General features: G+C 63.9%; 53 protein-coding genes and 1 tRNA gene. 24 read left to right on the top strand and 30 right to left on the bottom strand.

Annotated elements, in window-relative coordinates; translation table 11 throughout:
* Positions 1-56: 56 nt before the first annotated feature.
* A complete protein-coding gene (locus KBA48_RS08030) occupies positions 57-740 on the top strand; it encodes a hypothetical protein (protein ID WP_292905004.1) in 684 nt (227 codons plus the stop codon).
* Between the two features lie 36 nt (positions 741-776).
* Here KBA48_RS08030 and KBA48_RS08025 read toward each other — a convergent pair whose 3' ends face one another.
* From KBA48_RS08025 to recG, 5 genes are all read right to left on the bottom strand, one after another.
* Positions 777-1,043 carry a hypothetical protein gene (locus tag KBA48_RS08025; RefSeq protein ID WP_292905002.1) on the bottom strand — a complete coding sequence of 89 codons (267 nt, stop codon included), beginning with the start codon at positions 1,041-1,043 and terminating at the stop codon, positions 777-779.
* A gap of 119 nt (positions 1,044-1,162) precedes the next feature.
* On the bottom strand, positions 1,163-1,369 hold the full coding sequence (locus KBA48_RS08020; protein WP_292905000.1) for a cold-shock protein: 207 nt from the start codon (positions 1,367-1,369) through the stop codon (positions 1,163-1,165).
* A 98-nt stretch (positions 1,370-1,467) separates the two neighbouring features.
* Positions 1,468-3,090, bottom strand: coding sequence for an ABC transporter substrate-binding protein (locus KBA48_RS08015; RefSeq protein WP_292904998.1), 1,623 nt, complete (start codon positions 3,088-3,090; stop codon positions 1,468-1,470).
* Between the two features lie 87 nt (positions 3,091-3,177).
* Positions 3,178-4,731, bottom strand: a complete 1,554-nt coding sequence (locus KBA48_RS08010) for an ATP-binding protein (RefSeq protein WP_292904996.1) — start codon at positions 4,729-4,731, stop codon at positions 3,178-3,180.
* Between the two features lie 102 nt (positions 4,732-4,833).
* Positions 4,834-6,915, bottom strand: coding sequence for an ATP-dependent DNA helicase RecG (gene recG, locus KBA48_RS08005; protein WP_292904994.1), 2,082 nt, complete (start codon positions 6,913-6,915; stop codon positions 4,834-4,836).
* A 94-nt stretch (positions 6,916-7,009) separates the two neighbouring features.
* Here recG and KBA48_RS08000 point away from each other — a divergent pair, with 94 nt between their 5' ends.
* The gene (locus tag KBA48_RS08000; protein ID WP_292904992.1) at positions 7,010-7,285 is read left to right on the top strand and encodes a succinate dehydrogenase assembly factor 2; all 276 of its coding nucleotides are present in this window, start codon (positions 7,010-7,012) and stop codon (positions 7,283-7,285) included.
* Between the two features lie 87 nt (positions 7,286-7,372).
* A complete protein-coding gene (mfd, locus tag KBA48_RS07995) occupies positions 7,373-10,993 on the top strand; it encodes a transcription-repair coupling factor (RefSeq protein ID WP_292904990.1) in 3,621 nt (1,206 codons plus the stop codon).
* Positions 10,994-11,051: 58 nt separating this feature from the next.
* Here the strand turns inward: mfd and KBA48_RS07990 are convergent, their stop codons facing one another.
* Positions 11,052-11,378, bottom strand: coding sequence for a DUF1491 family protein (locus KBA48_RS07990; RefSeq protein ID WP_292904988.1), 327 nt, complete (start codon positions 11,376-11,378; stop codon positions 11,052-11,054).
* An 85-nt stretch (positions 11,379-11,463) separates the two neighbouring features.
* Between KBA48_RS07990 and surE the strand changes: the two genes are divergently transcribed.
* Positions 11,464-12,228: a 5'/3'-nucleotidase SurE gene (surE, locus tag KBA48_RS07985; RefSeq protein WP_292904986.1), complete on the top strand. Its 765-nt coding sequence runs from the start codon at positions 11,464-11,466 to the stop codon at positions 12,226-12,228.
* Positions 12,229-12,291: 63 nt separating this feature from the next.
* Here the strand turns inward: surE and KBA48_RS07980 are convergent, their stop codons facing one another.
* From KBA48_RS07980 to KBA48_RS07960, 5 genes are all read right to left on the bottom strand, one after another.
* On the bottom strand, positions 12,292-13,872 hold the full coding sequence (locus tag KBA48_RS07980) for a peptide MFS transporter (RefSeq protein ID WP_292904984.1): 1,581 nt from the start codon (positions 13,870-13,872) through the stop codon (positions 12,292-12,294).
* Between the two features lie 208 nt (positions 13,873-14,080).
* Positions 14,081-14,857, bottom strand: coding sequence for an SDR family NAD(P)-dependent oxidoreductase (locus KBA48_RS07975; RefSeq protein ID WP_292904982.1), 777 nt, complete (start codon positions 14,855-14,857; stop codon positions 14,081-14,083).
* Positions 14,858-14,878: 21 nt separating this feature from the next.
* A complete protein-coding gene (mazG, locus tag KBA48_RS07970; protein ID WP_292904980.1) occupies positions 14,879-15,688 on the bottom strand; it encodes a nucleoside triphosphate pyrophosphohydrolase in 810 nt (269 codons plus the stop codon).
* 116 nt (positions 15,689-15,804) lie between these two features.
* On the bottom strand, positions 15,805-16,218 hold the full coding sequence (locus KBA48_RS07965) for a GNAT family N-acetyltransferase (RefSeq protein WP_292904978.1): 414 nt from the start codon (positions 16,216-16,218) through the stop codon (positions 15,805-15,807).
* Between the two features lie 86 nt (positions 16,219-16,304).
* Complete coding sequence (locus KBA48_RS07960; RefSeq protein WP_292904976.1) at positions 16,305-16,637, bottom strand: type II toxin-antitoxin system prevent-host-death family antitoxin; 333 nt, start codon at positions 16,635-16,637, stop codon at positions 16,305-16,307.
* Positions 16,638-16,739: 102 nt separating this feature from the next.
* Here KBA48_RS07960 and KBA48_RS07955 point away from each other — a divergent pair, with 102 nt between their 5' ends.
* Positions 16,740-19,244, top strand: a complete 2,505-nt coding sequence (locus KBA48_RS07955; RefSeq protein WP_292904974.1) for a ligase-associated DNA damage response DEXH box helicase — start codon at positions 16,740-16,742, stop codon at positions 19,242-19,244.
* 35 nt (positions 19,245-19,279) lie between these two features.
* Here KBA48_RS07955 and KBA48_RS07950 read toward each other — a convergent pair whose 3' ends face one another.
* Genes KBA48_RS07950 through cobS form a run of 3 tightly spaced genes read right to left on the bottom strand, consistent with a single transcriptional unit; the run spans position 19,280 to position 21,495 of the window.
* Positions 19,280-19,954, bottom strand: a complete 675-nt coding sequence (locus KBA48_RS07950; RefSeq protein ID WP_292904972.1) for a lipid-binding SYLF domain-containing protein — start codon at positions 19,952-19,954, stop codon at positions 19,280-19,282.
* 51 nt (positions 19,955-20,005) lie between these two features.
* On the bottom strand, positions 20,006-20,638 hold the full coding sequence (locus KBA48_RS07945) for a histidine phosphatase family protein (RefSeq protein ID WP_292904970.1): 633 nt from the start codon (positions 20,636-20,638) through the stop codon (positions 20,006-20,008).
* Positions 20,635-21,495, bottom strand: coding sequence for an adenosylcobinamide-GDP ribazoletransferase (gene cobS, locus KBA48_RS07940; protein ID WP_292904968.1), 861 nt, complete (start codon positions 21,493-21,495; stop codon positions 20,635-20,637). Before cobS ends, KBA48_RS07945 begins: the two co-directional genes overlap by 4 nt.
* Positions 21,496-21,543: 48 nt before the next feature.
* On the opposite strand from cobS, the gene cobT reads away from it, so the two are divergent.
* Entirely contained in the window at positions 21,544-22,623 is a 1,080-nt protein-coding gene (cobT, locus tag KBA48_RS07935; protein WP_292904967.1) for a nicotinate-nucleotide--dimethylbenzimidazole phosphoribosyltransferase, read from the top strand.
* Between the two features lie 15 nt (positions 22,624-22,638).
* Here cobT and KBA48_RS07930 read toward each other — a convergent pair whose 3' ends face one another.
* Together KBA48_RS07930 and KBA48_RS07925 are read right to left on the bottom strand one after the other, a co-directional pair.
* The gene (locus tag KBA48_RS07930) at positions 22,639-23,079 is read right to left on the bottom strand and encodes an RES family NAD+ phosphorylase (protein WP_292904965.1); all 441 of its coding nucleotides are present in this window, start codon (positions 23,077-23,079) and stop codon (positions 22,639-22,641) included.
* Positions 23,076-23,489, bottom strand: a complete 414-nt coding sequence (locus tag KBA48_RS07925; RefSeq protein WP_292904963.1) for an antitoxin Xre/MbcA/ParS toxin-binding domain-containing protein — start codon at positions 23,487-23,489, stop codon at positions 23,076-23,078. The genes KBA48_RS07930 and KBA48_RS07925 overlap by 4 nt, the downstream gene beginning before the upstream one ends.
* A 114-nt stretch (positions 23,490-23,603) precedes the next feature.
* On the opposite strand from KBA48_RS07925, the gene KBA48_RS07920 reads away from it, so the two are divergent.
* A complete protein-coding gene (locus KBA48_RS07920; protein ID WP_292904961.1) occupies positions 23,604-24,695 on the top strand; it encodes a low specificity L-threonine aldolase in 1,092 nt (363 codons plus the stop codon).
* 97 nt (positions 24,696-24,792) lie between these two features.
* A complete protein-coding gene (gene purD, locus KBA48_RS07915) occupies positions 24,793-26,088 on the top strand; it encodes a phosphoribosylamine--glycine ligase (RefSeq protein ID WP_292904959.1) in 1,296 nt (431 codons plus the stop codon).
* A 124-nt stretch (positions 26,089-26,212) separates the two neighbouring features.
* On the opposite strand, the gene KBA48_RS07910 is transcribed toward purD, so the two are convergent.
* On the bottom strand, positions 26,213-26,425 hold the full coding sequence (locus KBA48_RS07910) for a 2TM domain-containing protein (RefSeq protein WP_292904957.1): 213 nt from the start codon (positions 26,423-26,425) through the stop codon (positions 26,213-26,215).
* A gap of 151 nt (positions 26,426-26,576) precedes the next feature.
* Between KBA48_RS07910 and KBA48_RS07905 the strand changes: the two genes are divergently transcribed.
* Complete coding sequence (locus KBA48_RS07905) at positions 26,577-27,899, top strand: tetratricopeptide repeat protein (RefSeq protein WP_292904955.1); 1,323 nt, start codon at positions 26,577-26,579, stop codon at positions 27,897-27,899.
* Positions 27,900-28,024: 125 nt separating this feature from the next.
* Here the strand turns inward: KBA48_RS07905 and KBA48_RS07900 are convergent, their stop codons facing one another.
* The 3 genes from KBA48_RS07900 to KBA48_RS07890 form a co-directional block, all read right to left on the bottom strand.
* On the bottom strand, positions 28,025-28,696 hold the full coding sequence (locus KBA48_RS07900) for a helix-turn-helix domain-containing protein (protein WP_292904953.1): 672 nt from the start codon (positions 28,694-28,696) through the stop codon (positions 28,025-28,027).
* A gap of 557 nt (positions 28,697-29,253) precedes the next feature.
* The gene (locus KBA48_RS07895) at positions 29,254-29,475 is read right to left on the bottom strand and encodes a hypothetical protein (protein ID WP_292904951.1); all 222 of its coding nucleotides are present in this window, start codon (positions 29,473-29,475) and stop codon (positions 29,254-29,256) included.
* A 101-nt stretch (positions 29,476-29,576) separates the two neighbouring features.
* On the bottom strand, positions 29,577-31,607 hold the full coding sequence (locus KBA48_RS07890; protein ID WP_292904949.1) for a transglycosylase SLT domain-containing protein: 2,031 nt from the start codon (positions 31,605-31,607) through the stop codon (positions 29,577-29,579).
* A gap of 120 nt (positions 31,608-31,727) precedes the next feature.
* Between KBA48_RS07890 and dapA the strand changes: the two genes are divergently transcribed.
* The 3 genes from dapA to KBA48_RS07875 all read left to right on the top strand — a co-directional run bounded on the left by dapA (position 31,728) and on the right by KBA48_RS07875 (position 35,818).
* On the top strand, positions 31,728-32,600 hold the full coding sequence (gene dapA / locus KBA48_RS07885) for a 4-hydroxy-tetrahydrodipicolinate synthase (RefSeq protein WP_292904947.1): 873 nt from the start codon (positions 31,728-31,730) through the stop codon (positions 32,598-32,600).
* 81 nt (positions 32,601-32,681) lie between these two features.
* Positions 32,682-33,155, top strand: coding sequence for an SsrA-binding protein SmpB (gene smpB / locus KBA48_RS07880; RefSeq protein WP_292904945.1), 474 nt, complete (start codon positions 32,682-32,684; stop codon positions 33,153-33,155).
* A 230-nt stretch (positions 33,156-33,385) separates the two neighbouring features.
* Positions 33,386-35,818: a TonB-dependent receptor gene (locus KBA48_RS07875; RefSeq protein ID WP_292904943.1), complete on the top strand. Its 2,433-nt coding sequence runs from the start codon at positions 33,386-33,388 to the stop codon at positions 35,816-35,818.
* Positions 35,819-35,864: 46 nt separating this feature from the next.
* On the opposite strand, the gene KBA48_RS07870 is transcribed toward KBA48_RS07875, so the two are convergent.
* Complete coding sequence (locus KBA48_RS07870; protein ID WP_292904941.1) at positions 35,865-36,686, bottom strand: FkbM family methyltransferase; 822 nt, start codon at positions 36,684-36,686, stop codon at positions 35,865-35,867.
* A 232-nt stretch (positions 36,687-36,918) separates the two neighbouring features.
* On the opposite strand from KBA48_RS07870, the gene KBA48_RS07865 reads away from it, so the two are divergent.
* Positions 36,919-38,013, top strand: coding sequence for a polyamine ABC transporter substrate-binding protein (locus tag KBA48_RS07865; RefSeq protein ID WP_292904939.1), 1,095 nt, complete (start codon positions 36,919-36,921; stop codon positions 38,011-38,013).
* 69 nt (positions 38,014-38,082) lie between these two features.
* Here the strand turns inward: KBA48_RS07865 and KBA48_RS07860 are convergent, their stop codons facing one another.
* On the bottom strand, positions 38,083-38,775 hold the full coding sequence (locus tag KBA48_RS07860) for a class I SAM-dependent methyltransferase (RefSeq protein WP_292904937.1): 693 nt from the start codon (positions 38,773-38,775) through the stop codon (positions 38,083-38,085).
* A 253-nt stretch (positions 38,776-39,028) separates the two neighbouring features.
* On the opposite strand from KBA48_RS07860, the gene KBA48_RS07855 reads away from it, so the two are divergent.
* The 5 genes from KBA48_RS07855 (at position 39,029) to KBA48_RS07835 (ending at position 42,796) form a co-directional block, all read left to right on the top strand.
* Positions 39,029-40,183 carry a polyamine ABC transporter ATP-binding protein gene (locus tag KBA48_RS07855; protein ID WP_292904935.1) on the top strand — a complete coding sequence of 385 codons (1,155 nt, stop codon included), beginning with the start codon at positions 39,029-39,031 and terminating at the stop codon, positions 40,181-40,183.
* Positions 40,184-40,228: 45 nt separating this feature from the next.
* On the top strand, positions 40,229-41,149 hold the full coding sequence (locus KBA48_RS07850; RefSeq protein ID WP_367273822.1) for an ABC transporter permease subunit: 921 nt from the start codon (positions 40,229-40,231) through the stop codon (positions 41,147-41,149).
* A complete protein-coding gene (locus KBA48_RS07845) occupies positions 41,149-41,982 on the top strand; it encodes an ABC transporter permease subunit (RefSeq protein ID WP_292904931.1) in 834 nt (277 codons plus the stop codon). Before KBA48_RS07850 ends, KBA48_RS07845 begins: the two co-directional genes overlap by 1 nt.
* Before the next feature lie 132 nt (positions 41,983-42,114).
* Positions 42,115-42,489 (top strand): PRC-barrel domain-containing protein, encoded by a 375-nt coding sequence (locus KBA48_RS07840; protein ID WP_292904929.1) that lies wholly within the window; start codon positions 42,115-42,117, stop codon positions 42,487-42,489.
* Positions 42,490-42,535: 46 nt separating this feature from the next.
* Positions 42,536-42,796 (top strand): hypothetical protein, encoded by a 261-nt coding sequence (locus KBA48_RS07835; RefSeq protein ID WP_292904927.1) that lies wholly within the window; start codon positions 42,536-42,538, stop codon positions 42,794-42,796.
* 212 nt (positions 42,797-43,008) lie between these two features.
* On the opposite strand, the gene KBA48_RS07830 is transcribed toward KBA48_RS07835, so the two are convergent.
* On the bottom strand, positions 43,009-43,944 hold the full coding sequence (locus KBA48_RS07830; protein WP_292904925.1) for a BMP family ABC transporter substrate-binding protein: 936 nt from the start codon (positions 43,942-43,944) through the stop codon (positions 43,009-43,011).
* A 194-nt stretch (positions 43,945-44,138) separates the two neighbouring features.
* Between KBA48_RS07830 and KBA48_RS07825 the strand changes: the two genes are divergently transcribed.
* The 3 genes from KBA48_RS07825 (at position 44,139) to KBA48_RS07815 (ending at position 47,224) form a co-directional block, all read left to right on the top strand.
* Complete coding sequence (locus KBA48_RS07825; RefSeq protein WP_292904923.1) at positions 44,139-44,810, top strand: HAD-IA family hydrolase; 672 nt, start codon at positions 44,139-44,141, stop codon at positions 44,808-44,810.
* 1 nt (position 44,811) lies between these two features.
* Positions 44,812-45,507, top strand: a complete 696-nt coding sequence (locus tag KBA48_RS07820; protein ID WP_367273821.1) for an ATP12 family chaperone protein — start codon at positions 44,812-44,814, stop codon at positions 45,505-45,507.
* Between the two features lie 112 nt (positions 45,508-45,619).
* Positions 45,620-47,224, top strand: a complete 1,605-nt coding sequence (locus KBA48_RS07815) for a methyl-accepting chemotaxis protein (protein WP_292904921.1) — start codon at positions 45,620-45,622, stop codon at positions 47,222-47,224.
* Between the two features lie 173 nt (positions 47,225-47,397).
* Here the strand turns inward: KBA48_RS07815 and KBA48_RS07810 are convergent, their stop codons facing one another.
* Positions 47,398-49,032, bottom strand: coding sequence for a glycosyltransferase family 39 protein (locus tag KBA48_RS07810; RefSeq protein ID WP_292904919.1), 1,635 nt, complete (start codon positions 49,030-49,032; stop codon positions 47,398-47,400).
* 8 nt (positions 49,033-49,040) lie between these two features.
* Positions 49,041-50,114 carry a glycosyltransferase family 2 protein gene (locus tag KBA48_RS07805; protein ID WP_292904917.1) on the bottom strand — a complete coding sequence of 358 codons (1,074 nt, stop codon included), beginning with the start codon at positions 50,112-50,114 and terminating at the stop codon, positions 49,041-49,043.
* A 436-nt stretch (positions 50,115-50,550) separates the two neighbouring features.
* Between KBA48_RS07805 and KBA48_RS07800 the strand changes: the two genes are divergently transcribed.
* Positions 50,551-51,084 carry a sigma-70 family RNA polymerase sigma factor gene (locus KBA48_RS07800; RefSeq protein ID WP_292904915.1) on the top strand — a complete coding sequence of 178 codons (534 nt, stop codon included), beginning with the start codon at positions 50,551-50,553 and terminating at the stop codon, positions 51,082-51,084.
* 10 nt (positions 51,085-51,094) lie between these two features.
* Here KBA48_RS07800 and KBA48_RS07795 read toward each other — a convergent pair whose 3' ends face one another.
* Positions 51,095-51,298 carry a hypothetical protein gene (locus KBA48_RS07795; RefSeq protein ID WP_292904913.1) on the bottom strand — a complete coding sequence of 68 codons (204 nt, stop codon included), beginning with the start codon at positions 51,296-51,298 and terminating at the stop codon, positions 51,095-51,097.
* 153 nt (positions 51,299-51,451) lie between these two features.
* The gene (locus KBA48_RS07790; RefSeq protein ID WP_292904911.1) at positions 51,452-53,248 is read right to left on the bottom strand and encodes an acyl-CoA dehydrogenase; all 1,797 of its coding nucleotides are present in this window, start codon (positions 53,246-53,248) and stop codon (positions 51,452-51,454) included.
* A 232-nt stretch (positions 53,249-53,480) separates the two neighbouring features.
* On the opposite strand from KBA48_RS07790, the gene KBA48_RS07785 reads away from it, so the two are divergent.
* Positions 53,481-54,419, top strand: a complete 939-nt coding sequence (locus KBA48_RS07785) for a hypothetical protein (RefSeq protein ID WP_292904909.1) — start codon at positions 53,481-53,483, stop codon at positions 54,417-54,419.
* Positions 54,420-54,424: 5 nt separating this feature from the next.
* Here the strand turns inward: KBA48_RS07785 and KBA48_RS07780 are convergent, their stop codons facing one another.
* The 3 genes from KBA48_RS07780 to KBA48_RS07770 all read right to left on the bottom strand — a co-directional run bounded on the left by KBA48_RS07780 (position 54,425) and on the right by KBA48_RS07770 (position 55,161).
* The gene (locus KBA48_RS07780) at positions 54,425-54,706 is read right to left on the bottom strand and encodes a hypothetical protein (protein WP_292904907.1); all 282 of its coding nucleotides are present in this window, start codon (positions 54,704-54,706) and stop codon (positions 54,425-54,427) included.
* 99 nt (positions 54,707-54,805) lie between these two features.
* A tRNA-Met gene (locus tag KBA48_RS07775) sits at positions 54,806-54,880 on the bottom strand.
* Positions 54,881-54,957: 77 nt separating this feature from the next.
* On the bottom strand, positions 54,958-55,161 hold the full coding sequence (locus tag KBA48_RS07770) for a hypothetical protein (protein ID WP_292904905.1): 204 nt from the start codon (positions 55,159-55,161) through the stop codon (positions 54,958-54,960).
* A 168-nt stretch (positions 55,162-55,329) separates the two neighbouring features.
* On the opposite strand from KBA48_RS07770, the gene KBA48_RS07765 reads away from it, so the two are divergent.
* A partial coding sequence (locus KBA48_RS07765) for a hypothetical protein (protein ID WP_292904903.1) occupies positions 55,330-56,215 on the top strand: 886 nt, incomplete at its 3' end.

Below are 56,215 nucleotides of genomic sequence, written 5' to 3'. Positions count from 1 at the left end.
AGGCCAGCCGGCCTCCCGTTCGTGACATCGCGACCATTCTGGGTTATTTCCGGCAAATGCTGACGGAACTCGCGCAATGGTTCGGGGTCGCGGTCGTCGACCTTATCACCTTCACGGCGATCACCCTGGTGGTGATCACGCTGGTGGTGACTTTTGCCCTGTCCGTTAAGCCCAAGCGGCTGAAGGCACCGACCCTCAAGCAATATAATGCGGAGCTGTTCAAGCGCCGGATGGAGCTTGAGGAACTCTCCTATCCGATGCTGAACGACATCAAGATGGGGGGCGGCAAGGCCGGCACCATCCGCATCGACCATGTGATGCGCCTGCCGGCCAGCATCCTGCTGGTCATTTCCGCCCCGGCCGATGTGGCGGGCCAGGTGCGCTGCATCCAGAATGCGGGGCAGTGGAAATATGTGCGGGCCGATCACACGGTCGGCACCTTCATCAACCCCGTATTGCAGCTTCATCCGCTGATAACGGCAATCCGCAGCCGTTTTCCGCTGGTGCGCGTGCGGGTGATGTGTGTGTTTCCGCGCAATGCCGATTTTGGCGGCCGCACCGTAAAAACGGCCTGCATGCCCGAAGATCTGGTCAAGATGATCCGGGAGATGGCGGCGGAGGATGGTACCCCGCAACAGGCCATGGACGCTGCCTGGGAAAGCCTTTCCATCGCTCTGCGCCAGGGGGGCGGCGCTACGGAAACCAGTGGCAGCGAAAGCAAGGGCCGCCGCGCAGGGTGATCCGCGTGCTGGTCCGCCCTGCGTTACAGACAGGGATTATTCCCCGTCGCCGCCATCCTGGGCGATGTCATCGGCCAGTTCGCCGGCCATTTCGACGAACAGTTCAGCGTCCGCAGTGATGCCGTTCGCCTCGCAGATGCGCATGAAGACGCGGTAGCCGTGCAGGATGGCGACGTCCATGGCGGCCTGGTCGCCTTCCTCGCTGTACCGGTCCTTGATGCCCTGGTCTTCCAGCGTGCCGAGGATATCCATCTCGGCGGCCTTCAGGACGGCTTCCATCGCCTGCTTGTGAAGTGTGGACATGGGTCCGGTTCCTGTAAAAGACTGTGGGGTCGGGGTCGATGCCCCCTCAACGGGCCGCTTCATACCATCGAATGAGGATCGTGCAACCTGTTGCTTGGCACCGTGGTCACGGCCATTGATCAATTACGCAAATTGATGGCCTGTGGCTTGCGGGTCTTACGGTTGATCTCGACCTCATATTGCAGCCACTGCCCCTCCTTCAGGGTGGGCAGGCCGATATACTGGACGGCAGAGATATGGACAAACACGTCCTCGCCGCCATCCTCGGGCGTGATGAAGCCGAAACCCTTGGCGCTGTTGAACCATTTGACGGTGCCCGTGGGCATGGCCGATCTCCCCGGCGCTGTCGTGACGATGGCGGGCACCATGGCGCCAAGTGCCCGCCATTGCAAGGGGCCGGGACAGGGGGCGGGGTTGCGGCCGCCTACTGCGTCCGGGGCGAAGCGGGTGCGATGACGGTGGCCAGGGTGTTGCCATCCACCCGCCCATCGAACCGGATATCCGCCCGCATGGCCCAGCGCCGGCTCGTATGCAGCAGGGGAATGACGGGCAGGTCGCGGCTGGCGATCACGGATACCTGCTGCAACAGCGTCTGCCGCCGTCCGCCATCCACCTCCACCATGGTCTGAGACAGCAAACGGTCCACCTGCGGATTGCTGTAACCATTGTGATTCTGATTGCCGGCCTTGATATCGGGCTGCACGCTGTGCAGCAATTCCCAGTCCGAATAGCCCATCTCACCGGTGACTGGCACCCAACTGCCAAGGAACAGGTCATAATCCCGTCCGCGCAGCACGGGCAGGGCCTGCCCGACGCTGATATAACGGATATCGAGTTGTATCCCCACGGCCAGAAGGTAGCGTGCCACCCCTTCGGCCACGCGGGCGAACGGTTCAACCGTGACAAGGCGCAGACGCAGCCCATCGGGCACGCCCGCCTGAGTCAATAATCGCCGCGCCTCGGCCTGATCATAGGCAAGGGCGGCGCCGGCGGTGAAACCCGGAATACCCGGCGGGGCCATCTGGTCCGCAGGCACGGCGCCGCCCTGCACGATCCGCCGGCTCAATCCCGTGCGGTCGATGGCAATGGCCAGGGCGCGTCGCACATTCCCATCGGATAGAGGGCTGGCAAGGTTGACCGTCAGCATCAAGGTGCGCAACGGCTTGCTGTCCACCACCTTGATATCCGTGCGGCCATTGAGGAATTCCAGCGTCTCCGGGACCACCTGATTGATGATATCCACCTCTCCCGCCACCAGCGCGCGGGCCCGGGTTGCGCCCGTCTCCAACAATATCTGCCGGACCCTGTCCCAATAGGGCGGCGTGTTCCAGTAGGTGCCGGCGCGGACCAGATCGGCCGACATGCCGCTGCTGAACGCGGCCAGACGATAGGGACCTGTCCCCGGCACCAGCCCCCGCGCGAACCGCTCCTCCGTCAGCGCCGCCAGCCCCTCGGCCATATCGGCGCATCCCTGGGACCGGTAGAGGCCTTTCCAGCCCTCCGGCGCGGGGATGATGGCAAGCAGGGAAAGGACATGCGGAAGCAGGGGCATCGGCCCCCGCGTGGTGATCATCAGGGTATTCGGATCGCGCGCCGATACCTGTTCCACCCCGGCGATCAGGCCCGCCAGCGCCGCGTGGCCCAGGCTCTCTACCCGGCAGAAGGTGAAGGCCACGTCATGGGGCGACAGAAGCTTGCCATCCTGAAACCGCGCACCGGTCCGCAGATGGATGATCCAGGTCCGGTCCCCTTCCATATGCCAGTCGGTGGCCAGCCAGGGCACGATGCCCAGCCCCTCATCAGGCAGGACCAGGGGTTCGAAGATGTGGAAGGCCAGGTTGCGGCTGTCAGCCGAATTGTACAGATGCGGATCGGCGGAGGCGGCTACGGCGTCCAGCCCGACACGCAGGACGGGTGATGGCGTATCGGCCGCCCTTGCCACGCCGTTGCCACCCCCGAGGCTGAGCGCGGCGAGAAACGCCAGCAGAAGCAGCCAGCACCCGGCAAACCTTTGTTCCTGTGCAAGGGGTGAGGTTGTCGCCGCCACGATTCCGCCGCTCCCAAAAGTAGCGCGGTGCACAGCCTATGCCATCGGCGCGGTGCTGAACAGGGTTTCTATCTAGCCTTGTAAATCTCAACCAATACCTGCAAGCAGGTCGCCTTCTGTCCGCGCCTCTGCCGCTTCAAGCGGGTCGGGCGCGTTCGGGTCACCGGCGGCTGTTTCACGCCCCAGATGCGGCAGTCCGATGGAGCGCAGGCCGCCGATCAGGGTCCGTTGAACGATGACGCCCCGCTGTTCCATATAGGAGAGCAGACGGCGGGCGCGGCCCGGCGACCGGCTGCCGCAGGCCCGCGCCACGTCAGCGTCGGAGGGGCAGGGTGCCTGGGCCAGCGCCGCACGGGCCAGCAGCAGGAAGACGCCCTGCATATCCTCCGGCAGGGTCTTGGCGGCCTTCTCGGCCTCCGTCCAGGCGGGATCGTCAGCCCCTTCGGCATCCACGCCCGCCCGGATCACCGACAGGCGCCGACGGAAACTGGGCATGTCCAGCGTTTCACCGCGCAAACGGTGGATACGGCAGCGGACCAGGAAATCCTGATACAACACGGCATCGGTGCGGAAGGCGGCATCCGGATCGGACAGGACCTGACGCAGTACCTCGTCCAGCTTCTCGTCATTCTCCGCTGCTTCGAACAGCGAGGGCTCCGGGTTCAGGGCCGCCGTGGCGGCCATTTCCGCCTGACGCTGACCAGCCAGACGCAATGCGGCGTTGATGTCGGGCTGCGGGGCGGGCGGGGTCCGGCGGACGGGCGGGGGCGGTGCCGCCAGTTCCTCTGCCGACGGTGTCAGGATCAGGTCGCGCGCATCCATGGGCGGCTGGTCGGGCAGGGGCATCAGCTTCGGGCTGCCCCCGCGCCCCGAGGTTTCCACCACGCCGATGCGGATGGGCAGGGGCCGGCGCGAGACGGCAGGCCCCAGCGCCACAAAATGCCCGCGTTGCAGGTCGCGGAACATCTCCGCCTGACGCCGTTCCATGCCCAAAAGGTCCGACGCGCGGGCCATGTCGATATCCAGGAAGGTGCGGCCCATCAGGAAATTGCTGGCCTCCGCCGCGACATTCTTGGCCAGCTTGGCCAGACGCTGCGTGGCGATGATGCCGGCCAGCCCGCGTTTGCGGCCCCGACACATCAGGTTGGTCATGGCGCCCAGGCTGGCCTTGCGCGCTTCGTCCGATACCTCGCCGGCGGCGGCGGGGGCGAATAGCTGGGCTTCGTCGACCACAACCAGCATCGGATACCAATGGTCCCGTTCCGCATCGAACAGCCCCCCCAGGAAGGCGGCTGCCAGACGCATCTGCCCTTCGATATCAGCACCTTCCAGGCTCAGCACCACCGACACGCGATGCTGGCGCACGCGGGCCGCCACGCGTTGCAGGCTTTGTTCGGTATGCTGGGCCGCGTCCACCACGACATGGCCGAACTTGTCGGCCAGGGTCACAAAATCCCCTTCAGGATCGATGACGCATTGCTGAACCCAGGGGGCGGACTGTTCCAGAAGGCGGCGCAGCAGGTGCGATTTTCCCGACCCGGAATTGCCCTGCACCAGCAGGCGGGTGGCCAGCAGTTCCTCCAGGTCCATCGTGGCGGGGCGTCCCTCCGCCGTCAAACCCATGTCGATGCCAACCTGCATCCTGAACCGACCCCGCTGAATTCCGTTGAACGCGCTCTATAGCGCAGCCGGGTGTCATTTGTAGAGCGGATAAGCACCCGCCTATCCAAGCCATGGCGGGTTTCACCCCGACCGCAGATATTTGACGGCTGCATCCCGCTCGAACAAATACAGCAATGTCCGCAGCGCCTGGCCCCGCTCGGTCTCCAGTTCGGGGTCGCGGTTGATGATCAGGCGGGCATCGTCGCGCGCCACGGCCAGCAATTCCCCATGCACGGCGATATCGGCCAGCCGGAATTCCGGGATGCCCGACTGCTTGGTGCCCAGCATTTCGCCGGCCCCGCGCAGTTCCAGGTCCTTCTCTGCGATGATGAAGCCGTCCTCTGTATCCTTCATCACCTGCAAACGCTGCCGCGCCACCTCGCCCAACGGCTGGTAATAGAGCAGCAGGCAGGTACTGGCCCCGGTGCCGCGCCCCACGCGACCGCGAAGCTGGTGAAGCTGTGCCAGGCCGAAACGTTCGGCATGTTCGATGACCATGATCGTGGCCTCGGGCACGTTCACGCCCACCTCGATCACGGTGGTGGCTACCAGGACGTCCAGCCGGCCCTCGGCGAAATCGGCCATGACCTTGTCCTTGTCCGGCCCCTTCATCTTGCCATGGATCAGGCCGACACGGGTACCCAGCCGTTCGACCAGGGCGGCGTGGCGGTGGGTGGCGGCGGCCAGATCGACCTGTTCGCTTTCCTCCACCAACGGACAGACCCAATAGATGCGCTGGCCCGAGGCGATGGCACGGGCAAGGCCGCCCGCCACCTCCTCCAGCCGGTCGGCATGCATGACTACCGTCTTCACCGGCTGTCGCCCCGGCGGTTTCTCGTCCAGGCGCGACACATCCATGTCGCCATAGACGGTCAGGGTCAGGGTGCGGGGAATGGGCGTGGCGGTCATCACCAGCGTGTCCACGCCGCGCCCCTTGGCCGCCAGTTGCAGGCGCTGATGCACGCCGAACTTATGCTGTTCGTCGATGACGGCGATGGCCAGATCGGCGAACGTCACCTCCTCCTGGAACAGGGCGTGGGTGCCGACCAAGATGTCGATCTCCCCCGCTGCCAGCCGCTCCAGCAAGGCCGCCCGTGCCTTGCCCTTGTCACGCCCAGTCAGGACGGCCAGCCGCACGCCGGCAGCTTCGCACAGGGGGGCCAGGGTTTCCATGTGTTGACGCGCGAGGATTTCGGTCGGCGCCATCAGGGCCGCCTGCGCCCCCGTTTCCACGGCGTTCAGCATGCTCATCAGGGCCACGATGGTCTTGCCGCTGCCCACATCGCCCTGTAACAGGCGCAGCATGCGCGACGGATCTTCCATGTCGGCGTAAATCTCCGCCAGGGAGCGTTCCTGCGCGCCGGTCAGGCGATAGGGCAGGGCGGCAGAGACGGCGGCGCGCAGCCGCCCGTCACCCGCCGTCACCCGGCCCGACAATTTGCGTTGCTGCGCGCGCACCAGCACCAGCGCCAACTGGTTGGCCAGCAGTTCATCGAAGGCCAGCCGCTGACGCACCGGACCCAGCGGGTTGATGTCCGCCTCGTCCACCGGATTATGCAGGCGGGTCAGCGCGCTGTGCCAGTCGGGCCAATCCCGCGCCCGCAGCCAGGCGGCATCCTGCCATTCCGGCAATTGCGGCGCGCGTGTCAGGGCCGCCTGGATGGCGGTGCGCAGCGGCTTGGGGTTCAACCCGCCCGTCAGGGGATAGGTGGGCTCCGTCGCGGATGGCGGTGCGCCTTCATCGGCGGGGGCGGCGTGGTCCGGGTGGGCGATCTGAAGATGGTTATTGTAATATTCGGCCTTGCCGGAGACGGTGATCTTTGTGCCCACCGGCAGCTTCTGTTCCAGCCAGTCGCCCTTGATATGGAAATAGACCAGATCCATCGACCCGGTATGGTCGGTACAGCGGATGCGATAGGGCCGGTTATGGGCCAGCGACGGCATATGCCCATCCACCCGCACCGTCAGCACCACATGCCGCCCGTCGGGTGCCTCGGCGATGCTGGGCACCTGGATACGGTCCACCACACCCGATGGCTTGTGCCACAGCAGGTCGACCACATGCGGGCCCGCCAGCTTTTCAGCCAGCTTGCCAAGGCGCGGCCCCAAACCGGGCAGGCTGGTCACGGGGGCGAACAGGGGAAACAGGATGGCGGGACGCAAGGGCTGACCCTATCTGACACGAACGGGGCAGGGGACGGCTGACAGCCGCCCCCACAGGTTCTATATCAAAGCCCAGCTTCAAACCGGAACCAAGATGATGATCGATCTTCCCGACGCCGACCTGTCCCCCCGCCGCAAGCGCCTGATCTTCCGCAGCGACCATCGCGGGACCAAGGAGATGGACCTGCTGCTGGGTTCCTTTGCCCGCAAACATATCGCCACGATGGATGAGGCGCTGGTTGACCGGTTCGAGGTTTTGTTGGAACTGTCAGACCCCGATCTTTACAACTGGATCACGGGACAGGAACCGACGCCGCCCGAATGGGACGAACCGCTGATGGACATGCTGAAGGCGCATCGTTATCGGTAAGGGGGCTTTGTCCCTGTTTTGTTCCCATCCGCCGCGTTCCCTGCTATACAGGCCGCCCCCGCGCCGACAGCCGCAAAGCCACGCGTCATGAGCATGATCCCCACGCCCGATATCGCCCTGAACCTGGGCCATCCGCGCCGCCTGCTGTTGTCCGGCGCGCCGGACGGGCAGGATGCGCGCCTGCTGGCGGCGCTGGCCAGACGGGGGGGATCGGCGGGGCTGCTGCATATCGCCAGCGATGATGCCCGCGCGGCGCGGTTGGCCGACGTGGTGTCCTTCTTTGCACCAGAGGTGGAGGTCCTGCATTTCCCGGCCTGGGATGTGCTGCCCTATGACCGCATCTCCCCCAACGGGGAGATCGTGGCCCAGCGCATCACCACCATGACAAGGCTGCTGCGGCCCAGTGCGGGTAAGCCGTTCCTGGTGCTGACGACGGTGAATGCGGTGGTGCAGAAGCTGCCTCCGCGTCTGGCATTCCGTAATGCCAGCTTCGCGGCGAAGGTGGGCAGCCGCATCAATGTGGCGGAGCTTCAGCGCTTCCTGTCTCAGAATGGCTACATCCGCGCGCAGACGGTGCGGGAGCCGGGGGAATTCGCCATCCGGGGCGGCATCATCGACCTGTTCCCACCGGGCAGCGGGGAGGCCTTGCGCCTGGACCTGTTCGGCGATGATCTGGACGGGGTGCGCAGCTTTGATCCCATGACGCAGTTGACGGTGGAAAAGCGCGACGGCTTCCTGCTGACGCCCATGTCGGAGGTGTTTCTGGACGAGATGTCGATCCAGCGCTTCCGCACCGGCTACCGCGAGCATTTTGGCGCCGTCATGGATGACGACCCGCTGTATGAGGCGGTCAGCGCCGGCCGCAAACATGCGGGCATGGAACATTGGCTACCGTTGTTCCACAGCTCCATGGAAACCCTGTTCGACTATCTGCCCGACGCGTCGGTGACGCTGGACCCCAATGTCGAACAGGCCCGCGATGAGCGGCTGGAACAGATCCAGGATTTCTACACTGCCCGCCGCACCATGGTGGAGGCGGAGAAGAAATCCGGCAACCCGGCCTATAAGCCCATTCCGCCCTCCCTGCTGTTCCTGGATGGCGATACGTTCGACCGGCATCTGGCCGTACGCGCGGTGGCCCAGCTTTCCCCCTTCGCATCTGTCGAGGGGGAGACGTCCAACAAGGACATGGTCGATGGCGGCGGGCGCAAGGGCCGCGATTTCGCCGATGCCCGCGTACAGTCCGGCGTCAATGTCTATGACGTGCTGCGCGAGCATATCGAGGCGCTGACCCGTGACGGGCGGACCACCGTCATCGCCGGCTATACGACCGGGTCGCGTGACCGGCTTCTGTCGGTGTTTAAGGAACATGGGCTGTCGCGGTTGAAGGCCGTGGATGCCTGGGCCGACTTGGGCACTCTGGACAAGGGTACGACGGCGCTGATTGTGCTGCCGCTGGACCATGGCTTCACGGCCCCCGGTCTGGCTGTCATCACCGAACAGGACATATTGGGCGACCGTCTGGTCCGCGCCGGCTCCAAGAAGAAGCGCCGCAACGCCAATTTCATCGCCGAGGCCGCCTCGCTGAACCCCGGCGATTTCGTTGTCCATATCGATCATGGCATCGGCAAATATGACGGGTTGGAGACGCTGACCGTCGGCGGTGCCCCGCATGATTGCCTGCGCCTCATCTATGATAGCGGCGACAAGCTGTATGTGCCGGTGGAGAATATCGAGGTCCTGTCCCGCTATGGCAGCGAGGAGGCGGGCGCCACATTGGACAAGCTGGGCGGGGCCGGCTGGCAGTCGCGCAAGGCCCGCGTCAAACGCCGCCTGAAGGACATGGCCGACGCCCTGTTGCGCATCGCCGCCGAACGCGCGCTGCGCCGCGCCGATGCGGTGCCCATTCCGGATGGCGCCTGGGACGAATTCTGCGCCCGCTTCCCTTATGCCGAAACGGACGACCAGCTTCGTGCCATCGATGATGTGATCGAAGATATGGGCTCGGGCAAGCCGATGGACCGCCTGATCTGCGGCGATGTCGGCTTCGGCAAGACGGAAGTGGCCCTGCGCGCCGCTTTCCTGGCCGTCATGGCGGGCCGGCAGGTGGCGGTGGTGGTCCCGACCACCCTGCTGGCGCGCCAGCATGCCCGGACCTTCGAGGCACGGTTCGCCGGTCTGCCGGTACAGATCGGGCAATTGTCGCGCATGGTGACGACAAAGGACAGCAACCTGACCAAGCAGGGCGTGTCCGATGGCACCGTCGATATCGTCATCGGCACCCACGCCCTGCTGGGCAAGGGTGTGGATTTCAAGCGCCTGGGCCTGGTCATCGTCGACGAGGAACAGCATTTCGGCGTGAAGCAGAAGGAACGGCTGAAGGAACTGCGCGCCGACGTTCACGTCCTGACCCTGTCGGCCACACCCATTCCCCGCACACTGCAACTGGCTTTGTCGGGCGTGCGCGAATTGTCGGTGATCGCGACGCCGCCCGTGGACCGGCTGGCCGTGCGTACCTTCGTCCTGCCCTTCGATCCCGTGGTGATCCGCGAGGCGATCCTGCGTGAACATCACCGGGGCGGGCAGAGCTTCTATGTCTGCCCGCGCGTGGAGGATCTGGACAAGGTCCGCGTCCGGCTGGAGGAACTGGTGCCGGAGGTGAAGCTGATCACGGCCCATGGTCAGATGGCGGCGACAGAGTTGGAGGACGTCATGACGGCCTTCGACGATGGCAAGTACGACGTGCTGCTGGCCACCAACATCATCGAAAGCGGTCTGGACATCCCGCGCGCCAACACCATGATCGTCCACCGCGCCGACCTGTTCGGTCTGGCCCAGCTTTACCAGATCCGTGGCCGCGTGGGCCGGTCGAAGGTGCGCGGCTATGCCTATCTGACCTATCAGCCCAAGACGGTTCTGTCGGCGACCGCACAGCAGCGGCTGCATGTCCTGGAAACGCTGGACAGTTTGGGGGCAGGCTTCCAGCTTGCCAGCCACGACATGGATATCCGTGGTGCCGGCAATCTGCTGGGCGAGGAACAGTCCGGCCAGATCCGTGAGGTCGGGGTGGAGCTTTACCAGCAGATGCTGGAGGAAGCGGTGGAGGCGGCACGTGGTGGCCTGTCCGACCTGCAGGTGGCGGAGGATGCCTGGTCGCCGCAGATCGCGCTGGGCATGCCCGTCCTGATCCCCGACAATTACGTTCCCGACCTGGGTGTGCGCCTGACGCTCTATCGCCGCTTGTCCGATCTGGACAGCAAGGAGGAGGTGGAGGCGTTCGGCGTGGAACTGATCGACCGTTTTGGCAAGATGCCGCCGGAGGTGGATAATCTGTTGCGCCTGATGGAGATCAAGCGACTGTGCCGGGAGGCGGGCGTGTCCAACCTGGATGCTGGCCCGAAGGGTGCGGTGATCGGCTTCCGCAACAATAACTTCAAGAACCCGGTCAAGCTGGTGGAGTTCATTCAGAAGCAGGCCGGTACCGCCAAGTTGCGCCCCGACCATAAGCTGGTGTTCCTGCGCCCCTGGGAGGCGGAGGAAACCCGCATGGCGGGGGCCCGCACCCTGATGCAGGCCCTGGCCCAGATGGCCGCCGGGCAGAAGGTGACGGCCGACCTTCCTCCCCCGCCGCCACCGCCTCCTCCCCCGCCGCCGCCCAAGCCGCTGGTGAAACGGCCCCCGTTCGGGGCGGCAAAACGGCGCTGGTGAGGGGTGGTACGGCACCAAGTGGCGCCCTACCGGCGGTCAAACAGTTCGACCCTCGGTATCACACGATAAAGGGATTGCTACCGTCGCGCGTTTCCACCTCGATCACCCAAAGGTCGGGGTCGCGCTTAACATGACGTTCGACAAACTCCCGCGCCGCCAACTCGTCAATCATGGCGCCGCTGGCACCCGGTTGCCAGCCCAGCTTGCCGTTGATGTCGCGGCCCTGGCTGAACATCAGGCTTCCCTGGAACGGCACGGTGACCTTCAGCAGAATCAGGCCGCTTTCCCTCTCCCCCTTGCGCAGCACATAGGCCGGTATCCCCGCCGCCGACAGGCGCCAGAGATGGCTTTGCACGAACAGATGGGTGGGTAGGCGTTCTTCCATGGTCTCTGGGTCCTGTTCTTGCTCGACTTCAAACGCTTGTTCGATTTGAATGGGGTTGTCTCTAACCACCATGTCCGGACCCGCCATGCAAGCCCCGACCGCCCCCCTGTTCCAGCGTGCGCTGTTGACCAATGATGACGGCGTGGACGCGCCGGGCATGGCGGCCCTGTTGGAAGCGGTAACACCGCTGGCGCGGGAAGTCTGGGTGGTGGCCCCTGAACATGACCAGTCCGGCGTGTCGCGCGCCCTCAGCCTGCACGGTCCTCTGCGGGTGCTGGAACGCGGTCCCCACCGCTTTGCCGTGACGGGGACGCCCAGCGACTGCGTTATTATCGGGCTCAGCCACATCCTGAAAGACAATCCGCCTGACATCGTCTTTTCCGGCATCAACCGGGGGGCCAATCTGGGGGAGGAAGTGGGCTATTCGGGCACCGTCAGCGCCGCCCTGATGGCGCGTATGTGCGGCGTGCCGGCCTATGCCATCAGCCAGGCCTGGCGCGACCGCAACAATGTGCGCTGGCATACCGCCATTTCCGGACTGGACGCCATCGTCCGCCGGTTCGGCGCCGCCCCGGCCAGCGTGCTGAATGTGAATTTTCCCGATGTGGAGCCGGCAGAGATCGCCGGTGTCAGCGTCACGCGGCAGGCGGAACCGGGAAGCATGGTGATGGGCGTGGAAAGCCGGGAGGATACGCGCGGCTTCCCCTATCACTGGCTGTCGATCCGCCGCCATCCGGGGCAGGGGGCGGACGATACCGATATCGGGGCCCTGCGCCGCAAGGAGATCAGCGTCACACCCATCGGGTTTGACATGACGGATCACGCAATGCTGAAAGCCCTACGCGGATAAGATAAAGAGGGCCGTCCGGATCGCGCCGGACGGCTCTTTTACATGCAACATGAACCGGAAGGATCAGGCGGCCTTGCTGCCCTTTTCTTGCGTGTGCATGTCGGCTGCGTCCGTGTGCATCAGCTTGCGGATCAGCGGGGAGGCAACGCAGACAGCAACGCCGATACCACCGGCCCAGATCAGCAGATCGTAGAACACGCCCGTATAGACTTTCAGGCTTTCCTGCGGGGCCAGAACGGCACCACCCTCGGCACTGGCGCTTGCGGCATCGGCGATGAAGCCGGCCAGATAGTGCGCGCCGGCCGACGACAGGAACCAGACACCCATCATCATGGCCGTGATGCGGGCCACTGACAGGCGGCTGATCATGGACAGGCCGACGGGTGACAGGCACAGCTCGCCGGTCGTGTGCAGCAGGTAGGCCAGGACCAGCCAGATCACGCCGGTCTGCGCGTCCTCACCCACAACGGCCCCGCCGATGACCAGGGCGCCGAAGCCCAGCGCCACCTGGATGATGGCCAGACCGAACTTCATCGGCGTCGACGGCTCCATGCCCTTGCGGGCCAGCGCCACCCACAGCCAACTGAACAGCGGGCCCAGCAGCACGATGAACATCGGGTTGAAGACCTGCACGACCGAGGCCGGAATGATCAGCCCGAACAGCGACCGGTCGGAATTGCGGTCGGCGAACAGGGTCAGCGAGGTGCCGGCCTGTTCAAACAGGGTCCAGAACACCACCGACAGCGAGATCATGATCATCATGGCGATCAGGCGGTCGCGCTCGATCTTTGTGCACTGGGTGATGGAGAACCAGATCAGGCCGACAACGACCAACCCCACGACGGATAGCAGCAGCGTGCCGACGACATGGTGGTTCTGCACAAGCTGCCAGTTGATCAGCACGCCGATGATGGCGGCGATATAGATCATCCATTCCAGCGACAGGCCAAAGGCCCGCGGCTTGGACAGTTTCACCGGATCGGGCGCTTCGGAATTGCGGTACCACTTGGTGCCGCGCGCAAAGACGATCAGGCCGAACACCATACCCAGGCCGGCCAGACCGAAGCCGTATTTCCAGCCATAGGTCTCGCCCAGGTAACCGCAAGCGATGGTGGAGAAGAAGGAACCCAGGTTCACGCCCATGTAGAAGATCGTGTAGCCGGGGTCGCGACGGGGGTCATCCTTGCTGCCATACAGCTTGCCGACCATGGTCGAAATGTTGGACTTCAGGAAGCCCACGCCGGTGATGATGAAGGCCAGCGACAGGAACATGATCTGGTCATAGGGCGACTGACGCTCGACGACGCCATTCACCACCTGCGCGGGCGCGCCTTCGAAGGCCATGCCGATATGGCCGCAGACCAGCAGCAGTGCGCCCAGCATTACCGCCTTGCGGCTGCCCAGATACCGGTCGGCGATCAGGCCGCCGATGACGGGCATTGCATAGTTCAGGGAGGCGTAACTGGCATAGATGAAGCCGGCCGTCCCGTCGCTATAGAGGAAATGCTTGACCAGATAGAGGGTGAGAAGGGCGCGCATGCCATAGAAGGAGAAACGTTCCCACATCTCGGCAAAGAAAAGCGGCGCCAGACCACGCGGATGCCCGAAAAAACCCCGTTCAGGGTCGTTTGATATCCAAGCCATTGCAGCCTTGTTGTGTTTGGATGCTGAGGATGGGCCGCTATAGCATGTTTGTAACGCCCGACATAGGGGGCAACTGTAGCGGACTGTGACGGTGATCACAGGGGCCGATCGGGCATTGTCCAGGCCCGATTTCGGCCAGCCGGGGAAGATGCCGTGACGTGGCGGCTTCACCTTCCCCGGCTGTCAGGGTTCGCAAAACGACGTCTGCTTACGCCTTCGGCGCGCGGTATACGCCCAGCGCGCCCGGCCCCTGGGTCGTGGGCATGATCTCCACCCTGTTCACATTAAAATGCGGCGGCAGGGTCGCGGCCCAGGTTACCGTCTCTGCTACGTCCTCGGCCGTCAGGGGCACCGTGTCGGCATAGACCTTGGCCGCCTTTTCGGCGTCGCCCTTGAAGCGCACCAGGCTGAAATCGGTCTGCACCATGCCCGGCTCGACACAGGTGACGCGCACCCCGGTGCCGATCAGGTCGGCGCGCAGCGACAGGCTGAACTGGGTCACAAAGGCCTTGGACGCGCAATAGACATGCCCGCCGGGATAGGGGTAGGAGCCGGCGGTGGAACTGATATTGATGATATGGCCGCGCCCGTGCTCCACCATGCCCGGCAGGATCAGGCCGGTGATGATGGCCAGCGCCTTGTCATTGGTGTCGATCATCACCTCCCAATCGTCCAGGTTGGACTTGAAGGCGGGATCGGCGCCCAGCGCCAGTCCGGCATTGTTGACCAGCAGGTCGATCTCGCCGAATTCGGCGGGCAGGGCGGCCAGTTCCGCCTCCACCGCCTTGCGGTCGCGTACATCGAACTTCATCAGGTGGACGGGCGTTTCGATCTCGCTCAGCAGACCGTCGAACTTGGACAGATCACGGCCCGTCAGGATCAGCTTCGAGCCCAGCGCGGCAAAACGCCGGGCGAAGGCGGCGCCAAAGGCCCCGGTGGCGCCGGTGATCATCACCACCTTGGGGGCATAGGGAACGTTGGTCATCTCACTCTCTCCCGTGCTTCATCACATGCCGCGTTCGGTCTTCTTCGCCTCGACCCAGAGGGACTCCATCTCTTCCAGGGTGGAGGTCTCTGGCTTTTTTCCTTGTGCTTCAAGGTTTTGTTCGACAAAGCGGAAGCGGCGGTCGAACTTGTGGTTGGTGCCGCGCAGGGCCGTTTCCGGGTCGATATCCAACCGGCGCGCCAGATTGACCAGCGCAAACAGCAGATCGCCCAGCTCGTCCTGCACGCGGGCCTTTTCCATTGTCGCGGCCTTGATCTCGGCCCGCAATTCGCCGATCTCCTCCTCGATCTTGTCCAGAATCTCATCGGCGCGGGTCCAGTCGAAGCCGACGCGGGCGGCGCGCTTCTGCAATTTCACAGCGCGCGTCAGGGCGGGCAGGCCGGGCGTGATCCCGTCCAGGGCAGAGGGCGGTATGCCGCTGGCGGCGGCCTTCTCGGCCCGCTCCCGCGCCTTCAACTCCTCCCAATGCTTGACCTGATCATCGGCCGTGTTGACCGACACCTCGCCGAACACATGCGGATGGCGGCGGATCATCTTGTCGGCGATATGGCCGGCGATGGCGTCGAAATCGAACAGGCCGCGTTCCTTGCCCATCTGGGCATAGAACACCGTCTGGAACAGCAGATCGCCCAGCTCGTCCTTCACGGCCATCATGTCGCCCGACAGGATGGCGTCCGCCACCTCATAGGCTTCCTCGATCGTATGCGGGGCGATGGTGGCAAAATCCTGCTCCAGATCCCAGGGGCAGCCGCCCTGCGGATCGCGCAGCTTCGCCATGATCTCCAGCAGGCGGGTGGTATTGTCCGTCATCGCAACCGCATCCATGTTCGGGTCCGGCCGCGACCTTATCGGACGCCGCGGGCCGATGCCAGGGGGCGGCTTGCCCGCAACGGGAATTGGCCCCATGCGATGACCAGGGGCCGGAGTCACAGGCGGCGGACAAACCCCTGTTCCCCACCCTCGGTCAGCCCGGCCGGCTCCCAGCCCTGGCGGCGATAGAATTCATCGGCCCGGGTGCCGGGGGCCGTGGACAGGTGCGCCCGGTCCCATCCCGCCGCCTTCAGATCGTCCAGCGCATAAGGCAGCAGCGCCTTGCCCACGCCCCTGCCTTCGGCGGCCGGATCGGTGAACAAGGCCCAGATGCTGCCATCACGCGGGTCGGCGGCCGCAAAGCCCCGGATGCCGCCTTCATCCTCGAACAGCCAGATGTGGCTGACGGCCAGGAACTCCCGATAAGCGGATACCGGTACGCGCGACGGATCATTCAGCCGGTTCTCCCGCACGGCGGCGCGGATACGCATCAGGTCAGGGATATCGGCGTGGGTGGCGGCACGGATCATGGGTCACATCAACTGGATCGGCCCCGGATAGCGGGCGAGGGTTTTGTCAGCGGTCAGTAAGGTCAGGTTTTCCGTCTACGCCTGCGCTACCAGCATCCGGTCGAACGGGTCCCGGTGGATTGGGGCAAGGCACCTACAGTGATCGCATGCTGGGCTGTCATTGGCGTTTCCTGGTAGCCGTTGGCCTGTAAACCTTCATGCAGAATTTGAGGATCGAACCGGAAGTCCTCCAGGGCGAACTTAACAGCCACTTCCCAGATGCTGACGATGCTATCATGCAGGCTGTTGGCCGGCTCCAGTGCGATCACCTTGACCAGCGGCTTACCGGCCTCGGCGATGATGAACGCATCCCCCTTCGCGGCTTTCTCCACCAGCTTGGTCAGGTTGGTGCGTGCTTCCTGGATAGTGACCGTCCGCATCACGGGTTCTCCGGCGTTCGATACGAAATACATTGTATGCCCGTGGCAGTGTCCCCCGCAACGCCCCTTTCCGTTCGCGCTCCGTTCCGGCATCATGCGCCCATGCAGCCCGTACCCGCCCTTTCCGACGACCAGGACCTGATCCCGCCCGGCATTGCCGGCTGGTTCCGGTCACAGGGCTGGGCGCCGCGCCCGCATCAATTGGGCATGGTGGCCGCCGCGCGGGACGGGATGCACGCGCTGCTGATCGCACCCACGGGGGCGGGCAAGACGCTGGCCGGTTTCCTGCCCAGCCTGATCGACCTGTCCGAACGTCCGCGCGAAGGGTTGCACACGCTTTATATCTCGCCGCTGAAGGCCTTGGCTGTCGATATTCAACGCAATCTGGAAGCGCCCATCGCATCCTTGCGCCTGCCCATCCGGGCCGAAACCCGCACCGGCGACACGCCGGAGGCCAAGCGGGCGCGTCAGCGCTCCAAACCGCCGCATATCCTGATGACCACGGTGGAAAGCCTGGCGCTGATGGTTTCCTACCCCGATGCCGGGGACATTTTCCGCCCCCTGCGCCGGATCGTGATTGATGAGTTGCATGCGCTTGCCGGCACCAAGCGCGGGGATCAACTGGCGCTCTGCCTGGCCCGGCTGTCCGGCCTGGCGCCCCACGCCCTGCGTGCTGGCCTGTCGGCCACGGTCGCTGACCCCGATGCCCTGACCGCCTTTCTGTCGCCCACGGGCCGGCTTCACGATGATGAGGGAGAGTTGGCGCCGGTACGGGTGGTGCGCGGCCGGCCCGGTGCCCCGCCCAAGGTGGAGATCCTGGCCACCAAGGAACATCTGCCCTGGGCGGGTCACATGGCCCTGCATGCCATGGGGGAGGTGTATCAGCGTATCCGCGATCATGGTGTCACCCTGGTCTTCGTGAATACCCGCGCCCAGGCGGAATTGGCCTTTCAGGAACTCTGGCGACTGAATACCGACAATCTGCCCATCGCCCTGCACCATGGCAGCCTGGCCGTGGAGCAGCGGCGCAAGGTGGAGGCAGCGATGGCGGCCGGCAAGCTGCGGGCCGTGGTCGCCACCTCTTCCCTGGACCTGGGCATCGACTGGGCGGAGATCGATCTGGTGGTACAGGTCGGCGCGCCCAAGGGTGTGTCCCGCCTGTTGCAGCGCATCGGCCGCGCCAACCACCGGCTGGACGAGGCGTCGAAGGCCCTGCTGGTCCCCGGCAACCGGTTCGAGGTGCTGGAATGTGAGGCGGCAGTGGCCGCCATCAAGGCCGGCACGCTGGATGGTGACCGGCTGCGGCCCGGTGCGTTGGATGTGCTGGCCCAGCATATTACCGGCGTCGCCTGTTCCGGGCCGTTCAGCCCAGATACGCTGTATGCCGAGGTGGTGCGGGCCAGCCCTTACGCCGACCTGTCGCGCGATGAGTTTGACGATGTCTTCGACTTCGTCGCCACGGGGGGCTACGCCCTTGGCGCCTATGAGAAGTTCAAGCGCCTGACCCAGGACCCCGACACCGGCCTGTGGCAGGCGGCCAACGGCATGGTGTCGCGCCAGTACCGGCTGAATATCGGCACCATCGTGGAAGAGGTGATGCTGAATGTCCGGCTGAACCGGGGGCAGGTGCTGGGACGGGTGGAGGAATATTTCGTCAATGGTCTGGTGCCGGGTGACACTTTCATCTTCGCCGGGCAATTGCTGAAATTTGTCGGCATCCGCGACAATGACGTGATCGCGGCCAAGGGCGGGCAGGGCACGCCCAAGGTTCCCGCCTATGCCGGTGGTCGCCTGCCGCTGTCCACCCATCTGGCCGACCGGGTGCGGGCGTTGCTGTCCGACCCGCGTCAATGGGATGCTTTCCCCGACGCGGTGCAGGAATGGCTGCGCTTGCAACAGTACCGGTCCATCCTGCCCGACATATCCGGCCTGCTGGTGGAAACCTTTCCCCGCAACGACAAGGAATATCTGGTCGCCTACTGCTTCGAAGGGCGCAACGCGCATCAGACGCTGGGCATGTTGCTGACGCGGCGGATGGAGCGCGCGGGCCTGCACCCGCTGGGCTTTGTCGCCACCGATTATGTGCTGGCCATCTGGTCGCTGAAACCGGCGAGCAATCTGGAGGCCCTGTTCGATCAGGATATGCTGGGCGACGATCTGGAGGCGTGGATGGAGGAATCATCTATGCTGAAACGCCTGTTCCGTTATGTCGCCGTCATTTCCGGCCTGATCGAACGCCGCCATCCCGGCCTGGAAAAGACGGGACGGCAGGTGATGTTCAGCGCCGACCTGATTTATGACGTGCTGCGCCGGCACGAGCCGGGCCATGTGCTGCTGCGCGCCACGCGGGCCGATGCGGCGGCGAGCCTGACCGATGTGCGGCGTCTGGCCGACATGCTGGCCCGCGTCCAGGGCCGTATCCGCCACCGCCGCCTGGACCGGATCTCCCCCCTGGCCGTTCCCGTCATTCTGGAAATCGGGCGGGAGCAGGTGCAGGGCAGCGCGATCGATGCCTTGCTGGACGAGGCGGTCAACGAATTGCTGGAGGAGGCGGTGCCCGAACTGATGGCACCGCCGCCCGACGCGCGGCAAGGAAAGTTGATCTGACTCCGCAAAAGAAGCGCGGCGTTATAGTGTAAACGTCACTGCGTGTTCAGGGCACTGGCAAGCGACTGGGCCTCAGGCCGATAGAAATGGCGGTCCACCAGGATGGCGCGCGGTTCTGTCACCTGGCCATAGAATTTGTTGTTGAACTCCTTGCGTGGGGCAATGACGGAGCCTTCGACCGCCATGCCGCCGAACAGGCCGCTGGTCTTGGCATAGACATAGATGTCCGCCGACAGGCCCACGCCATAGGAGGCGCCGACACCGGTGCCCAGTTCGCCCAGCGCCACATTGGCGTCGGCGCCCAGCTTCACCTTGCGGTCGATGACGGCGTCCAGACCCTTCTGGGTCATGATCACCATCATCATCTCCGATGCCTGCCCGCCGAACTGCAGGCCGAAGCTGGCTTCCGCCAGGGTGTAGAAGGCGGGACCGCTCCAGGCCCCATCGTCACCGCGCGCCACCATCACGCCGGTGCCGCCGCCGCCGCCCACGAAGAATCCGGCCTGGATAACGTTGGGAAGGATCAGGACGGCGCGTGCGCGGCTGACCAGGGTCTTCAGATCCTTATATTGCGGATCGGTCAGCAGGGTCAGCGCCGTCACCCGCGCCCGTTCCACCATCAATTCGGGTTCCGTCAGGGCCTGGGCCGGGCGCACCAGGGCGGACACCGCCAGGGTCAGGCCGAACAGGGCCATCACGAAACGCTTCATCTCTCCGCTCCCTTTTTTGGCGAACATCTTCTCAATGCCCGCAATGCCTAATCAAAGCAAGCGGCCCTGACATGGCGGAATATTGGCGCTGATAAGGCGCCATTGTCCGTTCCCGTCGCCCAGGGCCAGATGGTCCATCCGGAACAGATGCCAATGATCGACCGAAACCGACAGGACACCTGCGGGCGGCAGTCCCAACGCCAGGGCCAGCGCTGCCCGGATGGGGCCGGCATGACCGACCATGACGATATCGTGCCCCCTATGGGCGGCGCTTTCCCGCATCACCGCCGCTGCCACGCGGTCGCACAGGGCCGCGAAACTCTCGCCCCCCGGTGGGGCATGTCCCGCCGGGTCCTGCCAGAAATGCTCTGCCAGGGCGCGCTCGCTCTCCCAGATTTCCCCATGGGTGCGGCCGTGCCAGTCCCCGAAATCCTGTTCGGTCAGGTCGGGCACGCACAAGGTGGGTTGACCGGGCCGCAATGCCGCCGCCGACCGCACGCTACGCGAAAGGGGCGTGGTCAGCCAGATGGCCTGTTCAGGCAACCAGACCCGTGCGCCATCAATCATTCCGCTATCGGAAAGATCGACATCCGCATCCATCCGCCCGGCGATGGTGCCGGGGGGCAGGGCCAGGGGCGCATGCCGCAGCCACCACCAGCGTGTGACAGCGCCGCCCCCGCTCATGTCGAAGCCGGAATGACTGCTGCCAGGGCTAGAAGGAAGCCGATTTCCGCCATCTGCTGCCCAGCGCCCAGGACATCGCCCGTGACCCCGCCGATCTGCTTTTTCGACAGGCGCGCCAGGGCCCAGACGGTGGCGGCGGAGATGGCCATGACCGACAGGCTGATCATGCCCGACGCCAGATGCAGCTTATTCAGCGCCGTGGCGGCCAGGGTGAAACCGATCAGCAGGGCGATCAGCGCCCGGGCGCTGTCGGGCCGTCCCTGATCCGCCGACACACCCTTCAGCCGCGCATCGGGCAATGCCAGCTTCACCAGCGGCAGCAGCCCGCGCGAAAAGGCATGCGCGCCGATCAGGGCCAGTGCCACGGTACGCGGATCGGCCAGGGTGGCCAGCACCCCGACGCGCGCCAGCACCACCAGAATCAGCGCCATGGACCCATAGGTGCCGACCCGGCTGTCCTTCATTATGGACAGCTTGGCCTCCTTGTCGCGGCCGCCGCCGAACCCGTCGGCGACATCGGCCAGCCCATCCTCGTGCAAGGCACCGGTCAGCCAGGTCAGTGCCGCCACGGTCACGATGGCGGCCAGCAGCGGTGCCAGCCCCACAAAATGCAGTGCCCAGTACAGCAAACCGCCCGCCGCCCCAATCAGGCAGCCCACGATGGGGAACCAGGAGAGGGCCCGGCGATTAAGGTCGTCCGGCCAGTCGCCGTTCCAGCGCAAGGGCAGGCGGGTCAGGAAGATGGTGGCCGCCATGAATTCCGCGAGCGGACGGGGCCTGTGCTGCTTTGTTGCATCGCTCATGACATCGGTATAGGCCAGTGTGGCTTTCACCGCCAGCACCGTTCCAGCACCCATGCAGGGGGCCAGACGGTAACCATAACCACGTGTCTGTCAGGAAAAGCCATGTCCGGCCATCACGACCATCCCCATCACCACCATGATGAAGAGGGCCTGCCCAGCCTGGAGGAAATCCGCCGCGTTCTGACGGAACTGCCCGGCCCGGACCTGGAGGCGGCGACGGCGGCCATGCAGCGCGAACAGACCCTGCTGAAGCCGCCCGGCGCGCTGGGCCGGCTGGAGGATCTGGTGCAATGGCTGGCCACCTGGCAGGGCAAGGCGCCGCCGGAACTAACCCATCCGCGCATCGTGATCTTCGCCGGCGCCCATGGCGTGGCCCAGCGCGGCGTGTCCGCCTATCCGCCCGCCGTGACGGGGCAGATGGTGCAGGCCTTCATCAATGGCCAAGCCGCCATCAACCAACTGGCCGAACTGCACGATGCCGATCTGCGCGTGCATGAAATGGACCTGGACCACCCGACCGCCGACTTCACCCAAGGTCCGGCGATGAGCGAGGAGGTCTGCGCCCGCGCGGCCGCCTATGGCATGATGGCCATCGAACCGGGCCTTCACCTGCTGTGCCTGGGCGAAATGGGCATTGGCAACACCACGTCGGCCGCCGCCATATGCGCCGCCCTGTTCGGGGGGCCAGCATCTGACTGGGTTGGCCCCGGCACCGGTGTGGACAGCGAAGGCATCAAGCGCAAGATCGCGGCGGTGGAGGCGGGTCTGGCCGCCAATCCCACGGCCCTGGCCGATCCGTTCGAGGCGCTGCGCTGCCTGGGCGGACAGGAACTGGCCGCCATCATGGGCGCCATCATCGCCTGCCGTCTGGCCCGCGTGCCGGTCGTGCTGGACGGTTTTGCCTGCACCGCCGCCGCCGCCGTGCTCTATAAGGCCGATCCCAAGGCGCTGGACCATTGCATCGTGGCCCATCGCAGCGCCGAGCCGGGCCATGCCCGCCTGCTGACCGCCATCAACAAGCGCCCGCTGTTCGAATTCGACATGCGGCTGGGCGAGGCATCGGGGGCGGCGCTCACCATTCCGGTCCTGCGCTCCGCGCTCGCCTGCCACCTGAACATGGCGACCTTTGCCGAGGCCGGGGTCAGCGGCAAGGGGGACAAGCCCGCCGGATCGGTGCATTGATCAAAGCGTGAACGATCAGGACGTGGACGGTGCCCAGAGCCGGCGGTCGAAGCTGAAAGCCCGGCTGCCGGTGATGCGGGCGCCGTTTGCCTCGGGATGGGCCGGGTTCAGCAGCAGATTGCGGCTTTCCGGCACGATCAGTGACGGGACCGACAGGACCGGCGTGCGGGCCGACCGCAGCCAGTGGGTGCCAAAGGCGGCTGTATCTGACGGCAGGTCGCCTACATGCTCCACCGTCAGTCCCGCCAATGTTACGGTGCTCAACACATAATCATCGGGCAACAGATCGGGTGGCAGGTCCAGATGCACCCGGACCTCCAGCACGGCCAACGCCGCGGTCTCTGCCAGATAGACCAACGGCAAGCCCGACTGGTTCCAACGCCCGCCGTAAAGCCGTGCGCCTTCACCCGACAGATCGGCAAAGGGCGCACGGCAGATGCGCCAGCCCAGCGTCACGCGGCGATGCCATGGGTGATGCGGCCCAGCAGGTTTTCCACCGCCCGCGCCCCTTCATCGGTGTCCAGCAGGTGCAAGGGTGGCTCCCCGCCCAGGGCCGATGTCGGACGGCGCAGCCAGCGTGCCGCCTTCTCCCGATCCCCAAATGTCTCTGCCGTCAGGGCCAACAGCCGGACAACGCGTACCAGCCTGTCCGACTGTTCCGCCGTCAACCGGCCTGTCTTGCGGCGGTTTGAAAGCGTCCGTCGGGGCAGGACGATGCGATCCAGTTCCACCGCGCTGAGCCAGCCGCCATCCATGACATGATCGATGGCATCAATGGGCAGCCCGTCGCGGATCAGGCGGACAAGGTCAAGCCCGCCTGGAACCTGATCGCCCAAGATGTTTTTCAGACCTGCCGGCTGCATCATCCGCTCCTGGCCATTTGCCACCATCATATGGGTATCTGGCCGCAGGCGGCAATGTTGAAACCGTCGGGCCGATTGCGCATCCTGCTGCCGGACCGACCCACAGGATACCAGACCATGACCGCCATCATCCTCGACCGCGCCCTGCGCGCCTGTTGCGATACGTTCCTGCACGGGCATGGGCCGATCACGCCGCGCCTTTGGATGGAGCGGATGCTGGCGATGCCGGAGATTGATCTGGCGGGCGATGAGTATAATGCCGGCCCAGGTATCGACCTGTTGCAGGGACAGGTGGCGGATCTGCTGGGCAAGCCGTCCGCCTTGTTCTTCCATAAGGCGGTGGTGGGGCAGCAGGCGGTTCTTTTCGCGCATCGGGAGCGTACGGGCCGGCGGCTGGTCGCGGTTCATCCAAAAAGCCACATCGCGGTGGACGAGTCGGACGCGGTGGAGCGGCTGTCGGATATAAGGCTGGTCCGCATCGGGCCGGATGACGCGCCCTTTACCCTGGCCGATCTTCAGGGCGTAAAGGAACCGCTGGCCACCGTGGTAGTGGAACTGCCGCTGCGCAATGCCGGGTTCCGGGCGCCGGCCTGGGAAGAGCTTGTCGCGATCTCGACCTGGTGCCGGGGTCAGGGGATCGCCTTCCACCTGGATGGGGCGCGGCTGTGGGAGACGCAGCCCTTCTATGGAAGATCGCTGGCGGACATCGCCGCCCTGGCCGACAGTCTTTATGTCAGCCTTTACAAGGGCCTGGGCGCGCCGGGCGGGGCGCTGATCGCAGGCGAGACGGCGTTTCTGGACATGCTGAAACCCTGGCGCTCGCGCATGGGCGGCAATCTCTACACGGCCTTTCCCTATGTGCTGGGCGGGCTGTACGGGTTGCGCCATTTCCTGCCGCGTATGGCCGGGTATCACACCTATGCCACGGCCCTGGCCGAGGCGCTGTCAACGCGCGATGCCCCGTGGGCCGCCGACCGGGTGATGTGCAATTCCTTCCGGCTGGTCTGGCCCGTGTCCGCCTCGGCGCTGGCGGCGGCGTTGGAACGGACAGCGCGGGAGCAGGGGGTGTGGTGCTTTGGCCGCATCATCCCCCTGCCGGTGCGCGACCATTGCTTCACCGAGATGGTGGTAGGGGAGGCGACGCTGGCCCATGGCGTGGACACACTGGCCGACCGGTTCGCGGCCCTGCTGGCGTCCGCACGCGGCTGAACGCATTGGCGCCATCCCACACCGCCGGGTGACCATGGCGCCCATCCCATGCTAAGCAACCGCCGCCAAACGGCAGCAGCAGCAGGGGGATAAAGCCATGAAGATTCTGGTCGTGGGTTCGGGTGGTCGCGAACATGCGCTGTGCTGGGCCATCAAGCGCTCTCCCCTGTGCGACGCCCTTTACTGCGCGCCCGGCAATGCCGGCATCAAGGATGTGGCGACACTGGTGCCGCTATCGGCCAATGACGTGGCGGGCATCACCGCCTTTGCGACCGCCGAAGGTATCGACTTTGTTGTGGTCGGGCCGGAGGAACCGCTAGTGCTGGGTCTGGCCGATGCGCTGCGCGCCGCCGGCATCCCCACCTTTGGCCCGTCGCAGGCGGCCGCCGCTCTGGAAGGGTCCAAAGGTTTCATGAAGGATGCCGTGGCCCGCTTCGGCGTGCCCACCGCCGCCTATGGTCGTTTTACCGATATCGGGGCCGCCAAGGAATTCGTGGCCCGTCACGGTGCCCCCATTGTGGTGAAGACCGATGGTCTGGCCGCCGGCAAGGGGGTGACCATCTGCCAGAGCGTGGACGAGGCCTATGCCGCCATCGAGGAGGCCATGGTGGGCCGCCGTTTCGGCGATGCCGGGGCCGAACTGGTGATCGAGGAGTTTCTGGATGGGGAGGAGGCCAGCTTCTTCGCCATCTGCGACGGGACCAATGCCGTGGCCCTGGCCGGCGCCCAGGACCATAAGCGCGCCTATGACGGCGACCAGGGCCCGAACACCGGCGGCATGGGCACCTACAGCCCCGCCCCCGTCCTGACGCCCGCTATCGAGGCGCGGATCATGGACGAGATGATCCTTCCCACCGTGCGCGGCATGGCGGCGGAGGGCAAGCCCTTCATCGGCGTGCTGTTCGCCGGCATCATGGTGGTGAACGGGCCGGACGGGCAGCCGATCCCCAAGCTGCTGGAATATAATGTCCGCTTCGGCGACCCGGAATGCCAGGTGCTGATGCGCCGGCTGAAATCCGATCTGGTGCCGCTGCTGCTGTCGGCGGCCCAGGGTGATGTGTCGGGCCAGGAACCCGAATGGCATGACGAGGCCGCCCTCTGCGTCGTCATGGCCGCCGAAGGCTATCCAGGCGATTATGTAAAGGGGACGCGCATCGGCAACCTGCCCCAGGCCGGGCAGGTGGATGGCGTGGAGATCTTCCACGCGGGCACCAAGGAAGGGGCTGATGGCGCCATCCTGGCCAATGGCGGCCGCGTGCTGGGCGTCACCGCCATTGCCCCACGCGTGGCCGATGCCCGCGCCAACGCCTATGAAGCGGTGGACCGCATCGACTGGAAGGAAGGCTTCTGCCGCCGCGATATCGCCTGGCGGGCCATGGAACGCGGCTTGTGATCGGTTGAGGAAACCGGGCGCATGATCAGTTGCGCCCGGTTTCTCCCCAGCACCCCAGCTTTTACAAGGGTATAGAGGGTGATGTGAGACCTGAGTCGGTTTCCATTTCGAACCCTAGGAAATGCTAGCGCCGATCGAACATGCCCATGGCATGGGCCGTGTGCAGGGCCAGCGGTCCCATCCAGCCGACCAGGGGCCAGAAGAACCAGATATGATCGGGTGTGGTGAAGAAATTCACCGGTACAATGATCACGGCGAAAATAAAAAACACCAGAAAATGGTTCAGCAACTGGCTGCGCCGCCGTTTGACGGTGGGATGCTGGTCGGACACGGGCATGGGGGAGGGGCCTTTTGCGGCTTGTGATCACAGGTGCGCAGCATAGCGTGCAACGCCGCGGACGCCAGATGGTTTCCATCGGCAAACTGTTGATCGGCCGGCCCCCGCCCGTCACAATGCCGCCTGCACATCCACCTTTGAAGCCGTTGCCATGGATCTCAACCGCACCTTCGCCCAGGCCGTAACCCACCAAAACGAAGGACGCTGGGCCGAAGCGGAAGCGCTTTACCGCCGGATCGACAAGGCGCGGCCCGGTATGGCGGCCGTCACCTGGAATCTGGGCGTGGTGCTGAAGGCGCAGGAGAAGTGGGAACCGGCGCTCGCCACCTTTGAACGCACGGCCAAGGCCGATCCGTCCTTCCGGGGGGTGAACTTCAATATTGGTCTGTGCCTGCAAAAACTGGGGCGGATGGCCGACGCGACGACCGCCTTTGAAAAATCCGTGGAGGTTGAACCCGACGATGCCGTGGGCCGGTTCAACCTGGCTTCCGCCTATCGTGATCAAAACAAGGTTGAAGTCGCTCTGGAACAGGTGACCTCCGCCCTGGCCCTGAAACCGGATTTCGTGGAAGCCCAATTACTGCAATCAAAGCTGCGCACGCAGATGTTGCCGCTGTGGCATGTGCCCATGGTGAATGACGCGCCGCGCAACGATGCGTATGAAGCGGCGATCAAGGCCCAGGTGCGGCCCGGCGATCTGGTGCTGGAAATTGGTACGGGTTCGGGCCTGCTGGCCATGATGGCGGCCCAGGCCGGGGCACAGGTGGTGACCTGCGAGGCGGTACCATGGATCGCGGAGACGGCGCGTGCCGTGATTGCCGCCAATGGCCTGTCCGACCGCATCACCGTCGTCAATACCCTGTCCACCGCCCTGCAGGTGGGCGACGTGCTGCCACGGCGCGCCGACGTGCTGCTCTCGGAGATCGTGGCCAGCGATTTCCTGTCGGAGCGCATCATCCCCGCCGTTGCCGATGCCCGCGCGCGCCTGCTGGTGCCCGATGCTCGTATCCTGCCGGCGCGCGGGGGTGTGCGCTGTGCTCTGGCCGGCGGTGATGTGCTGGAAAAACACCTGTTCACCGGTCCGACCAGCGGTTTCGACCTTTCCGCCTTCAACCACCTCTACCCACGGTCCGTGCGTTACGATGCCCGTCTGGTACAGCCCGTGGCCTTGTCGGCACCTGTCGATCCGTTCAGTTTCGATTTTACCGGCGAGCCCATACCGGGCAGTGAACATGTGCGCTTCACCTTGCCTGCTGGGACCGATGGGCGCTGCGTGGCTTTGGCACAATGGGTCTGGCTGGATTTCGGCGGCGGCGTGACGTTCGAGAACAGCCCCTTTATCGACAGCCCCGCAAGCGGGTGGCAGCCCGGATTCTACCTGCCTGATCGCCCGCTGACCGTCACGCGCGGCCAGGTGCTGGCCTTTGACGCGCTGCATGACGGTTACAATGTCTGGCTCAGTTTCCGACCCTGACAGGGGCCTTCTCGCCGCCAATAAAAAAGCGTCGGCAGGAAGTCCCGCCGACGCTTTCTATAGCCATACTCTAAGAACAAGATATATGGCCGACGCATCCGGAAATGCGATCAACCTCTTAAAGGTTACTCACTCTCACCGTCATTGTAGTCCTTGATATCCGCCGGGTCCCAGACGGCGCCGCGACGGCGGCGGCCACCGGCAGTGGCGGGCGCAGGGGCCACTGCAACATCAGGCGCCGCGGCCTTGGGCTGTCGCTTGCTGCCGGGCACCGGGCCACGGCGGCGGGGTGGTTCGATGATGTCAGCGGGTTGCACCGAGACGGGGGCACTGTATTGCCGGTTGGCAGCAGCAGCAGCGGCCGCTTCTTCATCATAACCGGCATTGGGCGAAATCGCGCGCAGCAACGATCCGACAGCGTCCGCGATTTCTTCCGGCGCCGATTTCCAGGCCCGCAGCAAGTCCAGTTCACGACGGGACAGGATGGGGGAGGACCCTTCGGCCGTGGCGGCGAAGCTTTCGGGCGGCCGCCGCATGTCCGGTACATCCAACCCGTCGAAGAAGAAGGTCAGCGGTACGTCCAGGATGTCAGCCAGCCGATAGAGTTTCCCAACAGAAACTCTGTTTGAACCGCGTTCATACTTCTGGACCTGCTGGAATGTAATGCCCAGGGCCTTTGCCAGATCGGACTGGCTCATACCAAGAAGGCCGCGACGAAGCCTGATACGGCCGGCCACATGGTTCTCGATTACCGTCTCAAGGGCAGCGACCGCTGCGTTTTTGCTCCGTCTCGGCATCGAACTCTATTGCCCCCTATTTCACGTTCCTGTGGCAACACCCGGACTGCACGCAAAGTTCCGCGCATCCGGCACGCCGCTGTTCTCATGAACTTTGCTTGGTGTTGTGCCGGGAAAGCAACTTGTCTTCCACCGTCATAATCACCATTGAGCTGCTTTCGGCAAGTATGCTGCTCAACGCTCCGTCATGCTATGGTATGGCAATATCTGCGATTTCGATCCACCTGTCCATAACTTGTATGTCTTTGGATCGCAATAGCCGGCAGAAGGGCAAGATCCACCCCAAGAAAATGACGAAACAAGGTTAATTTTGCCAGCGCGACCTCCCTTCGGTTGTCTTCCACTGTCCAACGATCAACTACCCGCGGCGACAAAATTAAAGGCAATGCGTTTTTACGCGACCGCTACGGCGCTTGCGGGTATTGCGCAGCAATTACACTACCACATGCAGGAGCCATCGAGAAACCAAGATCGCGAATCCGGAACTGGACTGATTTGCCGCAGTCAGTGCCCGTTTCCGGATTTTCACGATGAAATTCCGGAATCCTGACGATTCGTCAAGCAGCATTTTCTACTTTTGTAACAAGAAGGGTCGCGGCGAGGCCATAAACCTGCCTTTCGGCCCGAAGCACGCCCAGCCATTCGCGCAGGCTTTCCCGCACGAACTGCCCCGCCGCCTGTTCCGCCTCGATCTCGGTTTCTGCGATCAACCGGTCGAGCAGGCGGGCATGAACGATGGCGGCCTCTCGGATATGCTGTGCAATGGGCTGGGCCGGCATTCTCAAGGCGCTCCGGGCGGCGAGGGTGTGACGATGCTGTGATCATCATCGCCTGTCGCCGCCCGTTTGGCGCGCGGAAATAGGGAGTAGCCCCTTCGTACTCAGCCGTTGGTGGCGGCGCCGCGTCCCAGATCCAGGGTCATCCGCAGGGACGGATGGCCCAGTCGTGCCCGGTACAGGTGGACATTCTCCAGAACACGCTGAACATAGTTTCGGGTTTCGTAGATCGGCATTGTTTCGATCCAGTCGATGACATCGACTCCATTGCCCCGTGGATCGCCATAGTCGCGCACCCACCCCGCCACGCGGCCCGGCCCGGCATTGTAGGCGGCGATGGCCAGGACGTAGGAGCCGCCGAACCGGTCGACCAGATCGGCCAGATAGGTGGACCCCGTCTCCACATTATAGCGCGGGTCCGCCGTCAGACGGTTGGCCACGCTGTTGGTCTTGGGGGGCTGCTGTTTGGCGGTCGTCGGCTTTTTCTGCTTGGCGTCCTGCTTCTTGGCCTTGTCGTTCTTGGTTGCTGCCGGTTTCGCCGCTGGCTTCGGGGCCGGCGGTGGCTTGTTCACACCGGCGGCCGTGGTCGGCATCACCTGCATCAGGCCGCGTGCGCCGGCGGAGCTGATGGCCGTGGCCACAAAATTGCTCTCCTGGCGGATGATGCCATGGATCAGGGCCGTCTCCGGACGGGGAGGGGCCTTCATGTCCAGCAGGGGAAAGCCCGCCTGACGCAGGACGAACCCGTCCTGCCACGCCGCGCGGGAGGTGGTGACGGCCAGATCCTTGCGCTTCAGCGCCAGGGCCAGATCGCCGACCAGTTGATATTCCTCACCCGTCTTGGCGTCGGTAGCCATCTTGCGTATGAACAGGGTCGTGCGGTCGCTGTCGGCCCCCTCAATCCGGGCCAGGAGACGAATGACCTTCACGATTTCCCGCTTGTTGAAGGCGCGGCGTTGTTCCTCCGTCGGGTCGGGTTCCACCGGCATGGCGCTGCCGGGTGGCCGTTCCAGATGGTCGGCGGCCAGCAGACCATAGAAGGTACCGCCATAGGTGGTGGCCGTGTCGTACCAGGTGGCGGCCAGTTCCTTGTCGCCCATTGCGTCCAGGGCCCGGCCCGCCCAATAGGCGCCGCGTGAGCGGCTGACCGGTGAACTGGTGCCCCGGAACAGCGCCTCGAAATGTTTCAGTGCCTCTTCCGGGCGATTCAGTTTGCGCAGCGCCAGCCAGCCCGCCAGGAATTCCGCCTGGGCGAAGGCCAGACCGTCCTTGGACGCATGGGCGGACACGATGTCATAGGCCTGGGCAAACTGTTCCCGTTCCATCAACCGGCGGGCCAGGATGTGGCGTTCCACCCACCAATCGGCGGGATGGGCCTGTTCCTCCGGCTGCCGCTTGGCCAGCACCTCCACGGCGCCGTCATTCATATCCTTGCGGCGGCGCCAGCGGGTGCGGTCGTACAGCAGGCCGGGATCGTTCTGCAGATTGGCCGGCACGCGGCGCAGGGCGCCATCAACGCCCGGCGACATGGCGGCCAGCGCGATGCGGGCCTCTGCCACGGCCTGAAGCCCCGGATCGACCAGCGGCATGACGCGGCGCGCATCGTCGACCTTCTCCGACCACAGCAACTGGTCCAGGCGGGCCGCATGGTCGGCGGGACGCAGCAGGCCGGCATAGCGCTGGCGGAAATCCCGTTCCTCCTGCACGCCGAAGCTGCCATTGACATAGCGGCTGCGGACCATCTCGATCGCCTTGTCCGATGCACCTGTCTCCATCAGCGCATCAGAATAGCGACCCACCCCGACCCAGGTCAGGGGCGGGTTTTTCTCGAACCATTCCCGCACGGCCTGATAGGGCATGTCGGGGGGCATCTTGCCCTCCGCATTGCGGCGCAAGGAGGCTTGGTTGGGCCAGTCGGGATGGCGCTTCATGAAGCCGGTAATGGCTTCCCAGGTGGCATCCGTGCCGGGCTGGGTCAACTGCATCCACAGCAGCAACTGCGATGCCAGTTCGTCCGGCGCGCGGCGCACCAGACGCTGGGCCTCGTCCATCTTGCCCATGTCGGCGGCGCGCAGAGCCTGCTTGTAGATGCCAACCTCGCTTGTCGGGTTGGCCGCCCATGCCAGACCGGGCATGCCAAGCCCCATTCCCAGACAGATCAGCATCGCCGCCAGGGCACGGCCTGCCGCCTTGTTTCGGGGATTGCGGCTGTTTAAGGTTCGCGCCTTCATTCGTTCTGACCGGAGTGTCTTGCCATGTTCAAGGGTTCCATCGTCGCACTGATCACGCCGTTCCGTGACGGGAAGGTGGATGAGGTCGCGTTCAAGGACTTCGTGGACTGGCAGATCAAACAGGGGACCCACGGCGTGGTTCCCGTGGGTACGACCGGCGAATCGCCGACGCTCAGCCATGAGGAACATCGTCTGGTCGTCTCCCTGACCGTTGAGGTGGCGAAGGGCCGGGTGCCCGTGATCGCCGGCACCGGGTCGAATTCGACGGAAGAGGCCATCGCCCTTACCCGCCACGCCAAGGAAGCCGGCGCCGATGCCGCCCTGGTGGTCACACCTTATTACAATAAGCCGTCGCAGGAAGGTCTTTATCAGCATTACAAGGCCATCCATGACGCCGTCGATCTGCCCATCATCATCTACAACATCCCCGGCCGCAGCGTCATCGACATGTCTGTCGCAACCATGGCGCGGCTGGCGAAGCTGCCGAACATCGCGGGTGTGAAGGACGCGACGGCCGATCTGGCCCGTCCCTTGCGCACCCGTGTCGAGATCGGGCCCGACTTCTGCCAGCTTTCGGGCGAGGATGCCACCGTTACGGCCTTCCTGGCCCAGGGTGGGGTGGGTTGCATCTCCGTCACGGCCAATGTGGCCCCGGCGCTGTGCTCGCAGTTGCATGAGGCGTGGCAGCGGGGCGATCTGGTCGAGATGGCCCGTATCCGCGACATTCTGATGCCCCTGCATCACGCCATGTTTGTGGAGACCAGCCCCGCGCCGGTGAAGTACGCGGCCACCCTTCTGGGCAAGTCCACCCCGGATGTCCGTCTGCCGCTGGTGCCCTGCAGCGCCGAAGGCCGGGCCGTGGTGGAGGCTGCGATGCATAAGGCCGGGCTGATCTGATCCGCTGACTCCATTGAACTTACAGAAGCGTCCCCCCATAACAGGGGGGACGTTTTCTTTTCTGATCGGATTATTCCAGCGATGGCGAACAACGCGCCCGAGCGCAAACTGGCGGCACAGAACCGCCGGGCCCGCTTTGATTACTTCATCGAGGATACGGTGGAGGCCGGCATCATGCTGACCGGGACCGAGGTGAAGTCACTCCGTGGCGGCAAGGCCTCCATCCTGGAAGCCTATGCTGGCGAGATCGGGGGCGAACTGTTCCTGGTGAATTCCTACATCCCCGAATATGGCCAGGCCGGCGCCTGGCTGCAGCATGATCCCAAGCGTCCCCGCAAGCTGCTGGTCCGCAAGCGTGAACTGGTGAAGATGCTCAACGCCATTGCGCGCCAGGGCATGACCCTGGTGCCCATGTCGGTCTACTTCAACGACCGGGGCAAGGCCAAGGTTGAGATCGGTGTGGCCAAGGGCAAGAAGCAGGGCGACAAGCGCGAGGCGGACAAGGAGCGTACATGGCAGCGCGACAAGGCCCGCCTGATGCGGGCGCGGGGCTGATCAGGCTCATCCTGCGATTACCCTTCCTGAGCCCTGTATAATTATTTCAGCGACAATGCTTAAATAAATCGGGTGCCGGAGATCTGCGCCAATTGCGTCACACAGTGGCAACATTAACGATCACTTAAGCGTCATTATCTTCCCAAGACTTCCGGATAAGATATCGTTTTCCCGTGGGTCGTTATTCCGAATACGGAATGACGACTAAAATAAAGTCGGGAGAAGAACTTATGGGGAAGCAGTGGCTTAAGGTTGGTACGGCATTGGCCGGGTTCCTGACCGTGGCGGGCGCCGCCCAGGCGCAGCAGCCCGCCAGCGATGTCGAGGAAATTGTCGTTACCGGGACGCGCCGCGCCGACCGTACCCTGGCAGAATCACCGGTGCCCATTGACGTCATCTCGGCAGGCGAGTTGGAGCGGTCGGGACAGGGCGAGGTCAACAAGGTGTTGAACGCCCTTGTGCCCTCCTTCAACTTTCCGCAGCCGACCATCACCGACGGCACCGACCATATCCGCCCGGCCACCCTGCGCGGCCTGTCGCCCGACCACACGCTGGTCCTGATCAATGGCAAGCGGCGTCACAATACGGCGTTGCTGAACCTGAACGGTTCCGTGGGGCGCGGTTCGACGGGTGCCGATCTGAATTCCATTCCTGCCGCTGCCATCCGCCGGATCGAGGTGTTGCGCGATGGGGCGGCGGCACAGTACGGGTCCGATGCCATTGCCGGCGTGATCAACATCATCCTGCGCGACAATAATGAGGGCGGGTCGGCCTTCGCCTCCTATGGCCAGACCTATGAAGGGGATGGCGACGTCTATCATTTTTCGGCCAATGGCGGGGCGACCATCGGCAATGGCGGCTATCTGAACCTGACAGCCGAATATCGCGACCGTGGCCATACCAACCGGCAGGCCGCCGATATCCGCCAGCAATATAACAACTTGGCCGGCGGTGCCGCCGACCCGCGCGAGGCTACGATCAACCGGACCGACAATTTCTGGTACGGCGACAGCGACGTCACCGATTACAACGTCGTCTACAATCTGGGCCTGCCGCTGGGGGGGGCCGAGCTCTATTCCTTCGGCAATTATAACAAGCGCGAGGGCAAGTCGGGCGCCACCTGGCGTCGTCCGCGCGACCCCAACAATGTCCGCGCCATCTATCCCGATGGTTTCCTGCCTTTTATCACCTCTGACATTGACGACATGTCGGTGGCGGTCGGCGTGAAGGGCGATGCCGGCGAAACGCGCTATGACATTTCCGGCACCTATGGCCGCAACGACTTCCCGTTCAGCGTGGAAAACACCCTGAACGCCACCTATGGCACCAACAGCCGCCGCAGCTTCTATGCCGGCGATCTGCTCTATACCCAGGGCGTGATCAATGCCGACGCCTCGCGCGATGTGGATATCGGCCTGCCCTCCAGCCTCAGTGTCTCTGCCGGTTTGGAATACCGCACCGAAGGCTATGAACTGGGGGCAGGGGACGAGGATAGCTGGAAGGATGGCGGCGTGAAGGTGCTGGATGGCGGTTCCACCGGCGCCATCGGCAGCCAGCCGGCCCCCGGTGCCCAGGGCTTCCCCGGCTTCCGGCCCAGTGACGAGGTCGATGTCGACCGCCACAGCTATGCCGCCTATCTCGATCTTGAAACCAAGCTGTCGGACGCGCTGCTGGTCAGTGTTGCCGGCCGCGTCGAACATTATTCCGATTTCGGCTGGACCGGGTCGGGCAAGTTCGCCTTCAAATATGACGTGACCGATGCCTTTGGCCTGCGTGGTGCGGTGTCCAACGGCTTCCGCGCGCCCTCCTTGCAGCAGAGCTATTTCTCCTCCACCGCCACCAACTTCATCGGCGGTGTGCCCTTCGAAATCCGCACCTTCCGCGTCAATGATCCGGCGGCCCAGGCCCTGGGTGCCGAAGATCTGAAGCCGGAAAAGTCGATCAATTACAGCCTGGGCTTCACCTCCAGCCCGTTTGAGGGGGCCAGCCTGACGGTCGATGCCTATCAGATCCGTATCAATGACCGTATCGTGCTGTCGGAGAACCTGACGGGCACGGCGGTGCAGAATTTCCTGACGGCGCGCGGCTTTGCCGGCGTGACCGGCGGGCGCTTCTTCACCAACGCCATCGATACCCGCACGCGCGGCGTCGATATCGTCGGCACCTACCGCGCCGATCTGGATACGGCTGGCAGCCTGAACCTCACGGCCGGTGTCAATTTCAACGACACCAAGACCCTGAATGTGAAGCCCAACCCGTCCACGCTCAGCACGGTCGGCCTGCAACTGACCCGCTTCTCCCGCGTGGAGGAAGGGCGGTTCGAGGAGGCGCAGCCGGACAACAAGATCAACCTGTCCGCCACCTGGCAGTATGACGATTTCAGCCTGACGGTCCGTGGCACGCGCTATGGCAAGTTCACCTCACGCAACGCCAATGCCGCGCTGGATCAGACCTTCGGGGCTGAATGGGTGGCGGATATCGATGTCGGGTATGACCTGACGGAGAATCTGTCCATTTCGGCCGGTGCGAACAATGTGTTCGATAACTACACCGATCTGGTCATTCCCGGCGCCAACCCGAACGGCTTTGCCCAGTATTCCAACTTCTCGCCGTTCGGTTTCAACGGCGGCTTCTACTATGCCAAGGTCAAGGTGACCTGGTAAATCCTGACGGTCCCGGCGGTGGCCTTTGCCGCCGCCGGGATTGGTCTCACCGTTCAAACAGCCAGTTCATCTTGCTGTTGCCGAAACCCCGGTATCCCGCTGCCTTGAACCGGCCCAGCAGGTCGCCCGCCCAGCTTTCCTCTGACCGTTCGATGATAATCACGCGCGGCCACAGGTCTTCAGGCGCCTGATCAAAGAAGGGCAGCAGCGCCTTGTCCTCCGCCCCCTCGATATCGATCTTCAGAACATCGATACGGGTGATCCCTGCCTCTTCCAGCACATCGACCAGCGGACGCACGCGAACCGGCGTGGATTTGCCGCCATGGTCGCGGACCAGGGAGGAGCCGCCCAGGTTGCTGGCATCCAGATAAAGCCCCATCACCCCTTCCTCGGCCCCGATGGCGCAGTCAACATGGGTGATCGCGGCGTCCGTGCGGTTCAGTGACAGATTGAAACGCAGGCGGCGTGCGGCCTCCGGTCCCGGCTCCACCGCCAGGATGCGGCCGCCGGGTCCCAGCAGCTTGGCGGCGTTCAGGGTGTAAAGCCCGACATTGGCGCCGATATCGACAAAGGTGCCGTCACGCGGCAGCCGGTCGGCCAGGAGCGCCATCTCTTCGGGATCGAAGAATTGCGGCATGAACAGGAATTTGCGTTCCCCGACATTATCGCCGGGATGAAGACGCAGATGGATACCCCGCACCGCCACGTCGAACACCGGTCCCTGGATGACCATGGCCACCTTGCGCAGCCACAGCGCCAGCCGGCGGCCGGCCGGCGTAGTGGGCAGCCCCTGGCACAGATCGGTCAGCAGACGCGCGGCCGTGCCGGGGGCATGCGTGCCGAAGGGCGGCTCCTGGACATTGCGCAAAACATCATCTCCCGGCTGCGGAAACTGCCCCTGGAAAGGGCAGGGCGGATACGCTTATGCCATATGGGATAGGATGCCGCATCTCCTTCTGACACAAGGCAAATCCATCGTCATTGACAAGGGCCCGGCGCCTATGTGCAATGCCCTCTGTCCAGGGTGTCGCGGGCAGCGGCACCCATATCCCTGGGCGATCCCGTGCCAAGCGGGCGTCCGATCTGATTGGGGGTCCTTGATGAAGCTGAAGCACGTGATCGGCGCCATCGGCATGGTTGCCGCCATCGCCGTCGGCCACACGGCCATGGCCCAGGAAAAGAAGGTCAATATCTATAATTGGGCCGATTATATCGGCGAGACCACGCTGGACGATTTCACCAAGGCGACCGGGATCAAGACGCAGTATGACGTCTTCACCGATCTGGAAACCCTGGAATCGAAGCTGCTGGTGGGCAATTCCGGCTATGACGTCGCCGTGCCGACCGCCGAGCCGACGATGCGCAAGCTGATCCAGGCCAAGGCCATCCAGAAGCTGGACAAGTCCAAGATTCCCAATCTGAAGAATCTGGACCCGTCGCTGATGAAGCTGGTCGAATCGACCGATCCCGGCAACGAATATGGCGTCATCTATCAGTGGGGCACCATCGGCATCGGCTATAATGTCGAGAAGCTGAAGGAACTGCTGCCCGGCGTGAATGTCGATAGCTGGGACGTGGTCTTCAAGCCGGAAAACGCCAAGAAGCTGGCCGCCTGCGGCATCGTCTTCCTGGACAGCCAGACCGACATCCTGCCGTCGGTGTTCAAGTCGCAGGGCCTGGACCCCAACTCCGAAAGCCCGGACGATACCAAGAAGGCCGAGGCCGCGATGCTGGCCATCCGTCCTTACATCAAGACCTTCGTGCCGTCGGTCATCGATCCGCTGGCCACGGGTGACGCCTGTGTCGCCGTCGGTTACTCCGGCGACGTGTTCCAGGCCGCCGCGCGTGCCGAAGAGGCCAAGGCCAAGTACTCCATCGCCTATTCCATCCCCAAGGAAGGAGCCCAGGTCTGGTTCGACATGGCCACGATCCCGGCCGGCGCCAATGTCGCCAATGCCAGCGCCTTCATCAATTATGTGCTGGAACCCAAGGTGATGGCCGGCATCAGCGACTTCGTCGCCTATGCCAACGCCGTTCCGGCCTCCTGGCCGCTGATGGACCAGGAAGTGGCCAAGAACCCCTCCATCTTCCCGACCAAGGAGACGATGGCGAAGATGTTCACCGTCAAGCAGATCAGCCAGAAGGCGGAGCGTGAACGCACCCGCGCCTGGACCAAGATCAAGACGGGCCGCTGATTATCCTGTCCGCCCGGATCAGGACCATGGTCCTGATCCGGGCGGCAGTAAAGGCCGGGATATATCGGGTCAGGCCCGCTTGCGCAGAACGGAAATGAAATAGCCGTTGTGCCAGTCCGAGGCCTTGCCGAATATATCGGGATGGGACTCGTCGTCAGTCGTGCGGACTTCGATTCGTGTCTTGATCTCCAGGCCGCAGGCCCGGATGGCATCAAAGGTGCCGTCACGCACGGGCTGCCAGTTCCAGTCATCCACAATGAAGACAAACTCGTCCGTCAAGGCATCCATGACCAGCGAAAGCCCGTCATACTGGTCCTTGTATTCATGCGGGCCATCGAAAAGATAGATGTTGAACTTGCCGAGCCCGGCATAGTTCACCTTGCGGAAATCCTCCGACAGGACGCTCAACCGCGCATCCGCAGACACGCAATTGGCGACATTGGCGAAGAAGTGATTAACCGGGCCGCCGAATTGTGACCAGTTATCGATGGCCGTCGCCTTGACCTTGTTGCCGTACAGGGCGGAACACAATGTGGATCCGGCCCAGGATCCGACTTCCAGATAACGGGCGTTATCGATCGATGCGATCAGATTATTGATGAAGTAACGGTACTTGCGTCCCGACATTCCCTCAATCGACAACACAAACTCATTCAGCTTGCCACGCAGCTTCAGCGCCTCATCGAAACTTTGCTTCACAGCATCCGTAAGGGAGAGGCCATCGGCCATGCTGATGGCCGGGTTGTCATGGGTGACGGACATGGAGTTGCAATTCCTTCTGCAAGGCGGTCCGGCGGAGCCGCCATCGCCATCCTAGCCAAACTTTCGGGTAATCGCACCAGGATGCTGTGCCCAGCCCATGCGGTGTCGGCGCCGCGATGGACTTTCGTGAAAATTGCGGTCGGCACCATGCTCCCCCTATCCGCCGGACCCGCGACGCGTGTAGAATTGTGCGGTGCGTGAAACGCCACGCCACCCAACCGATATTGCCAACCGGACAGGGACATATACGGACATGGCCAATGCGCAGCCCTCGCGGACCCAGACCAAGCTGGAACCTTGGCGGGACCCGAATGAGAAGCCCTATGTCCGTATCGAGAAGGTGACGAAGAAGTTCGGCGATTTCACCGCCGTGGACGACGTTTCCTTGTCGATCTATCGCGGCGAATTCTTCTCCCTTCTGGGTGGTTCCGGATCGGGCAAGACCACCTTGCTGCGCATGCTGGCCGGATTCGAACGGCCGACCGAGGGCAAGATTTTCATCGACGGTGTCGATATGTCCAACGTGCCGCCCTATGAGCGGCCGGTGAACATGATGTTCCAATCCTATGCCCTGTTCCCGCATATGAGTGTGGAGGCAAACATCGCCTTCGGCCTGCATCAGGACAAGGTGCCGGCGGCGGAGATCAAGGAGCGTGTGGCCGACGTTCTCAACCTCGTGCAACTCGGGCAGTTCGGAAAACGCAAGCCGCACCAGCTTTCCGGCGGTCAGCGGCAGCGTGTGGCGCTGGCTCGTGCCCTGGTGAAGCGGCCGAAGCTGCTGCTGCTGGATGAACCTCTGGGCGCGCTGGACAAGAAGCTGCGTGAACAGACCCAGTTCGAGCTGGTGAATATCCAGGAAAAGGTGGGCATCACCTTCGTGGTCGTGACCCATGACCAGGAAGAGGCGATGACCATGTCGTCACGCATCGCCGTGATGAACCGTGGTTATATCGCACAGATCGGCACGCCAACCGAAATCTATGAATATCCCAACAGCCGCTTCACGGCGGAATTCATCGGGTCGGTCAACATGTTCCATGGCCGTATCGTGGAAAGCGAGCCGGACCATTCCCTGATCCGCTCCGACGAGGCGAACTGCGATCTCTATGTGGCCCATCCCGGCCATCTGGCGCCAGGCACGGAATGCTGGGTCGCCGTGCGACCGGAGAAGGTTTCCATCTCCAAGGATGCACCGGCCACCGGCGATGGCCGCAATCAGGCGACGGGTGTGGTGAAGGAAATCGCCTATCTGGGCGATGTCTCGATCTATGAGATCCTGCTGGATACCGGCAAGCGGGTGCGTGTCACGGCCCCCATGGTGACGCGCCGCACTGAAATGCCCATCACCTGGGAAGACCGGGTCTATCTCACCTGGCGGCCGTTCGCCGGCAGCGTCCTGACCAACTGACCAGACGGGAAGGGGGCTGCCATGGCCGAGACGGTTCAAAGCGAGATGCGCCACACGGGCTTTCTGGGCCTGTTGCAGCGGGTCGGCCTGTCCGGCCGGGCGCTGGTCATGCTGCTGCCCTATGGGTGGCTGCTGCTGTTTTTCCTGATCCCGTTCCTGATCGTGCTGAAGATTGCCCTGGCCGAAAGCCAGATGGCGATTCCGCCCTTCACGCCGCTGATCGAAACGGTGGAGGAACTGAAGTACCAGATCACCGTCACCTTCTATAATTTCCACTACATGCTGACCGACGACCTGTATGTCGTCGCCTATCTGAACAGCCTGAAGATCGCCTTCATCTCCACCATCTGCTGCCTGCTGGTGGGGTATCCGGTGGCCTATGCCATCGCCAAGGCCGATCCGAAATGGCGTGCGCCCCTGCTGATGCTGATCATCCTGCCCTTCTGGACCAGTTTCCTGATCCGGGTCTATGCCTGGATCGGCATCCTGTCCAACAACGGCGTGCTGAACAATGTGCTGATATGGCTGGGCATCATCGACCAGCCCTTGCAGATCCTCTACACGCCGGTGGCCACCTATATCGGCATCACCTATTCCTATCTGCCCTTCATGATCCTGCCGCTCTATTCGACGCTGGAGAAGCTGGACAATACGTTGCTGGAGGCGGCGGCCGATCTGGGCTGCCCGCCCTGGAAAGCCTTCCTGTCCATCACGCTGCCCCTGTCGATCCCGGGCATGATCGCGGGGTCCATGCTGGTTTTCATTCCGGCTATGGGCGAATTCGTGATCCCGGAACTGCTGGGGGGACCCGATACGCTGATGATCGGCCGCACCCTGTGGACGGAATTCTTCAATAACCGCGACTGGCCGCTGGCATCCGCCGTGGCCGTGGCGCTGCTGTTGTTCCTGGTGGTGCCGATCATGATTTTCCAGAACGTGCAGAGCAGACAGGGGGAGCAGCAATAATGCCGAAATCCTGGTTCCTGCGGATCGGTCTGGTCATTGGCCTGCTGTTCCTCTATCTGCCGATCTTCCTGCTGATCGTGCTGTCCTTCAACGACAACCGGTCCATCTCGGTATGGAGCGAGTTCTCCTTCCGCTGGTATGGGGAACTGTTCCGGGATGACCAGTTGCTGTCGGCCGCGTGGCTGTCGGTCCGGGTGGCCTTCATTTCCGCCACCTGCGCAGTCGTGCTGGGCACTATGGCCGGATTGATGCTGGCACGGTTCGGCGCGTTCAAGGGCAGGGCCTTGTTCTCCGGCATGGTGTCTGCACCGCTGGTGATGCCGGAGGTGATCCTGGGCCTGTCGCTGCTGCTGCTGTTCGTCAGCATGGAACAGCTTTTCGGCTGGCCGGAAGGGCGCGGGGTGCTGACCATCGTGCTGGCACATATCACCTTCACCATGTCCTTTGTGACCGTGGTGGTGCAGTCGCGTCTGGTGTCCATGGATGCCAGCCTGGAAGAGGCGGCGATGGATCTGGGGGCACGGCCAGCCAAGGTGTTCTTTGTCATCACCCTGCCGCTGATCGCGCCGGCCATCGTGTCGGGCTGGCTGCTGGCCTTCACCCTGTCGCTGGATGATCTGGTGGTGGCCAGTTTTGTGTCGGGCCCCGGTTCCACCACGCTGCCGCAGATCGTTTTCTCCTCCGTCCGTCTGGGCCTGTCGCCCAAGGTCAATGCGCTGGCCACCATTGTGGTGACCATCGTGGCTATCGGCATCATCTGTGCCGGCATCTACAACGCACGCCAGGAAAAGGCCCGTCGGCGCGACGAACAGATGGCGCAGCAGGGCGCTTGACCATCCCCCGGTCCCTCTTCGGGATCGGGGTTTTGTGTCGTCAATCCTGTCGCATTTTCGTGACTGGGCCGGAACCTTTCAGGGGGCTGTGGTGTTTCCTTTCCGTAAACCACAACGGGAAGGACCACCATCATGGCCATCAGTGATGTGGCGCGTAGCGAGACCAATACCTGCATCAGCGCCGGCAAGGTGAACGGCACCAACGTCTATGGCGCCGACGGTGACAAGATCGGCTATGTCGAGGACGTGATGCTGAACAAGCGCACGGGCAATGTCGCATACGCCATCATGGCGTTCGGCGGCTTCCTGGGCATTGGCGAGCGTTACCATCCGCTTCCCTGGTCGGTGCTGAACTATGATCCCGACAAGGGCGGCTATGTCGTCCCGCTGGATCGGGCCCGGCTGGAAAGCGCGCCTTCTTATTCCGAGCAGGAACTGGGCGCCGATGACACCCGCTGGCGGGAGCCGGTTTCCACCTACTACAACGTCCCGCCCTATTGGATGTGATCCCGCATCCGCAATGGACAGGCGGCCATGCCGCCGGGAGGAACACATGCCGAACCATCCCCAGCACTCACCCGTCGAAAAGAAACCGACCCAGCCCACGGAATTTGAGCTGGATCGGGACCTGGACGATACGTTCCCGGCCAGCGACCCCGTCGCGTCCGAACAGCGCGTGACGGCCAAGCCGCCGCCGCGCACCGACGGGATGGGCACCGACAAGGGCATCCTGCCAACGCCCACTGACGAGCAGAAGGCGCAGGCCGAGAAGAACCGGCGCCATCTGGAGGCGGACCAGGAACAGCGTCGCTGAATGTCCGCGCTGAGTGTCCGCAAGGTCAACCATGTTGATCTTCGGGACCCGCGCTGATCGCCATGGCGTCAGCGTGGTATCTGTCAAAGCTTCTTTTTTCTCTGCCCCCCGTTCAACTGGGTTCCCCTTGACCAAACCCCGGCGGATAACATCCGCCGGGGTTCTTTTTATGTGCCTGGGGGCGCGGTTCCCCGTTGATCCGCGCCCCGTTGCTATGGGGTCACGCCGACCTGTTTACAGGCCGGTTCCTGGGCCAGAATGGTGAGCCGGCCGGTACTGATCCGGCTTTTCGCTGTTTCGATCGCACTGATCTGCGCGGGGGTGATAAAGCGGTCGGCACCGGGGCGGACCCAATCCACGCCCCCCTCGGTCACGCCGATTTCAAAGTTGCCGGCTTTCCAGGTGCCGCCATAGAGATCCTGCAGGGCGGCGGTAACCGCCACGTCGATACGCTTCACGGCGGTGGTGACAATATGGCCGGGCGCCACCTCTTCCTGGTCGCTATCCACCCCGATACCGAACTTTCCCGCCTGGGCGGCGGCCAGAAGCGCGTCGCGGCTGGCCAGCCCGGCGGCGGGAAACAGCACGTCAGCGCCGTCGGCAAGCATATCCTCCGCGACGGATCGGGCCAGCCGGCGATCACGAAACCCGTCCAGATCCGTTGTCATATAGCGTGCCATCACGGTGACGGGGCGTGCCTCGCGAACGCCCTGCACGAATCCACAGCCGAAGCGCCGGACCGGCGGCGTGGCAACGGCGCCGATGAAGGCGACCCGGCCTGACCGGCTGGCAAAGGCGGCGGCCATACCGGCCAGAAAGCCGGCTTCCTGTTCACGGAACCGGATGGACCGGACATTCGGGCCGGTCACATCGCCATCGATGATGGTGAAGCGTGCATGCGGATAGCGGGGCGCCAGCTCGCGCACCGCCTTTTCGTGAATGAAACCGACCAGCACCAAGGTTGTGATGCCGCGTTCGACAAAGGCGCGGATGGCGTCGGCGCTATCTTCCTGCGCCACGATCACCCGATGGCGGAAATTGACCTCGTGCTGTTCCTCGAAGCTGCTGACGGCGGATACCACCATCGAATTGAAGACGCGGTCATCCTTCTGTCCGCTGTAAATGACGCCGTAATCTTCCCTGGCCAAGGCGGGATATGCGGGAAAACAGCAAAACAACGTGACCAGGAGAGAAAAAAGACGCATCCGCAACTATGCTTCCTTCCAATACCGGCCCCCGCGCCTTACCGCCGGGCATGTGCCGCATGTCATGCCGCCTCTCGACACTGTCCCCCACACGGAGTAGCACAGCTATTGTGAAATTGGCTGGTACATACGGATAGATGTCGCTGAAACTCGCCCTGTTTGATTGTGATGGCACCCTGGTCGATAGCCAGTATGCCATCGTCGCGGCCATGGAAGCGGGCTTTGCGGCCCATGGTCTGGTGCCGCCCGCTGCCCGCGACGTGCGACGGGTGGTCGGATTGCCGCTGGTGGAGGCGGTGGCGCGTTTGGCCCCCGCCCAGACCCCGGATGCGCATGATGCGATATCGGAGGCCTACAAGGCTGCCTTCTATCGTAACCGGCTGGCCGGCACATATCCCGAACCGCTGTTCGATGGTGTCGTGGCCGCGCTGGATGCGCTGGAGGCCGCCGGCTTCCTGTTGGGGATCGCCACGGGGAAAAGCCGCCGCGGCCTGGATGCGACATTGGCCCATCACGGGCTGGCACACCGGTTCGTCAGTTTGCAGACCAGCGACCGGGTGGCGGGCAAACCCAGCCCCGACATGGTCTATGCGGCCCTTGCCGAAAGCGGGGCGGACGCGGCGGGAACCGTTGTCATCGGTGATACCAGCTTCGATATCCTGATGGCCCGCAATGCCGGTGTCCGCTCCATCGGTGTCGCCTGGGGCTATCATGACGGGGCGGAACTGCTGGCGGCCGGGGCCGACCTTCTGGTGCAGGATTACCGGGCCTTGCCCGATGCCGTGATGGGCCTGTTGGTCAGGGATTGAGATGATGAAGCGTTTTTACAAGCAGGTTGGAACCGTGGCCGCCGAGGGTGGCTTTACCCTGACACTGGATGGAAAGCCGGTGCGCACCCCGGCCAAGCTGCCATTGGTCGTGCCCACCCGTGCGTTGGCCGAGGCGATGGCCGCCGAATGGGCCGCGCAGGGGGAGGAGGTGAAGCCCGCCACCATGCCCCTGACCCAACTGTCCAGCACCAGCATCGACGGGGTGCGGGGCCGCCTGGACGCGGTGGCCGAGGCATCGGCCGTCTATGGCGAAAGCGAACTGGTCTGTTACCGCGCGGACGAGCCGGAAGAACTGATCCAGCGTCAGGCGACATTATGGAACCCGCTGCTGGACTGGGCGGCCCGCCGGTATGACGCGCATCTGCTGATCACCAGTGGCATCATCCACAAGCCGCAACCGGAAGGGGCGCTGAAGGCCCTGCGCGCGGCGGTGGACCAGTTGGACGAATGGCGCCTGACGGCACTTCAGAATACCATTGGCATCACCGGATCGCTGCTGGTGTCGCTGGCCCTTGTCGATGGCCATCTCACGGCGGAGCAGGCCTTCGATCTGGCCCAACTGGACGAGAATTACCAGATCGAGAAATGGGGCGAGGATTGGGAAGCTGCCGATCGCCGCGCCGTACAACGCGCCGATCTGGGCCACACTGTCCGGTTCCTGGATTTGCTGCACTGAAGCAAAAAATGCTGCATTGCGCAAAAAGTGAGGTGGCATTTCAAGTCTTTTCCAAACCTGATACAAGCTGTCTCCAACAAAGAGACATTGGTTCCTTGGGGGATTGGTTGGGATGGCGAATGATGACGGCCGCGCCATGTTGGCGCGCATAGGCGAATCCTTCGATGCGGCTCTGATTGCTTTGCATCGGCGTCTGGAGGTTGAGGGGATAAGCGTCCGGGCGCTGCGATCGCTGATCGAGGGGGACATGCCGGCCGATGGGAAGGCCGAACTGGCCGCCGCCTTCCGCAATTCGGGCAAGGGTGCGGGCGTCGCTGCGTCGGCCTTCGCCACGGCCCAGGCGGATTTGTCGGCGTCGCTGCTTGCCGCTTCGCGCTGGCGGAACGCTGCCGCCATTGACGGTATCCGACTGCTGGGCCGGATGCTGTCCGATGCGCTGTCCGTCCTGTTGGCCCCGGCGGCTCCGGCCACGGCGGCACAGGGTCCAATCGATATAGCCGCCTTCATGGCCGGTCTGATGGACCGCACCGTGGATGTGGCAACCGCCATCAACGATGCCTCCATCGCCAATGCCGAGATGGTGGGCCAGCTCCGTGCGGTGGATGGCCAGGCCCAGGCCATCGCCGCCGCGACGGAGGAGACGGTGGCTGGTGTGAACGAGATTTCCGCCCGCAGCCAGGATGTGGCCCGGCTGGCGGCGGAGGCTCATGATGTGGCGGAAGGCGGGCGTCAGGCCGTGGCCAATGCCGTGAAGGGCATGGAAGCCATCGCCGACGCCGTCGCGCAAAGCGCGTCGCGGGTGTCGGAGCTTTCGGAGGCATCCGACCGTATCCAGGACATCCTGGCCAGCATCGAGGCCATCGCTGCGCAGACCAACCTTCTGGCCTTGAATGCAACGATCGAGGCCGCCCGCGCGGGGGAGGCCGGCAAGGGCTTTGCCGTGGTCGCCAGCGAGGTGAAGAGCCTGGCTAACCAGACAGCCAAGGCGACGGAGGATATCCGCTCCCGTCTGGCCCATCTGCGCAACGAAATGGGCGCCATCGTCGGGTCGATGCAGGACGGGACCCGCGCCGTAGCGGCCGGGCAGGACCAGATGCGCGAGGTTTCCGCCCGGATCGACGATGTCACGACGCGTGTGGACACGACAACGGAGCGCATGGCGGAAATCGCCTCGATCCTGCACCAGCAGACGGCGGCGGCACAGGAGGTGGCGCACGGCGTCACCGACATTGCCAGCCACGCTGCGCGCAACAGCCAGGCGATCATGCGTAACGTCGACGCCACCAAGGGGGTGGAGGCGCTGCTGGGCAAACAACTGTCCGACCTGATGAAACAGGACATTCCCAACAAGATCGTGAAGATCGCCAAGGTCGATCACATCATGTGGAAGAAGCGGCTGGCCGACATGGTCGTGGGTTTGCAGACGCTGAAGGCGGAGGAACTGGCCCGGCATGATAGTTGCCGCCTGGGCAAATGGTATTATGGCGCCGGTTCGCTGCCTTTCCGGGATCATCCCGCCTTTGCGGGCCTGGAGGCCCCCCACCGGTCGGTGCATGAACATGGCATCCGTGCTGTCGAGCTGTTCAACGCCGGCGATCTGGACGGTGCCATGAAGGAGATCGTCCTGGTCGAGGACGCGTCGGAACGCGTGGTGGCGCAGCTTGATCAATTGCAGAACGAGACGATGCCTGTGCAGCGGCAGGCAGCGGGGTTCTGAGCGGCAGACCCAGGCCGTTCGTTCCATTGCGATCCGCCCTGGTTGTCACCGATCAGGGCGGGTTTTCTTTGCCGTCAAATGACACCGACTGGCGCCGCGCCGCTCATGCGGCGCAGCCGAAGCCCTCCGATGTGGGCGCTGGCGATTGAAGGGCTTGAAAGAGTGACCAACGGTCACTCTTTCAAGCCGCTGGTGTCAGTATATGCCCGCAGGTCCAGCACATAGGCCAGTGTGACGCCCATCCGTTCAACCCTGACAATTTCCCGCCCCGCCGGGACCGGGCCGCAATTGCCGCGTGTGAACGCGATGTAGAAATCCGCTTCGCCCTGTCCATTGTCGGGTGCCTTCCAGGTTGGGGGAAGGAAATGCAGCGCGCTTGCATGCGGCCCGCAGATACGCACGCGATAGGGACGGGCGATGGCACCGCCCCCTTCCTGCGCGACGATGCGATTGCGCAGCATGTCGGCCGCTTCCGACAGGGGGCTGCCCCAATAATCCAGCTCGAATCGTCCTTCGGCACCCCGCACGCCACCGGCCAGGGCGTTATACCAGATCGCCTCGTATGGATGCAGACGGAGCATGGTCAGCGCCTGCCACCCTGTCCACAGGCACAGCAGCGCCGCGGCCAGACGGGTCGCCTGTGGCATCCGTTCCCGGACAGCGGCACTGTTCAGCCATGTTGCCAGCCGGTCCAGACCAATACCGGCCGCGACCGTCAGGGGGGGGAGCAGGAACAACAGATGGCGGATACCGTCATACAGCACCGCCCCGGTGATAATGACGATCAGGGGCGGCAGCAGGATCGCCGCCGCCAGCCCCACCCTTTCGGGCGAGAGTGACAGCGGTGCCCGAAACAGGGCACGCAGGGCCAGGACGACCGCAATCCCCAGGCCCAGCAGCGTCACTTCCGGCAGCTTCACGCCGAACGCCACCGGCACATACCACCAGGGCAGGTCGGTTGTGACCAGGGTGCGGCCGGCGAACGGGAAACTGAACGACAGTGGAAAATGGGAGAACCCGGCCAGCGCCTCCAGCGGGCGGGCAATCGGGTCCAACTGTGCCCATGGCCAGCAGACCAGCATGATCAGCCAGGCCAGCAGGAAAGCCGGGATCAGGCGCGCCGCCGCCCCGGCTCCGTCAAGCAGGGCGGTGGATGGTGGTGTCCGGCGCAGATGCAGGGCCAGCCAGTAAAGACAGGCGATGCCCAACGGGCCGATCAGTACGACACCCCCGACGCGTATGCCCAGCGCCGCCCCGAAGGCCAATCCGAACAAAGCCAAACCAGCCCATTTCTGATGGGGAAGCTCACGAATCAGCCTGACTTGCAAAAGGCCCATCCAGGCGGCGGCGGTTGCGAAGGGCACATCCTTGGGATTGGCAAAGGATTGCCCCATCCATTCCGGGGTCAACAGCAGCAGAATGACAGCCAGCGCACCCGCCCGGGGGCCGGCCAGCAGCCGTGCCTGCGACCGCACGGCGGCCAGCCCCGCCACACCGATCAGGCCACCGACCAGCCGCCGCGACTCATAGGCATCGAAGGGCAGCAAAGCCCCCGCCGCCGCCGTCAGCGTGTCGTAAAGGGCGCCGTAAAGGTACAGATTCTGGAAATGCAGGACCCGCTGGTCCGTACCCAATGACAGGTACCAGTCCAGTGCCCGCCAGCCATTCTCAAGATGTAATGGTTCGTCCCAGGTGATCCCGTAATTCTTGAAGGTCGCAGCCACAAACAACAGGGCGACCGCCAGTGCCGCCTGTGCCACGCCATCCCAGAAAGCAGCGTTTGCGATATCCTTTGACGCCTGGCCCATAGCTCCGGTCAGTTCGTTGCGCTGCTTCGCCGGTCGGGCAGGGGGGCGGGCCCAAGGCGATGTTCGGGGCGCGTCTCCTCCGTGGCGGCAGCCGACGTGAACCCGACACTGTCGGCGACCAGATACAGAGGCCGTCCCTTAACCTCAGTGAATACCCGGCCCAGATAATCGCCCAGCACGCCCAGGCAGATCAACTGTACCCCGCCCAGGAACAGGGTCGCCACCATCAGCGAGGCATAGCCCGGCACATCAATGCCGAAGATCATGGTCTTCAGCAGAATCAGCGCTCCATAGATCACGGCGATGGCCGCCACCGCCAGGCCCAGCCAGGACCAGACGCGCAAGGGCAGGGTCGAGAAGGAAACAATGCCGTCCAGCGCGAAACGGAACAGTTTCCATGTGCTGAAGGTGGAGTTGCCGGCAAACCGTGGTGCTGTTTCGAACGGAACCGCGACCTGCCGGAAGCCGACCCAGCTATACAGCCCCTTCATGAAACGCGTGCGTTCCCCCATCAGGTTCAGCGCATCGACGACAGCCCGGTCCATCAGGCGGAAATCGCCGGCATCGCGGGGCAGCGGCACTTCCGACATGGCATCCAGCAGCTTGTAAAAGCGGCGTGTCAGGAAACGGCGCAGGGGAGGGTCGGTATCGCGGCTCCGGCGCACGCCGAACACGACCTGCGCGCCGGCCTGCCAATGGGCATAGAACTCTTCGATCACTTCCGGCGGATGCTGAAGGTCGCTGTCCATAAGCACGACGGCCCGGCCCGTGGCATGGCGCAGGCCCGCCGTCATGGCCATTTCCTTGCCGAAATTGCGGCTGAACCGCACCAGCCGGATACGCGGATTGGCCGCATGGACGGCCATCAGGCGTGGCCAGGTATCATCCCGCGACCCATCATCCACGCACACGACCTCATACGGCACGCCAAGCCGTTCCAGCACGGGCTGCAGCCGCGCGAACAGGGCGTCGATATTCTCCCCCTCGTTATGCATGGGCAGCACAACCGACAGCACCGTGGCTTCGTTCAGGGGGCGCAGGGGGGTGGGGTGCTTCGAGGGTTCGTAGGTGGGCGACGACATGACGTGTCCTTGGAAAGGCGCGCGACAGGGTCGATGAGGCTTGACGCCGGCGGTGTCGCTTGACGCCGACACTAAGCCTTTGCCGCCTCAACCGCCACCCAACCGGATGGTTAGGGCCAGGCGGTTTGCGGGTGCCCAGTCATGCTCCACCTGTCCGGTGGATATAGCGCATCCGTGTCGGTTTTCCAATGGTCGGACACATGTGCGGCGGAAGGCCTATGACCAGCAGATCGGACTAAAGAGAACGGGTATTAGCCGGCGCGTGCCACAATCATGACACGGTCCGGGTAAAAATTCCTTAAATCACGGCTGGGGAACTGCAGGACGATAAATCAGCCCTGACTTGGGTTGTGCCAATAATAGGTCGGATATGTTTCGATATTCGATCAATGGCCTCAGTGATCTTGCAATTCGCCGTTGGACGAAGGAGATGAACATGGCCAGCAGCCAGCATAACATCATCACTGTTTCCGCCCGCCCGGACCTTGCCCGTCTGGTGGCAGCCGAGCGTGAATATCTGCGCCGCTATGCGCTGGGCCTGTGTCGCGATGGCACCCAGGCCGATGATCTGGCCCAGGAATGCATGGAACGCGCCCTGACGCGGCTTCACCTGTGGGAAGAAGGCACGAACCTGCGGGCGTGGTTGTCCACGATGCTGCGCAACCTGCATATCAACGGCCTGCGCCGGAACCGGCAACATGTGGCGCTGGATGATTGCGATGGTGCGGAACTGGGCGGCACGCCGGCCCGTCAGATGGGCCGCATGCAGATGCGCGATCTGCGCCGGGCCATGGCCCGGTTGCCTACCGACCAGCGCGATATGGTGGTGATGGTGGCGTTGCGCGGGGTCAGCTATGAACAGGCTGCGCGCAACGCCAATATCTCGGTCGGTACCGTGAAGTCCCGCCTGTCGCGCGCCCGTGGTACGCTGCGACGCCTGATGGATGGTGAAACGGAGGCCCGTGCCTGACGGGAAACCGTCAGGCCGAAGGCGGACGCCCGCGGCGGCGCTTATTGACCGCGACGACGGGTGCAGGGGCAGGGGTGATGCACCGCTGCAAACCCTGATAGGCCAAACGAATCAAGCCCGGGAGCTGTTCTGGCACGACCTGATTTGCCTGTGCATAGGATGTCGCGATCTTTGCTGCCAGCAGGCGCAGTTCATCGGTCGGTGTGTCGGTCATGGGGTTCCTCCCGCCCTCTGTGAATGGGGCAGTGTGAAACCCAAGGACCCGCAAAGTCCATTTGCCGCAATGTCTAGACACGCAAACGTTGGGCCTATGCCCTTCGTCTTGTGGGGCTGGCGGGCGGCGTTGTCCGCCACCCGCCCCCGCTTATCAGAACTGGTCTTCAGACAGGCCCATCACGGCCCGGTGTCCGTTCGTCACCACAGTCAGCAAACCGCGCGCCTGCGGCAGGATCTGGTCGGCATAGAAGCGGCCGGTGACGATCTTGCCATCCAGGAACCGCGCATCCGCGCCCGGTTCGCGCAGAAGGCCGTTGGCGGCGATCATGGCCTTGGCCGTCAGATAACCGCCGATGGTGACGCCGAACATGCGCAGATAATTGACGGCGCCCGATGCGACGGCCGTCATGTCACCCTTGCCCGTTTCCAGCACCCATTTCGTTGCCGTTTCCACGGCGTCGATGGCATCGCCGAGATTGGCGCCCATGGTTGCCATGTCGTCGCCCGGCTGGTCGGCGATCAGGGCGGCGGTGGCCCGCATCTCCGCGATCAGGGATGCGGCCGCCTGACCGCCATCACGCAGCACCTTGCGGAACACCAGATCATTGGCCTGGATGCCGTTGGTTCCCTCATAGATGGGGGCGATACGGGCGTCGCGGTAATGCTGGGCGGCGCCCGTTTCCTCGATGAAGCCCATGCCGCCATGAATCTGCACGCCCAGGCTGGAAATCTCCACCCCCAGGTCGGTGCACCATGCCTTGGTGATGGGGGTCAGCAGGTCGTTCAGCGCGTTGGCGGCCTTGGCGGCGTCGGCATCCGGGTTGCGGTGGGCGTTGTCCAGGGCCGAGGCGGTGAAATAGACCAGCGCGCGGGCGGCCTCCACCTGCGACTTCATGGTCATCAACATGCGGCGCACGTCCGGGTGCTTGATGATCGCGACCGGGTTGGGATCCTTGCCGGTCAGGGCGCGGCTCTGCACGCGGCCCTTGGCATATTCCACGGCTTGCTGATAGGCGCGTTCGGCAATGGCCATGCCCTGAAGCCCGACGCCCAGGCGGGCATTGTTCATCATGGTGAACATGTACTCGATGCCGCGATTCTCCTCGCCCACCATGAAGCCAACAGCGCCGCCATTGTCGCCATAGGCCATGACGGCCGTGGGGCTGGCATGGATGCCCATCTTATGCTCCAGCCCGGCGCAGCGCAGGTCGTTGCGCGCCCCCAGGCTGCCATCCTCCTTCACCATGAATTTGGGCACGACGAACAGGCTGATGCCCTTTACGCCGGCCGGGGCGGTGGGGGTGCGGGCCAGCACGAGATGGATGATGTTGTCGGTGAAGTCATGCTCACCATAGGTGATGAAGATCTTCTGCCCGGTGATCAGCCAGGTCCCGTCATCCTGAGGCACGGCCTTGGTGCGGACGGCGCCCACATCGGAACCGGCCTGCGGCTCCGTCAGGTTCATGGTGCCGGTCCATTCACCGCTGATCAGCTTCTCCAGATACAGTTTCTTCTGCTGGTCCGATCCATGGGCCTGCAGCAGTTCCACGGCCCCCTGGTTCAGCATGGGGCACAGCGAGAAGGACATGTTGGCCGAGGTCCACATTTCCTGGATCGGCAGGGCCAGGGTCCAGGGCAGGCCCTGACCACCAAAATCCGGATCGAACGGGACGGCATTCCAGCCACCCTCGGCATATTTCCAGTAGGCATCACGGAAGCCGGGGGCGGTGGTAACCACGCCATTCTCCAGCTTGGCGCCATTCTGGTCGCCCACCCAGTTCAGCGGGGCCAGCACATCGCGCGCCAGTTTTCCCGCCTCGTCCAGGACCTGATCCACCAGATCGGACGTCACGGCGTCATATCCCGGCAATGCTGCCACCTGGGGCAGGCCGACCACATGGTTCAGCGTGAAACGCATATCCTGGATGGGTGCATTATAAGCGGTCATGTCGCCTTGTCCTCCCGGCTTGCCTGTTTCGGACGGGTTGCGGCGCCCGCCCGTTTCATAAAGAAACATCGCGCGAAGACCCCCACCCGGCAAGCCCCGCCGGTAAAGGTGGCCATCTTGTGGCTTACGTTAACGTAAAAGGCAGGCTTTTGTCATCAGGCTTTGCGCTGTATGGCACTTGGCACGATGATTGCTTTCTTTCCTGGCGAACCCGTACCCGTGGAGCCGTCCCGTGACTACCAATCTCAACCTCCTGAACCAGGGCAGCGTCGCTGAAACCAAGGGCAACACGCGCAATGCGCCGGTCCATGTGGTGCGCGCCGTGCAGCAGGCGAGCGCGGCGACAGGGGTCGATTTTGCCTATCTGATGGATAAGGCGGGGGTTGAAAGCGGATATCGCACCGATGTCAAGGCATCGACCAGCAGTGCCACGGGTCTGTTCCAATTCACCGAAGGTACGTGGTTGAACATGGTGGAACAGCACGGGGCCAAGTACGGGTTGGGTGTCTATGCCGACAAGATCAATGACGGTTCCGTATCCGACCCCCAGACACGCAAGGAAATCCTGAACCTGCGCAAGGACCCGCGCCTGTCGGCCATTTTTGCCGCCGAACTGGCCAATGACAACAAGACCCATCTGGAAAACGAACTGGGCCGCCCGGTGGGCAACACGGAACTCTACATGGCGCATTTCCTGGGCGCCGGCGGGGCCACCAAGTTCCTGAAGGCCATGGACAAGAACCCTAACCAGCCGGCAGCGGCCCTGTTGCCCGATGCGGCCAAGGCCAATCTGAACGTGTTCTATGATGGCACGCGGCCGAAATCGGTCGGTCAGATCTTCGACAATTTCGCCGCCAAGTTCGACGACGCCCCGGCACAATTTGCCGGGTCCACGACGCTGGGCACCGTGCAGTCGGTCGATACTTCCTCCCAGCCCTGGCTGACCGGCAACCGGTCCGCCGCCAGCGGCAAGGAACCGATCTCCACCTTCACCATCATGATGCTGGACAGCCTGGCCCTGCCGACCACGGATGAGGAGGAGAAGAAGCGCTCCACCGGGTCCGGCGCGCGCGACAGCGATGAGGGCGATGCCAGCAGCGGCAAGCCCAGCAACGGTTATGGCATGAAGGTCGGTCCCAACCTGTCGGCGGGCAGCCTGATCGCGGCCTGACGCGCTCAGACCGCCCGGCTTCCACCGCCGAACAGGATGCCCGACCCCAGCACGAATCCAAAATCGTACCAGAGCCCGTCATTGGGGAAGGCGTACATCCGCACATCCAGGAACAGGCTGCCGATGAAGGATACCGGCGCCAGGAAACCATGGACCAGACCCCAGAGCAGGCCGGGCAGGGGATGCGTCACCCCCGGTGCCGGCTGGTTGGCGCAGGCGGCCACGGACAGGGCCAACAACAACAGCATGGCGCCGCGCAGCGCCCCCTTGCGATCAATCTTCAGCACGGATCTGTTCCCTGAACCCGGTTGGTGAGGAAAAGAGCGTACCATCACGGCCCGGAAAAACGAAAACCCCGCCGGAGATAACTCCGACGGGGTCGTCTATGGTGGCACCGGCGTGATTTGAACACGCGACCAAGGGCTTATGAGTCCCCTGCTCTACCGCTGAGCTACGGTGCCTAAACTCGTTCCGTCCGGGTGGTCCCGAACGGGAGCCGCTATTTATGAAACTGTGCCGGGCCTGTCAACACCTGTTTTTAAAAATCTTCATCGTAAAGCAGATGACGTTTCAACTGGGCCCGGTAGGACCCCATGCGGGTGCCGTCATGGCCCGGCCACCCGGCGCGCAGGGCAGACATTTCCGCTTCCCGTTCGTTCACGGCCCAGCAGGACAGTTCGGTCTCCCGTCCGGCATCGTTGCGCCAGCGGAACACGAACAGCTTGGGTGTGGGCGAGGACATTCGGCGGGGTACCCGTTTCGGCATGATCCGGTCCCATACCATGCGTGGTGCCGGGGTACCTGTCCACCCCATCCATGAATGGTGGTGGGGCACCACATCCGCCACAAGACTTTGGGTGTGCCGCCGGAGTAGGATGCGCCACCCGTCACCCTAGCCGGTTCGTCTGCCATGTTGCGCCTTCTGCTGACGCCGCTCCGCTGGTTCTTCCGCTTTGTCCTTTATGCAGGTGTTGTCGTCACCTTGCTGGTCCTGCTGGCCCCGTTCGCCTTTGATATTCCAGGCCGGGCGGAGCAGGTGCTGGCCAGCATGAATGACGGGGCCATGCGCGGGATCAGGGTAAGGGCCTTGCCGGATTCGGTCAGTGGATTTCCGCCGGAACTGGAAATCAGGGATCTGCAGATCCTTGTCGCAGGCGGGTCCGCCACGGCGATGACGGCGGCCAAGGTGCGCATCGGCGTCAATGCAATGGAAAGCGTGCTGCGCGGGCGCGTCGTGCTGGTGGCCATGGTTGAGAATCCAGTCATCTATGCCAACCAACCCCTCAACCTTGGCGTCATCGCCGCGGCCATAGGAATTGCCACGGGTCTTCAAACCCAGATCCAACTGATCGGCGGCGAAGTCATCACTCCGGGCAGCCCGACCGTGATCGCCCTGGGTGACGACACCCGGACCAATATCAATACCCGATCCAGCGACGATCAGCAGGTGGCCGAAGCTGTTGCTCAGGATGATCGCGGTACGTCAGGCCTGGGGGGCGGCAGCGGTGCCGGAACCACAGCGGCCGGTGTTGGCGGCGTCGTTCCCGGAATCGGTGCAGGGGTCGTTGCAGGTGTTGGGGGTGCCGTCACCGGATCGGGCGGAGGGCGCGGCCCAGGCACCAGCCCTGGTGGCGGCGGGACCAATCCTGGCGGCGGTGGCACCAATCCCGGTGGCGGCGGGACCAATCCTGGCGGCGGTGGCACCAATCCCGGTGGCGGCGGGACCAATCCTGGCGGCGGTGGCACCAATCCCGGTGGCGGCGGGACCAATCCTGGCGGCGGTGGCACCAATCCCG

Source organism: Niveispirillum sp., from assembly GCF_017996735.1.
Lineage (GTDB): Bacteria > Pseudomonadota > Alphaproteobacteria > Azospirillales > Azospirillaceae > Niveispirillum.
This window is presented reverse-complemented; position numbering and strand designations above follow the sequence as displayed.

Excerpts from the sequence above, each read along its gene's own strand:
- KBA48_RS07840 (WP_292904929.1), top strand. The coding sequence starts at position 42,115 with ATGGCCATCAGTGATGTGGCGCGTAGCGAGACCAATACCTGCATCAGC.
- KBA48_RS07925 (WP_292904963.1), bottom strand. The coding sequence starts at position 23,489 with ATGATGCAGCCGGCAGGTCTGAAAAACATCTTGGGCGATCAGGTTCCA.
- KBA48_RS07790 (WP_292904911.1), bottom strand. The coding sequence starts at position 53,248 with ATGACCGCTTATAATGCACCCATCCAGGATATGCGTTTCACGCTGAAC.
- KBA48_RS07820 (WP_367273821.1), top strand. The coding sequence starts at position 44,812 with ATGATGAAGCGTTTTTACAAGCAGGTTGGAACCGTGGCCGCCGAGGGT.
- mfd (WP_292904990.1), top strand. The coding sequence starts at position 7,373 with ATGAGCATGATCCCCACGCCCGATATCGCCCTGAACCTGGGCCATCCG.
- KBA48_RS07810 (WP_292904919.1), bottom strand. The coding sequence starts at position 49,032 with ATGGGCCAGGCGTCAAAGGATATCGCAAACGCTGCTTTCTGGGATGGC.
- smpB (WP_292904945.1), top strand. The coding sequence starts at position 32,682 with ATGGCGAACAACGCGCCCGAGCGCAAACTGGCGGCACAGAACCGCCGG.
- KBA48_RS07805 (WP_292904917.1), bottom strand. The coding sequence starts at position 50,114 with ATGTCGTCGCCCACCTACGAACCCTCGAAGCACCCCACCCCCCTGCGC.
- KBA48_RS07945 (WP_292904970.1), bottom strand. The coding sequence starts at position 20,638 with ATGAGCGGGGGCGGCGCTGTCACACGCTGGTGGTGGCTGCGGCATGCG.
- surE (WP_292904986.1), top strand. The coding sequence starts at position 11,464 with ATGCAAGCCCCGACCGCCCCCCTGTTCCAGCGTGCGCTGTTGACCAAT.
- KBA48_RS07900 (WP_292904953.1), bottom strand. The coding sequence starts at position 28,696 with ATGCCGAGACGGAGCAAAAACGCAGCGGTCGCTGCCCTTGAGACGGTA.
- KBA48_RS07950 (WP_292904972.1), bottom strand. The coding sequence starts at position 19,954 with ATGAAGCGTTTCGTGATGGCCCTGTTCGGCCTGACCCTGGCGGTGTCC.
- KBA48_RS07800 (WP_292904915.1), top strand. The coding sequence starts at position 50,551 with ATGGCCAGCAGCCAGCATAACATCATCACTGTTTCCGCCCGCCCGGAC.
- cobS (WP_292904968.1), bottom strand. The coding sequence starts at position 21,495 with ATGGGTGCTGGAACGGTGCTGGCGGTGAAAGCCACACTGGCCTATACC.
- KBA48_RS08020 (WP_292905000.1), bottom strand. The coding sequence starts at position 1,369 with ATGCCCACGGGCACCGTCAAATGGTTCAACAGCGCCAAGGGTTTCGGC.
- KBA48_RS08010 (WP_292904996.1), bottom strand. The coding sequence starts at position 4,731 with ATGCAGGTTGGCATCGACATGGGTTTGACGGCGGAGGGACGCCCCGCC.
- KBA48_RS07955 (WP_292904974.1), top strand. The coding sequence starts at position 16,740 with ATGCAGCCCGTACCCGCCCTTTCCGACGACCAGGACCTGATCCCGCCC.
- KBA48_RS07990 (WP_292904988.1), bottom strand. The coding sequence starts at position 11,378 with ATGGAAGAACGCCTACCCACCCATCTGTTCGTGCAAAGCCATCTCTGG.
- KBA48_RS07770 (WP_292904905.1), bottom strand. The coding sequence starts at position 55,161 with ATGTCCTCGCCCACACCCAAGCTGTTCGTGTTCCGCTGGCGCAACGAT.
- KBA48_RS07975 (WP_292904982.1), bottom strand. The coding sequence starts at position 14,857 with ATGACCAACGTTCCCTATGCCCCCAAGGTGGTGATGATCACCGGCGCC.
- KBA48_RS07850 (WP_367273822.1), top strand. The coding sequence starts at position 40,229 with ATGCGCCACACGGGCTTTCTGGGCCTGTTGCAGCGGGTCGGCCTGTCC.
- purD (WP_292904959.1), top strand. The coding sequence starts at position 24,793 with ATGAAGATTCTGGTCGTGGGTTCGGGTGGTCGCGAACATGCGCTGTGC.
- KBA48_RS07905 (WP_292904955.1), top strand. The coding sequence starts at position 26,577 with ATGGATCTCAACCGCACCTTCGCCCAGGCCGTAACCCACCAAAACGAA.
- KBA48_RS07860 (WP_292904937.1), bottom strand. The coding sequence starts at position 38,775 with ATGTCCGTCACCCATGACAACCCGGCCATCAGCATGGCCGATGGCCTC.
- KBA48_RS07910 (WP_292904957.1), bottom strand. The coding sequence starts at position 26,425 with ATGCCCGTGTCCGACCAGCATCCCACCGTCAAACGGCGGCGCAGCCAG.
- dapA (WP_292904947.1), top strand. The coding sequence starts at position 31,728 with ATGTTCAAGGGTTCCATCGTCGCACTGATCACGCCGTTCCGTGACGGG.
- KBA48_RS07875 (WP_292904943.1), top strand. The coding sequence starts at position 33,386 with ATGGGGAAGCAGTGGCTTAAGGTTGGTACGGCATTGGCCGGGTTCCTG.
- KBA48_RS07865 (WP_292904939.1), top strand. The coding sequence starts at position 36,919 with ATGAAGCTGAAGCACGTGATCGGCGCCATCGGCATGGTTGCCGCCATC.
- KBA48_RS07920 (WP_292904961.1), top strand. The coding sequence starts at position 23,604 with ATGACCGCCATCATCCTCGACCGCGCCCTGCGCGCCTGTTGCGATACG.
- cobT (WP_292904967.1), top strand. The coding sequence starts at position 21,544 with ATGTCCGGCCATCACGACCATCCCCATCACCACCATGATGAAGAGGGC.
- KBA48_RS07835 (WP_292904927.1), top strand. The coding sequence starts at position 42,536 with ATGCCGAACCATCCCCAGCACTCACCCGTCGAAAAGAAACCGACCCAG.
- KBA48_RS07815 (WP_292904921.1), top strand. The coding sequence starts at position 45,620 with ATGGCGAATGATGACGGCCGCGCCATGTTGGCGCGCATAGGCGAATCC.
- mazG (WP_292904980.1), bottom strand. The coding sequence starts at position 15,688 with ATGACGGACAATACCACCCGCCTGCTGGAGATCATGGCGAAGCTGCGC.
- KBA48_RS08030 (WP_292905004.1), top strand. The coding sequence starts at position 57 with ATGCTGACGGAACTCGCGCAATGGTTCGGGGTCGCGGTCGTCGACCTT.
- KBA48_RS07960 (WP_292904976.1), bottom strand. The coding sequence starts at position 16,637 with ATGCGGACGGTCACTATCCAGGAAGCACGCACCAACCTGACCAAGCTG.
- KBA48_RS08000 (WP_292904992.1), top strand. The coding sequence starts at position 7,010 with ATGATGATCGATCTTCCCGACGCCGACCTGTCCCCCCGCCGCAAGCGC.
- KBA48_RS07825 (WP_292904923.1), top strand. The coding sequence starts at position 44,139 with ATGTCGCTGAAACTCGCCCTGTTTGATTGTGATGGCACCCTGGTCGAT.
- KBA48_RS07980 (WP_292904984.1), bottom strand. The coding sequence starts at position 13,872 with ATGGCTTGGATATCAAACGACCCTGAACGGGGTTTTTTCGGGCATCCG.
- KBA48_RS07855 (WP_292904935.1), top strand. The coding sequence starts at position 39,029 with ATGGCCAATGCGCAGCCCTCGCGGACCCAGACCAAGCTGGAACCTTGG.
- KBA48_RS07795 (WP_292904913.1), bottom strand. The coding sequence starts at position 51,298 with ATGACCGACACACCGACCGATGAACTGCGCCTGCTGGCAGCAAAGATC.
- KBA48_RS07845 (WP_292904931.1), top strand. The coding sequence starts at position 41,149 with ATGCCGAAATCCTGGTTCCTGCGGATCGGTCTGGTCATTGGCCTGCTG.
- KBA48_RS07895 (WP_292904951.1), bottom strand. The coding sequence starts at position 29,475 with ATGCCGGCCCAGCCCATTGCACAGCATATCCGAGAGGCCGCCATCGTT.
- KBA48_RS08025 (WP_292905002.1), bottom strand. The coding sequence starts at position 1,043 with ATGTCCACACTTCACAAGCAGGCGATGGAAGCCGTCCTGAAGGCCGCC.
- KBA48_RS07965 (WP_292904978.1), bottom strand. The coding sequence starts at position 16,218 with ATGATCCGTGCCGCCACCCACGCCGATATCCCTGACCTGATGCGTATC.
- KBA48_RS07890 (WP_292904949.1), bottom strand. The coding sequence starts at position 31,607 with ATGCCCGGTCTGGCATGGGCGGCCAACCCGACAAGCGAGGTTGGCATC.